Consider the following 57,671-nt stretch of genomic DNA (forward strand, 5'->3'; position numbering starts at 1 on the left):
CAGCATTCCTTCTGTTTAATTCTTGATTTTATATGAGAAAAGTACTTTTGGCCGAAGATGATTTTGATTTTGCAAGTGTACTCAAGCAATATTTAGAGCTCTATGACTACACTGTTACTTGGGCAAAAACCGGTGAAGAAGCATTGTCCATTTTTAAAAAACAAACCTTCAATATTTGTGTTTTTGATGTGATGATGCCAAAAATGGACGGATTTACATTAGCCGAAAAAATCATAACTCTTAATCCTGAGATTCCATTTGTTTTTTTAATTGCGAGAAAATTAAAGGAAGATAAAATAATAGGCTTAAAACTCGGCGCCGATGATTATATCGTGAAACCTTTTGAAGCTGATGAATTGGTTTTACGTTTGAATAACATTTTGAAAAGAAGTGAACCAAAAATTTATGCAATAAATCCGATCGCAGAAATTCCGATTGGAAATTATATTTTCAATCCTGCCCGCTTAGAATTAAAACTTGCAAACCATACCCAACGCTTGACGGAAAAAGAGGTTGCATTGATTGTATTTCTTTTTAAAAATAAAAACCAATTAATCAAACGCAATGAAATTTTACAAGCCGTTTGGAGTAATGAAGATTTCTTTTCGGGAAGAAGTATGGATGTTTTTATCAGTCGGTTGCGAAAATATTTGAAAGACGATATCCGAATCAGCATTGAAAGTATTCGAAATATTGGATTGGAATTTAGAATAATTGACTAAATAAATATTAATCAATCTCTTTATTATCTGCGGCAGCAATTACAATCAGGGCAAAAATCAGCGCCACGCTGTATTCCATGCCACCGGTTCCGTGTTCACCGACAAACCAGCCGAGTTGCGCATGAATGATTGCTATTCCGATTAAAAGCATCAGAATAAAACCCAGTGCGATCCATTTTGTAAAATAACCCAATAGCATTGTCAGGCCTCCCATTATTTCAAACAATGTGATGGCCCATACTGTTGCGGTACTCATTATAAAACCTTTCTCTGCAAGAAAACCCGCAAATTGATTTATGGTTCCGTTGCTTATATGGACAACAGCATGCGCTATGAATAATATTGCGACAACCACTCTCAACAAAACAAGAGCATTATTTAAGGTGATAAAAGGAAACTTTTTCATGAGGAATTTAAATACGGAATTGGATATGTACTTATAAAAAAAAATGCAGACCTATAAGCCGGGTTCTGTATCCTGATTGCTCAGAATCCTTATCATTTATCTAGTCACGCCATTACTGGCATGATCAATCTTTCTACCCTTCAGCAACGGGCGAGTAACCCTTAAATGCTGATATACTTGAAATTTCACCGCATAGAGTTTACCTGGTTTCACTACAGCATTACCTGTACATACTTTCTGTTGCACTTGTCCTAATCACGCCTTGCGACTTGACCGACGGGTGTTACCCGCTATGCTACTCTTTGGTGTCCGGACTTTCCTCCCTTATGATTGCTCAAAACGGCGATAAGGCGGTCTGCGGTGCAAACTTACGACTTTTAACTGTTGGAATTTTACTGTCAGGGACATACTTTAACATCCTATTACAAAAAATAAAAAATAAATTTGGTATCTTTAGGGAACTAACCAAAAAAATCTTCTATTATGAAACGCATGTATCATTATGCCACAGTTTCTGATGCCTTAACCGAATTGGGGGAAAAAGGATATACTACCGATTTTAATCTCAAAGAGGAGGACATCATTACTAATTCACTTCATTACGAAATTGAACATGTTTACCGTTACGAAGGCAATTCTGATCCCGGTGACGAAGCGGTAGTATACGGCATTAAAGCGACTTCCGGGGAGAAAGGCGTATTTGTAGCCGGATTTGCAGCTTCGGACAGTGAAGCCGCACAGGTACTGAATGAGATGAGTATTCGAGGAAGAGAGAATGCCGAATCAAATTAACGATAATGAACAGATTACAATCCAAACTTGAAAAAATAGGGCGTAATCACATCACTACAGCGAAAGCCGCCGGACTGCGCTATGTAGCAAATTCTAATAATGGATTTTCCAGGGAAAGAACAAAATGGGGTTTCAAATTTGTTGATGAAAACAAGAATGATCTTCAGGAAGAGTATTTGGAACGCATTCAGAAATTAGTAATTCCGCCCGCGTGGGAAAACGTCTGGATTTCACCTTATGACAACGGACATTTACAGGCCACCGGTATCGATACCAAAGGAAGAAAACAATACCTCTACCACCCTAGCTGGAATACCATCCGGAACCAATCCAAATTTTACCGGTTATTGGATTTCGCCAAAGTTTTACCATCAATACGCAAACAGGTTGAAAAGGATCTCCACAAAAAAGGGCTGCCTTATACTAAAGTGGTGGCTTTAGTGGTGAAACTTTTAGAAATTACCAATATCCGAGTTGGGAATGATGCTTACAAAAAATTATATGGTTCTTTTGGCTTGACCACATTACAGGACAAACATGTAAAAGCTGAGAAATCTAGTATCTACTTTGATTTTGTGGGCAAAAAAGGAATTAAACACCGAATTAGTTTAAAAAGCAAGCGACTGGTTAATCTTGTAAAAAAATGCAAAGACATCCCGGGTCAGGATTTATTCCAATATTATGATGATAATGGAGAGAGCCACGCCATTGGCTCAGCCGATATCAATAATTACCTGAAAGAAGTCACCAACCAAGATTTTACCGCCAAAGATTTTAGGGTATGGGCTGGAAGTGTCAATGCCTTTTGTGCGTTCCTGGATTCCAAATGCCCCGAAAATATTACCGAATGCAAACGCAAAATAGTGGAAGTATTAGATACCGTATCGTCGAAATTGGGTAATACCAGAACGGTTTGCAAAAAATATTATATTCACCCCACTGTAATCAACTCTTACGAAAAAGGTTCTATCTGGAACTACAAAAGTAAAAGTAAAAGTAAAAGTACTAAATTTTCACCGGAAGAATTCGCATTAATCAAACTGTTAGAAAAAGAGACGGTTTCCGGATTTTCATCGTAATCCCAACCACAAATCAAAATTGTAATCATAATTTTAGCAATAAAAAGTCCCAGATTTTACTATTTAAATTTTTAGAAGTTTAAATTTTAAAGTTATATTTGTGACCAATAAATTTCTATGGAACAGTTTGTCGTTTCGGCCCGTAAATATCGTCCTCAAACATTTAAAGATGTTGTGGGACAGTTGGCTATTACGAACACTTTACTTAATGCCATAGAAACGAATCATCTTGCTTCTGCCCTGCTTTTTACAGGTCCGCGTGGTGTAGGTAAAACGACGTGCGCGCGTATTTTAGCCCGTAAAATCAACCAGCCCGGTTATGATGATCCCAATGAGGATTTTGCTTTCAATGTATTTGAATTGGATGCGGCTTCTAACAACTCTGTGGATGACATCCGTAACCTGATTGACCAGGTTCGTATTCCGCCACAAACGGGTAAATTTAAAGTCTATATTATTGACGAGGTCCACATGTTATCTTCGGCAGCCTTTAATGCTTTTCTGAAAACATTGGAAGAGCCGCCAAAACATGCCATTTTCATTTTGGCTACGACCGAAAAACATAAAATCATTCCGACCATTTTATCCCGTTGCCAGATTTTTGATTTCAAAAGAATCACGGTAAAAGATGCAAAGGAACATTTAGCCGAAGTAGCACAAAGTCAAGGTGTTATTTGTGAAGACGATGCATTACATATTATTGCGCAAAAAGCAGATGGAGCGATGCGTGATGCGCTGTCGATTTTTGACAGGGTAGTTTCGTATTGTGGCAATAACCTGACGCGTCAGGCTGTGACTGAAAACCTTAATGTTTTAGATTATGAAACCTATATTACGGTAACCGATTTAATTTTGGAGAATAAAATTCCTGAAATTTTAATGGCCTATAATGATATTCTTTCGAAAGGTTTTGACGGACATCATTTTGTTGCCGGATTAGCTTCTCATTTTAGGGATTTATTGGTTTGTAAAACTCCTTCCACCTTATCATTATTGGAAGCCGGTGAACAGGCCCAACTATTATATGCAACCCAATCCCAAAAAACATCTCAGGAGTTTTTGCTGAAAGGAATTGAAATTGCCAATGATTGTGATTTGAAATATAAAGTAAGTCAAAACCAGCGATTACTCGTCGAACTTTGCCTAATGCAGTTAGCCTCTATCACTTTTGATGGAGAAAAAAAAAAGTTGACGCCTATATAATCCCTCCTACTTATTTTAGAAAAAACGATTATTCAATTGTGGTGGAAACCAAACCAATTGAATCAATTCCTGTTGTTGAAAATCTGTCAAATTCCGTTGTAAAAGTTTCTGAACCAGTAGCTATTGAAACTCCTACAGTTCCAAAAATCCCTGTTTCGAATTCGACTGAAGTAAAAGTTTCGGCTCTGTCATTGGCCAGTATCCGTGCCAAAAGGGAACTTCAGGAAACAAGTAAATTGCTTACAAAAGAGGAAACACATCTCCCTGCTGAAGACTTTACCGAAACCGATATGTTATTGCAATGGAATAAATATGCTCAGCGTTTAGGGGATAAAGGACATAAAATCATGGAATCTTTGCTGTTGATAAACGATCCCGTTTTGAAAGGAACAGCTATCACATTGGAATTACCAAATGAAGGTTCTAAAATTGATTTTGAAACAGAAAAGCACGGTTTGTTAGGTCATTTGCGAAGCCACCTGCACAATCATAAGATCACCATCGAAGTTATTGTCAATGAAGCTGTTGAAACCAAGCAAGCTTTTACGACACAGGAAAAATACAATCGTTTGTGTGAAAAGAATCCAAATTTAGAAATTTTGAGAAAGACGTTTGATTTGGACATTTAACAAATTATTCCTTTTCTGCACTTATTGTTCTTTCAATCCTTTTATCCGGAACAAGCCAAATCAACGCTACTAAAATATACATAGCCCCGGAAACCCATCCATTATAGAATGAAAATGCGATGCCGGTTAAATATAAAATAGGTGAAATTTTTCCTTTTATATCCTTACCTAAAGCTTTAGCCAAGATATTATTTTCCTTGCTGGCAGTAACCTGATATTGCAAAATCGTGTAGGCGATGGCGGCCATAAAAAGTACAATACCATATAAAGTCATCGTGGCTTTTGCAAAATGATTTTCTCCCATCCAGCCAGTCGTAATAGGAACTAAAGACAGCCAAAAAAGCAAATGAAGATTGGCCCAAAGGATTTTTCCATTTATTTTTGAGGCGCTCTGCAGCATATGATGATGATTATTCCAATAAATTCCGAGGTAGATGAAACTTAAAACATAACTCAAGAAAATAGGATATAATTTTAGAAGTGCATCGAAAGTATCTCCTTCAGGAACTTTAATTTCCAAAACCATAATGGTGATGATTATGGCCAAAACGCCATCACTAAATGCCTCCAAGCGCGTTTTATTCATTTATTAAAATTTAAATTTTCCCGTAATACAATGCTTTTACAATTCCGTCCGAAAGTCCAATTTTTGGAACATAAATATGTCTGGCGCCACTCCATTTCATTGCGTTTAGATAGACGCGAATGGCTGGTATGATTACGTCGGCACGGTCAACGTTTAGTCCCAATTCGGTAATTCGTTGTTCGTAAGTAAGCGAATTCAAAAATGCATATTGCGAATTCATATAAATATAGGACAACGGCTTTTCTTGTGTTTTGCCCGACATCTTAAAGATTTTATTGATGTTACCACCAGAACCAATTAAAGTAATCTGGTCATAATCGGCTGTATTGGTCCGAATCCATTTTTCAATTTCATTCCATACAATTTCATTCACCACCTCATTCAGCAGTCGAACGGTTCCGGCTTTGAAGGATTTTGACGCAATCATTTTTCCGTTTGAAAACAATGAGAATTCGGTACTCCCTCCACCAACATCCACATATAGATAGGTCTGATCCGTTTTTAATAGATAATGTAAATCGGTTGAAGCAATAATGGCGGCTTCTTTTTTACCGTCAATGATCTCAATTTTTATATCGGATTTTTTCTTGACAATTTCCACTACTTCCTTACCGTTGTAGGCTTCCCTCATGGCTGAAGTGGCGCAGGCCATATATTTTTCGACCTTATGCACTTTCATCAAAAGCTTGAAAGCTTTCATCGCATCGACCATTCGTTCAATGTTTTCTTCCGATATTTCACCAACAGTAAACGCATCCTGACCCAAACGGATTGGCACCCGAACCAGAGCGCTCTTGCTAAACTGCGTTTCTTTGCCTTCTTCCTCTATAATATTGGCAACAAGGAGCCGCATCGCATTGGAACCGATATCTATTGCCGCATATTTTTTTATTGAAATCATCCTTTGATTTATCCGTTGAACGGTTTTATATATTTAATAATTTATAGATGTTCCGTAATTACGTCCAGTTTATCCAGATAGTAATTATACATTTCGAGTTGGGCCCTGAATACTTGATCTTTGCCTTGTGCCTTATATTTATTGTCTAATTTTTCGGAATGCCATCTGGCTTTAACATTTCCTTTCCAGCCGATATCGAAAGAATCAATCAGTTCTTTTTTGATGTCCTTATCGTAAATCGGGCAGGTCACTTCTACCCTTCCGTCAATGTTTCGAGTCATAAAATCAGCTGAAGATATAAATACTTCCGGATCACCTCCATTTCCAAAAATGTAAACTCTGGAATGTTCCAAGAAATTATCGACAATACTGATGGCTTCAATATTTTCACTCATTCCTTTTAGTCCAGGTATTAACGAACATATACCACGTATTTGCAACTGAATTTTGACACCCGCTTTACTGGCATCATATAATTTATCAATGATTTGAAAATCGGATAGACTGTTCATTTTTAACTTTATAAATGCTTCCTTTCCTAAGATGGCATTCGTTATTTCGCGATCGATTAATCTATAAAATCGGGATCGTGTATAATGCGGGGAAACAATCAAATGTTTGTACCGGTGCACTCTATAATTCACATCAAAGAATTCAAAAATTTTGGAAACATCCCTCAATATCTGCTGATGGCTGGTAAAAAGAGTAACATCCGTATACACTTTTCCGGTAGCTTCATTAAAATTTCCTGTAGAGATTAATCCGTATCGTTTTAATTTCCCTTCTTCAATTCTTTCGATGAGACATATTTTACTATGTACTTTAAGGCCTTTTATCCCAAAAATAAGTTCTATCCCTTCCGTCTGCATTTGCTCCGCATAAGAAATATTGCTCGCCTCATCAAAACGGGCCTGAAGTTCGATTTGTACTGTAACTTTTTTTCCATTTTTGGCGGCGTTAATCAATGAACTGATAACCTGCGAATTTTTGGCCAAACGATATAAAGTGATTTTTATAGCGGTAACCTTAGGATCAAGTGCCGCTTCTCTCAGGAATTTAATAATATATGAAAATGACTGATATGGCGCATTCACCAGATAATCTTTGTGGGCAATTTTGTTCAGGATACTTCCTTCAAGGCTTAATCCTTCCACTGGTAGCGGAATTTTTTGCTTGTAAACCAGATCATATCTTCCTAAATTCGGGAAATCCATATAATCACGTCTGTTATGATATCTTCCGCCCGGAATAATACTATCGGAAGCATCAATTCCCATATTGGCAAGGAAAAATTTCAGGGTATCTTTTCCAATAGACTGATCGTACACAAAGCGCACCGGTTCCCCGATTCGCCTATCCTTCACGCTGGTGGCAATCTTTTGCAACATACTCTTACTCATGTCACTATCAATATCCAATTGGGCGTCACGGGTAATTTTTATCATGTGTGCCGTCACACTTTTATAATCAAAAATATTGAAAATACTGGACAGGTTATACCGGATTACATCATCCAGAAGAATGATATATTGTTTATCTTTACTGGGGGGAAGTACTACGAACCGGTTAATGGTTTTTGGAATTTCGATAACTGCATAACGTACTTCCGGCTTTTGTTTTACCAAACCTAACAACTTGGCTTTTTCATCGGCTTTCATTACCAGTTTTACAGCGAGATACCCCGAAGTGTCTTTCAACAAAGGAAATTCCGCCAGATCGTTCAATATAATGGTAACTAATGCAGGACTCACCTTTTGGATAAAAAAATCTTTGATGAAATTTTCCTGTTCTTTTGAAACTTCATTTTCATTGATTATAAAAATATTTTCCTCTTCCAGTTTGTTTTCGATAATATTTAAAATCCGCAAACTTTCCGATTGCTGCTGAATTACAATCTCAGTAATATCTTTTACCAACTGCTTGGCGCTGACTCCTCCAAGAACTTTCTCTCCCGAGACACCAGACAAACTTAATCGTCGGATCGCGGCAAAACGGACTCTGAAAAACTCATCTAAATTATTGGAAAAAATGCCCAGAAAACGGAACCGGTCTAATAAAGGCACATTTTCGTCGGCTGCTTCCTGTAAAACCCTGGCATTAAATGCTAGCCAGCTTTTTTCTCTATCTATATATCTATAATCTCTTCCTTCGTTCATGATTTTAAATCTCTTGGAAATATAAACTTTTCAATTTTTCCCTTATTTATGTTCTCCCAGGTATCTGTATCAAATATTATAGATACCAATCCTGAAGTGGGTACATTGTCAATTGACACGTCACCAAATTTATTTACAAAATGCGTTATGGCTTCATTATGACCAAAGAGGATTAAATTTTCATTTTTATTGTCACATGATTTGATAATTTTCTCTAATTGTTTAGCATCAAATGTATACAAGTCATCCCGAAAAATAATATTTTCAACTGGAATTCCGATATTTTGGGTGAAAATACTGCCAGTATCCATTGCTCTTTTTGCCGTACTGCTCCAGATTAAAATTTTTTTTGGTAAGATTTCTTTAGCCTTCGAGGAAACCAAATTCACATCTTTTATTCCGCGGCTTGCAAGTGGACGATCCTTATCCTCATGCGAAGTTAACCAGCTTGATTTGGCATGTCGAACTAATATCAATTTTCTCATAAGATTTTTTGAAAGATAATCTGTGAAATAAGTCTACAAATTACAAAAAAAAAGTTAACAGACACCCTCTTTGCGGTCTTTTCCGTACAATTTATTGCATTATTGAAAGTGAGAAATATTTTATGAAGTAATTTATCATTCTTGGCTCTCCCCTGACTTATTGTTGCTAAATCCTGCATTATGTAAAAATTAACTGTTTTTATGCAATATTCGTAAAGAAGATATAAAGTAAACTAAATCTTATTAACAATTTTTTATATTAAAAATCTTACTTTAAATGTTGAACTAATGTTGTTAGTCTATGAAAAAATACCCTTAGTCGATTATGTCCCTGGTAAAAATATCATGCAAATGCTATGCAAGTTTGCTTTCAAGTATATTTCGATATATACTATTGTAAATCAAACATTTATTAACAATATATTATCACTATTTTATGGGAATTTGTAAACCTTTTATTGGGTTTTTTAGTAAGAAATGTCACTTTAACGAGTATTTAAGTTATTTGCAGAATAAAAGAATTTTATTGAATCAATGTAATTAATTTAGTAGAAGAAATGACTTATTAACAAAAATATACTTTTTAATTAATTACAAAATATTAGTTAAAAAATTAATAATTAAATAATTTATAATATGGAAAAACAATACCTCCCGCCGTTAAAAAAACAAATCTATCTCATTAACTAAATAAGTAATGTTTATGAAAAATAATACCTATTCATTGCAGAAATTAAACATCACCCAAATTTTACTGTTCCTTACCCTGATGTTTTACACAACTGTTTCCTTTTCTCAATTCACCGCCGACCAGCCCGATTTAAGATTATGCGGTTCTGCGCCCAATTATTATGTAGACTATTACAATTGTAGTGCAAATAATTACACATTAAACCAGGTGTTTTTGAGTTTAACGAACGTAAATGGAGTTCCATTAACCAATACTACTTGCGTACCAGGAACTACACAGCCTATGTATATTATGTTGAATTATACCTCTAATTCCAATAGTAATGTTGAGAATGCGCGTGTTTTTGCAGATATTTATATCAAGCATAATAATGTACCGACTACAACCCCCATTAATGTTAATCTGGGAACTATAACCCCTGGATCAGGCCAGCGTCTTATTTATGGACCATTCAATTGGGTCTGTGGTGATGAATTGTCGCTCAATAGGATTTTAGTGGTTTACAGAACTAGTGGCACAATGCAGGAATGGACCCCCTATGATTGTAGTACTTACAGTAAATCACAATGTGATAAGCCTGTTTCAACACTTATTGCCTCGCCATTAGCAGTTCAATTCGAATATACCCAATGTACTGTAGGCAATCAAACGACAGTGACCTTTAACGAATTTTCCAATGGAGGAATTCTGCCATATATTTCTTATTTATGGAATTTTGGAGATGGAACCACATCCAATGTAGCCGATCCCGTCCATGTGTACCCTTCATCGGGTGGGCCATATACGGTTACATTGACAGTGACTGATTCAAATTTGCCGACTCATTTAGTCGGTACCCAAACGCAAACGGTTACAATAAACCCGGCCCTGGCGCTTTCAGCTTCAATAACGGCTCTGGGATGTAATGCTTCTAATAATGGCGCCATTGATCTGTTCGTTAGTGGAGGAACTTCAGGTTACACGTATTCCTGGACTAATGGAGCAACGACACAAGATATCAGTGGATTGGCTGCGGGATCATATACAGTAACTGTAACTGATTCTGTTGGATGTATAAAAACCGCTACATATGTAGTTGCGGGTGGCGATGCCTCTCCGCCAACTGCTTCAAATCCTGCACCAATTACTCTTACCGGATGTAATGGGACTTTTCCTTCACCGGATATTTTAGTAGTAACTGATGAAGCCGATAATGTGGGAACACCCGTGGTCACCTATGTAGGCGACAGTGCTCCAAGTATTGTAGGCTGTATAGAAACCATTATTAGAACTTATAAAGTTACAGATGCCTGCAACAACAGTATAAATGTAACTCAGAACTTAATCAGAACAGTTGATACAACTCCGCCTACAGCATCAAATCCTGCTGCTATTATCCTAACAGGGTGCAACGCAAGTTTTCCAGCAGCGGATATTTCAGTAGTGACAAATGAAGCTGATAATTGTGGTACACCAATAGTAGCATTTGTAAATGACAGTGCTCCGGTATTAGTTGGTTGTACTGAAACAACAATCAGAACTTTCAGCGTAACAGATGCCTGTAATAATAAGATCAATGTGACACAAAACTTAATCAGAACAGTTGATACAACTCCGCCTACTGCATCCAATCCCGCTGCCATTACCTTAACGGGTTGTAACGGAAGTTTTCCCGCTGCGGACATCTCAGTTGTGACAAATGAAGCGGATAATTGCGGCGCACCAGTAGTAGCATTTGTAAATGACAGTGCTCCTGCATTAGTCGGTTGCACTGAAACAACTATCAGATCATATAGTGTAACTGACGCCTGTAACAATAAGATCACTGTGACCCAAAACTTAATCAGAACAGTCGATACAACTCCGCCTACTGCATCGAATCCTGCTGCCATTACCTTAACAGGTTGTAACGGAAGTTTTCCCGCTGCGGATATCTCAGTTGTGACAGATGAAGCGGATAATTGCGGCACACCAGTAGTAGCATTTGTAAATGACAGCACACCTGTATTAGTTGGTTGTAATGAAACAACTATCAGATCTTTCAGTGTAACCGATGCCTGTAACAATAAAATCACTGTGACACAAAATTTAATCAGAACACTTGATACAACCCCACCTACTGCATCAAATCCTGCAACTTTTACGTTAACGGGTTGTAACGGAAGTTTCCCCGCTGCGGATATCTCAGTTGTGACAAACGAAGCTGATAATTGTGGCATACCAATAGTAGCATTTGTAAATGACAGTGCTCCTGTATTAGTTGGCTGTACTGAAACAACTATCAGAACGTATAGTGTAACGGATGCCTGCAACAATATAATCAATGTGACACAAAACTTAATCAGAACAGTAGATACAACCCCGCCTACTGCATCGAATCCTGCTTCCATGACCTTAACAGGTTGTAACGGAAGTTTTCCCGCTGCGGATATCTCAGTTGTGACAAACGAAACTGATAATTGTGGCACGCCAATAGTAGCTTTTGTAAGTGACAGTGCGGCAGTATTAGTTGGTTGTACAGAAACAACTATCAGAACGTATAGTGTTACTGATGCTTGTAATAATAAAATCAATGTAACACAAAACTTGATTAGAACTGTAGATACAACATCACCTACTGCATCGAATCCAGCTGCCATTACCTTAACGGGTTGCAATGGTAATTTTCCTGCACCGAATGTGTCAGTGGTTACAAATGAAGCGGATAACTGTGGCACACCTCTTGTTGCTTTTGTAAGCGAAAGTGGCCCGAATCTAGTGGGCTGCACCGAAACTATTATTAGAACTTATAGCGTAACTGACGCTTGCGGTAATTCAATCCCCGTAACACAAAACTTAATCAGAACTGTGGATACTGCATCACCTACGGCGTCGAATCCCGCTGCTATTACCTTAACGGGATGTAATGGGACTTTCCCAGCTCCTAATGTTTCAGTGGTAACAGACGAAGCAGATAACTGTAGTGCACCTATTGTAACTTTTGTAAATGACAGTGCTCCAAATTTAGTTGGATGTACGGAAACAACAGTTAGAACGTATAGAGTTACCGACGCCTGTAACAATAAGGTCGATGTGACACAAAACTTGGTCAGAACTGTTGACACAACATATCCTACCGCTACTAATCCCGCTGCAATTACCTTAACAGGTTGCAACGGAAGTTTTCCTGCTCCGAATGTTGCTGTAGTGACTAATGAAGCAGATAATTGCAGCACTCCAGTAGTTGTCTTTGTTAGCGACAGCGCTCCGGTTTTAATTGGATGTACCGAAACTACAATCAGAACTTACAGTGTAACTGATGCTTGTAATAATAAAATCAATGTAACACAAAACTTAATCAGAACTGTAGATACGACGGCACCAGTCATTGTAACAGCTGCAAACAATATTACTGTTCAATGTGATGGACAAGGTAATCAGGGAGCTATAGCAAATTGGTTAGCCAGTAATGGAGGAAGTGTTGCCACAGATTTATGCGGTGCTGTAACATGGACAAATAATTATTCAAGTATATCAAATGATTGTTCAGCCGCCATAACTGTTATATTCAAAGCTACTGATGCCTGTGGGAATTTTTCAACAACATCAGCAACCTTTAGTGTTAATGATTTAATGGCACCAACTATTGTCACTCCAGCCAATAACCTTACTGTACAATGTGATGGACAAGGCAATGCACAAGCTTTTCAGGCTTGGTTAGCTTCACAAGGTGGAGCTACTGCTTCCGATGATTGTAGTGTAATATCATGGACTAATAATTATAGTACTCTAACAAATACTTGTGGACTTTCAGGCTCAGCTTCTGTAATCTTTACAGCAACTGATGCCTGCGGAAATAATTCCTCATCAACTGGGGTATTTACAATTCAGGATACAACTCCTCCTGTCTTCACTATACCGGCAAACATAACGCTTTATTCAGATGCAGCATGTAGTTATGATGCATCAGTTGCAGTAACAGGAGATGTTATAAATGAAAGTGACACTTGTTCTAACGGACTTCAGGCTACTTATGTAGATACTGTTGTACCAGGGCAATGTCTAGGTTCTTATACCATAACACGCACTTGGTCATTAGTTGACAGCTGTGGAAATGCAGCCGCCAATCAGACCCAGACTATTACCGTTTTGGATAATATATTGCCTACGTTTACTGCTCCCGCTAATATTACAGTCTCGACAGATGCGAATTGTAATTACGATGCATCAGTAGCAATGGTTGGAGATGTTACCAACGAAGGTGATAATTGTTCTACAGGACTTCAGGCTACTTATGTAGATGCAATTGTCCCAGGCCAATGTTCCGGATCGTTTATCATAACCAGAACCTGGTCATTAGTGGACAGCTGTGGAAATGCAGCTCCAAACCAAGTACAGACTATAACTATCATAGATAATATGGTTCCGACGTTTTCTGCGCCAGCTGATTTAACCATTAACACGGATGCAAATTGTGCATACGATATAGCCGTAGCCAATACTGGCGATGTAATTAATGAAGTTGATAACTGCTCAACTGGTCTTCAGGCAACTTATGTAGATGCAATTGCTCCGGGATCTTGTCAGGGATCACAAGTGATTACCCGAACATGGTCGCTTATTGATAACTGTGGTAATCCTGCTCTGAATCAAGTACAGACCATTACAATTCTTGACAACCTGGCTCCAACATTCAAGGCGCCAGCAGAAATTACAATAATTACTGCAGAAAATTGCAATTATGATGCTTCTGTTGCTGCTACAGGCGACGTAATCGATGAGGCAGACAATTGCTCTAGTGGAATTCAGGCTACTTATGTAGATGTCATCACTCAAAGTGGATGCCAAGGATTTGATATAACAAGAACATGGTCATTAATTGACAATTGTGGTAACGCTGCACCGGATCAGGTTCAAACTATCCATGTTATGGATAATTCATTACCGACATTTGCCATACCACAGAATATGACTGTATATACTGATGCTACTTGTAATTACGATGCTTCAATTGCAATAACTGGTGATGTGACAGATGAATTAGATAATTGTTCTCCTGGAATTCAGGCTACCTACAACGATACAATTGTTGCCGGGGAATGTATGGGCTCGTATACAATTACCAGAACCTGGTCACTTGTTGATAATTGTGGTAATGCTGCTCCTGATCAAATCCAGACCATTACAGTTATGGATAATATAGCTCCTACATTTACAGTACCAGCCGATATGACGGTTTACACTGACGCTACTTGTAATTACAATATTGGCGTTGATGTAACGGGTGATGTACTTAATGAAGTTGACAATTGTTCTGTAGATATTCAGGCTTCCTATGTAGATTCCATTACTCCAGGACAATGTGAAGGTTCCTTTACAGTAACCAGAGTTTGGACACTCGCTGATAGTTGTGGCAATAGTGCTGCCAATCAGACACAAACCATTACCGTAATGGATAATCTTGCACCAGTTTATGGAACTCCGCTCGAATCTGAAATAACTGTGCAGTGTAACAACATTCCTCCTATTCCAGATTTAGTTTTCACTGATAATTGCTCAAGTATTGTAATAGTGGATGGTCCAATTTCACCTGAAACTCCTATTGATGTTACTGCCGAAGGTTATGTGATTATCAGAACCTGGACTGCCACTGACAATTGCGGAAATATAACTACCGTAACGCAAAAAATCAACGTGGAAATTCAGGATAGCTTAATTGAAATACCACAACAAGCTTGTAATGGTGATTCTGCTACTATCGATTTAGACAATTTTATACCTGCAGAATATGCCGGATTAGGGATTTGGGTTGACAATAATAGCTCTGGAGGTCTACATGGTGATAATGACGGAATCTTCTCTCCATTTGGAATTCCGATTGGAAGTTATATCTTAGAGTACCAAATTGACATGGAAGATTCAGCTTGTCCTAGAAAAATACAGGTAAATATGAGTATCAATGAGGATTGTATTGTTTTGGATTGTGGAAATATAAAAGTACACAACGCTTTCTCACCTAATAATGATGGATTAAACGAGTGGTTTCAAATTGATAATATTGAGGACGTAATATGTTGGCCTACTAATAGAGTAGAAATATATAATCGATGGGGAGTTTTAGTATATGAAGTAGATGGATACGATAATAATACCAAAGCGTTCCGAGGAATCTCTGAAGGAAGATCAACCGTTAGTCAAGCTGAAGAACTGCCAACGGGAACCTACTTTTATGTATTACTATACACAACTACAGAAGGTACCACTATAAAAGAATCCAAATATTTATATCTTTCAAGATAAACAAACTCAAATCTAACTCCTGAGGGCCTAGCAACCCTCAGGTTTAAAAACCTAAACTAAATGAGAACAAGAATACTATTTTTCGTTTTGATGTTTACTGGAACTGTAAGTTTTGCTCAACAGGATGCTCAATTTACACAATACATGTATAACACAATAAATATCAATCCGGCTTATGCGGGATCGAGAGGAGCTTTGAGTATATTTGGACTTCACCGTACTCAATGGGTGGGATTAGATGGGGCGCCGGTTACTAATGCCGTATCTGTCCATACACCTTTAAATAATTCTAATCTGGGGCTAGGAGTTTCATTTCTGAATGATAGAATTGGACCTACAAACGAGAATGCTATTTCTGTAGATTTGTCCTATACCATCAGAACATCCGAGGTTTGGAAAATGTCTTTTGGTATAAAAGGGACCGCAAATCTATTCAATCTTGACACTTCTGAACTGACTCCCGCACAACAAGGAGATCCACAATTTCAAGATTTGAATAATGAGTTTTCACCAAACATTGGTGCAGGTCTTTATCTACATTCCGATAAAACTTATATTGGGCTTTCCGTGCCTAATTTCATAGAATCCAATCGTTATGATGACAATGAGGCTGCTATTTTTAAAGAAAAAATAAACTACTATTTCATTGCTGGTCATGTGTTTGATTTGTCTCCTAGCCTTAAATTCAAACCATCCTTACTTACTAAATTAGTCGAGGGCGCTCCCCTACAGGTGGACGTATCAGGAAATTTTTTAATCAATGAGAGATTTGTAATCGGTGGAGCCTACAGATGGAGTGCTGCGGTGAGTGCCATGGTGGGTTTCCAAGTGACCGACGGCCTATTTATAGGATATGGTTATGATTTAGAGACTACCAAATTAGAAAACTATAATTCAGGATCACATGAAATATTTTTACGCTATGAGCTGTTCAATAATTACGACAAAATTGTATCACCTAGATTCTTCTAAAACACTAAATATTATGAAAAGTAAATTAATAATTTATGTAATGCTTTTGGGTGTTTTAGCTAATGGTTATGCACAAAAAGCCGCAGTAGAAAGAGCAGACAAAAAATATGAGCGTTATGCTTATGTTGATGCCATCAAAACGTATGAGCGTATAGCTGCAAAAGGATATAAATCCGTGGAGATGTTCCAAAAATTGGGAAATGCTTATTATTTCAATGCCGAATTGGATAAAGCAGCCAAGTGGTATGGTGAATTATTTGCGATGACCCAAGATGTAGAACCGGAATACTATTACAGATATTCCCAATCCCTAAAATCAATTGGGGAATATGCTAAGGCCGATGAAATGTTGGTATTGTTCAACCAAAAATCGGGGAATGATTTGCGGGGAAAGCTTTTCAGCCAGAACAGAAATTACTTAGCGGAAATAAAAGCTAATTCTGGTCGATATAATATCGAAGATGCTGGCGTAAATTCAAAATATTCCGATTATGGAAGTTCTTTTTCTGGAAACCAACTTGTTTTTACATCCGCTCGCGACACTGGAAGTTTATTTAAGATAAAAGACAAGTGGACTAATCAGTATTTCACGAATATGTATTCTTCGGAGATAAGTGCTGACACTGTACTTGGGCCAGTTAAAAAATTCGCAAGAAAAATAAACACCAAGTTTCACGAAGCTACCCCTGTTTTTACAAAAGATGGACAAACGGTTTATTTTACCCGAAATAATTTCAACAATGGAAAAAAAGGAAAAGATGCCAACAGAGTAGTGATGTTAAAAATATACAAAGCCACCTTGGTTAATAAAGAATGGGACAACGAAGTGGAGTTGCCTTTCAACAGTAACAATTACAGTGTGGCTCATCCTGCGTTAAGCCCTGATGAAAAGACGCTTTATTTTGCTTCCGATATGCCTGGAACATTGGGGCAATCTGATATCTTTAAGGTGAAAATAAACGAAGATGGTAGCTACGGAGTTCCTGAAAATTTAGGTTTTCCGATTAATACGGAAGGAAAAGAAACCTTTCCTTATGTCAGTAACGAAAATGAACTCTACTTTGCCTCCGACGGACATCCCGGACTTGGTGGTTTGGATATTTTCGCATCACAAATTGCAAAAGACGGTTCGTACAGAAAAGTAAAAAATATCGGCGAGCCTGCCAATTCCCCTAAGGATGATTTTGGGTATCTGATTGATGTCAAAACACGGAAAGGCTTTTTGTCTTCCAACCGTGTGGGCGGACAAGGATACGATGATATTTACAAATTTCTTGAAACCCGAAAATTGAATTGCGAACAGGCTTTATCCGGAATTGTTACGGATCTGGAAACTTCAGAAATATTACCTGACTCAAAGGTTACTTTATTTGATGATAAATTTACTTTAATTAAAGAAGTAAAAGCAGACGATAAAGGACATTACGAGTTTGAAGTGGAGTGTGAAATGACCTATTATGTTCGTGGAGAAAAAGAAGCATATGAAACCAAGGAGCAAAAAATCACAATTTCAAATGTAACCGGAAAAACAGATTTACCAATCCAGTTGGAGAAAAAAGTGAAACCGGTAACTGTGGGTGATGACCTTGCTAAAGCTTTCGGTATCAAAATGATTTACTTTGATTTCGACAAATGGGATATCCGTACGGATGCGGCCTACGAACTCGAAAAAATATTGGATGTAATGAAAGAATATCCAAATATGAAAATTGATGTCCGTTCTCATACTGATAGCCGCGGTTCTTTCGAATACAATGATAAACTATCCGGAAACAGAGCCAACTCCACAATGGAATGGTTAATCAAAAATGGCGTGAAAAAAGATCGTCTGACCGGTAAAGGTTATGGCGAAAGAGAACTGTTCAATAAATGTGCTGATAATGTTGAATGTTCTGAAGAAGACCATCAATTAAACAGACGTAGCCAATTTATTATCACAGCCTTATAAGAAATTATTAAGTCAACAGTTAAATAAAGTATGTACAAAAACCTGTCCATAATCGGACAGGTTTTTTTATATACTGACGGTGTCAATCTCCAAAAAACGATTATCTGTGATTGGTTATTGCGTTGACTTCTAATCTATCTAAACATTAAGTATAAAAAAAACTACCCCGAAGAGTAGTTCTTTTAACAAACAAAACAATATAAACTTCATCTTTATTTCTTCATAAATATATTGGTGTAGTACTTCTTCCCGGTTGTTGGGCTGGTTGTAACTGAAATCCCGAAATGAGTAGAATTCCCCTCTATATTTGCTTTATGTCCAGGGCTGTTTAACCAGGCGCTTAAAGCGGATTGTGGTGTCATAAAATTATAAGCCACATTTTCATTTACAGTAACTGCTCCAAGTACATGGATAATATTGTCGGAACGCTCCTGAAAATAGGCATGGTCAACCACATTGTTTTCAATCATGTATTCATTGTGCTCTTCTGACTTATAAGAGATATGATTTACCATTATAAGTTCATTTAGTCCAATGCTAACTCTATATTCGTTAATTATTCTGGCTAATTCCGTTTCATCAGCATTGTAATTATAATTCATTACTTGTGTTTCTGTTACGGCAGCATCATCAGAAGATGGAGAACAGGAAAAAAGTGTAAATACAAGTACAAGTGGTGCTAAGGCTTTTAAGAATTTTACTCTCATAGTACGATTTTTTTTAACTATTACTTTAAACATACTTGCTTGATTATAAATAAGTTCTGTTTAAATTTGTTACGTCAATATTACCACCTTATCGACGAACAACCAAAAAAAATCGATTAACTACATCTTTTTTTTCTTTTAATCGATAAATTTCTTACAATTAATTAATTTATCATAGTTAAAAACTTAAGTGTTAGATAGTTAAAAAAGTTTGGACCAAAAAAAAACGACCCCTAGCGAAGTGGTCGTGTAATTGTAAATTATTGGTTTTTAAATGGTTACGTTTTTATCGTACTATGGTGAGAGACGGTCTATTTTCCATGAAAAATCATCTTGTAACTGGAATCGAATCCTATCATGCAACCTGTTAGGACGTCCTTGCCAAAACTCTACTTCAACAGGTTTTACCAAAAAACCTCCCCAATATTTTGGTCTCGGAATTTCTTTTCCTACAAAATCTATTTCCAACTTTTTTAGGTTTTCTTCCAATATGGCCCGCGAAGGAATCACCTCACTTTGATGAGAAACTATGGCGCCCAATTTACTGCCCTCAGGACGGGATTCAAAATAGCCATCCGAAATGTTTTCCGCAGTTTTTTCAGCAATTCCTTTAATAATTACCTGACGTTCGGCTGCATGCCAAAAAAACGACAGGCAAATATTAGGATTATTACTGATAGCCCTACCCTTTTCTGATTCATAATTGGTATAAAATATAAATCCCTCATAGGTGAATTGTTTTAATAACACCACTCTCGATTTTGGAAAGCCATCTAGACCAATCGTTGCCACAGTCATCGCATTAACTTCACCTTCGCTTTCCATGCTTTCGACTTCGCGAAACCATCTGTTGAAAAGGTTTATGGGATCTTCCGGAATATTGGTTTCGAGAAGTTCGTTTTTTTCATACGATTTCCTGTAGTGGCTCAGATCTTCCATTTCTTCGTTTATTTAAAATTCAAATGTTTTACCGTCATCTGCTAATAACACCTCCGTGAAAATAGTCTCTGCTTCTTCTTTGAAAAGATTAATGCTTTCATATCGGGTAGAGTAATGCCCCAGGATCAATTGTTTGACATTGGCTTTTAAAGCGATTGTCGCGGCTTCCTTCGCAGTAGAATGCATCGTTTTACCTGATAAATGAACTTCAGATTGCAAAAAAGTAGCCTCATGATACAAAACATCAACATCTTTAATTATCGGAACAATACTTTCATCATATAATGTATCGGAGCAAAAGGCATAGCTTTTCGGCGCAATGGGATCGAATGTCAGCTTTTTATTTTCAATGACCCTGCCGTCCTCTAACGTAATATTTTTTCCGTTTTTTATATTTTGAAAATAACACTTGTCAATTTCATAATTCTGAACCGCTTCAAAATTCAGTTTTCTGTCACCAATTTTTTCTTGGAACAAAAAACCATTAGTATAAATCCGGTGTTTCAACGGAATGGTTTTTACCAATACTTTGTCATCCTCATAAATCACCTCGCTTACTGCCGATTCTAATTCATGAAAAAACAGGCCATATTCTGCCCAGGAATTCGCTAACCGTAATTGCAGTGTAATCACCTCTTTGATGCCTTTTGGGCCATAAATATGTAAGTCCTGAGTACGGTTCAGCAACATGAAGGTGGAAACCAAACCCACTAAACCATAAAAATGATCACCGTGTAAATGCGAAATAAAAATATGGTTGATTTTTGAAAAACGTATTTTATTTTTACGCAGCTGCACTTGTGTCCCTTCTCCGCAATCAATCAGAAATAATCTGTTCCTGATATCCAAGACCTGCGAAGTCGGATTGGTAAAGGTTCGGGGCGTTGCTGCATAGCAACCTAATATGGTTAGATTCAACGTATTTACAGTTTTTGTTATTCGTATCTATATTAAAGATTATTTTCTTCTTAAAGAAAATATCATGGCTATGATCAGGCAGGTATTTGAAAAAATTCCTAAATAATTTATTTTGCCAAAATAAAGGGAACTATAAATATTTAAGCATAAAAGAAAAGTGGCACCTACTAATATCACCCATTTTAAAATGTACAGATTTTTTTTGTTTTTATAGAAATCCATTGATACTTAAATTAAAACCCTAAATCACGTTCTATTTCTTCCATCTCAATCATATCGTGTGCTTCCAAAAGTGTTGGAACCACCGACATGGCCGTAGGAACGTCATTAAAATCGATTTTTTCAGCGACCATTATGAAAGATTTTTTTCCTTTTTTATGTTTTTTAGATAAATCCAAAAAAGCCTTGATACTTTTAATATCGACCGTTTTATCATGGGTAATATCCAAAATCAGGTTTACGTCCTTAAAACTGGCATATTGACCAATTATTTTATCCAAAAATAAAACAATGTTCCCCTCGGTATCTTTAATAACTGTTGTATGTCCTTTACTATCTACTTTCATTTATGCTGAATTTATTTCAGTACTATTTATTGAATTTTGGAGGCCAGTAAATAAATCACAGCCATTCTGACTGCTACCCCATTTTCCACCTGATTTAAAATCACGGATTGTTGTGAATCGGCAACATCGGATGTAATTTCGACCCCTCTGTTGATTGGTCCCGGATGCATGATAACGATTTCTTTATCCAAGGAATCCAGTAATGCTTTGTCCACTCCGTACTGTTGCGCATATTCCCGTGTTGATGGAAAAAAATTCACATCCATACGTTCATTCTGCACCCGAAGCATATTCGCTACATCACACCATTCTAAGGCTTTGCGCAAATTGGGCTCAACCGTTACTCCAAGCGATTCAATATATCTTGGAATAAGGGTTTTGGGTCCGCACACCTTGACTTCCGCACCTTGCATCTGTAAGGCATAGATATTTGAAAGTGCTACTCTGGAGTGCAATACATCTCCAACAATCACTACTTTTTTACCGACTACATCTCCTAATTTTTCCCTGATAGAATAACTGTCCAGCAATGCCTGGGTCGGATGCTCATGTGCTCCATCTCCTGCATTTACAATACTGGCTTTCACATTTTTTGATAGGAAATGAGCCGCACCCGGATTGCTGTGGCGCATGACCACCATATCTACTTTCATGGAAAGTATGTTGTTTACGGTATCAATTAACGTTTCCCCCTTCTTAACGGAAGACTGAGCTGCAGAAAAACTGATGACATCTGCCGAAAGTCTTTTTTGTGCTAATTCAAAAGAAAGCTTTGTTCGGGTACTGTTTTCAAAAAATATATTGGCAATGGTAATGTCCCGAAGTGTCGGGACTTTTTTGATCGGGCGGTTGATAACTTCTTTAAAATGATCGGCCGTTTCAAAAATAAGGTCAATATCTTTTTTGGTGATATATTTTATGCCTAATAAATGATTTACGCTTAATTCGCTCATTTCTACTGATTGTTATTGATTAAAAAAACGCCATCTTCCCCATTCTTCTCTGCCCAGCTTACTTTTACTTTCTCATTATTTATGGCATCTACCTGACGGCCTCGATAATCGGGCTGTATCGGTAAATCCCGACTGAAACGTCGGTCTATCAATGTCAGAAGTTCAATTCCCGAAGGTCTTCCAAAGGACTGAATCGCGGTTAATGCGGCCCTGATGCTTCTACCCGTATATAAAACATCATCAATGAAGATGACTTTTTTATTTTCTACCAAAAAATTGATTTGGGTTTTATTTGCCTCCAACGGTTTATCCGTTCGGCGAAAATCGTCTCTAAAGAAAGTGATATCCAGATAACCCAATGCAATATTTGGAACTTGATAATCGTTTTCTAAGATGTTTTTTAAACGTTCTGCGAGAAAAGTTCCCCGAGGCTGAATTCCTATTAAGATCGTGTTTGAAAAATCAAGATGTTTTTCAATTAACTGACAGGCCAAACGATGCAGAATGATATTGACTTCCTTTGATGTAAGCAATATTTTTTGACTCATAATGAGGTTTTGTGTTTGGAATACAAATATAGGAATTATAGTTAGGAATTATAAATTATCAGATGAGAATTTAAGTGATTAAAATTACTAGAAATTTTATAATGAAATTCAAAATTATACAACAGTTTCAAAAAATTCTACAACAACAATTGGTTTTTTTAAGCTAACTTTAATATATAATTAATCACCGAAAAAACTATTCTTATGGAAACTCCAACAAAAAAAACAGTCACACCAGCTACAAAGGCTAAAAGTACAAATACTAAATCTACTAAGGCAACAAAAGCTAAAACTACCAAAGCTAGATCTCCTAAAGTTGTAAAGTCGAAAGCAGATTCTTCAAAAAAACCAGTAAAAACCCTCTCTAATTTATTTGAGGATAGTCTAAAAGATATTTTCTGGGCAGAAAAAGCCTTGACTAAAGCCTTACCTAAAATGGTTAAAAATGCCACCTCTCCTGATTTGAAAAAAGCAATTGAAAACCATTTGGAAGAGACAAATACGCAAATTACCCGCTTAGAAGAAATTTTTAAGTTATTGGGAAAAAAAGCTGTTGGAAAAAAATGTGACGCAATGGAAGGGTTGATAGAAGAAGGTCAAGATATTATGGATGAAACAGCGATTGGATCCGTTAGAGATGCTGGAATCATTGCAGCTTCCCAGAAAATAGAGCATTATGAAATAGCCACTTACGGAACTCTGTATGCCTTTGCAACAGCATTGGATGAGGATGATGTCTCGAGATTATTGCTATTGACTTTAGAAGAAGAGAAAAATGCTGATGGTAAACTTACTGAAATTGCCTTGGCACATATTAATATCGATGCTGCTGATAAAAATAAATAAGGGTGATCAAGCCATTATTTCTATTATACAAAAAACTCCCATAGTCCCGGGAGTTTTTTAATATTCCTATTTTGAAAACATTTTATTGCCAATCGGACTATTGCCGTTCTCATTTCTTAATCTAAATTAAGTACTTATGTAGTCATCATGATTTAACTTTGTATAATACTTTAAAAGTAAAGATCATGGCAACAAAAAATATTGAATTAATAGCAGCGCCTCAAACGCCGCATTTCGTGGGGGATGGTTTTAGAGTACATAATTTTATTCCCAGCGGATATCATTTGGATATGGAACGGATGAGCCCTTTTATTATGCTGGATTACAATTCCAAATATCATTTTCCGCCTCTAAAATCCCAAAAGGCGTCGGGGTTCATCCGCACAGAGGATTTGAAACTGTAACTATTGCCTACAAAGGAAAAGTTGCCCATCATGACAGTGCCGGAGGTGGCGGAATTATTGGTGAAGGCGATGTGCAATGGATGACAGCAGCCTCGGGAGTGTTACACAAAGAATACCACGAAGAAGAATTCAGTAAAACTGGTGGTGAATTTCAAATGGTACAACTGTGGGTGAATTTGCCTGCAAAGGATAAAATGTCGACACCCAAATACCAGGGAATTACGAATGAGCAAATCAGCAAATATGAGCTTCCTGATAATGCGGGAATTATAGAGGTCATTGCCGGAAATTATAAAGGGACCAAAGGAGCCGCTTCTACATTTACTCCGGTAAATCTTCAGAATGCAAAATTGAACAAAGGAGGTAAAGCTTTCTTTACCTTTCCCTCAAATTACAACACCGCACTATTGATTATTGAAGGAAGCATTAAAGTAAATAATAATGAAGTGATTCCGACCGATCATTTTGGTTTATTCGAAAACAAGGGAGAAGATTTCGCTATCGAAGCATTAGAAAACAGCATTGTTTTAATTTTGAGCGGAGAACCGATTAACGAACCTATTTTCGCACACGGCCCATTTGTAATGAATACCCGTGAGGAAATTATTGATGCCATGAATGATGTCAGTGCGGGGAAATTTGGTCATCTCGAAGATTAATCATACAACCCTACAATGAGTAAACGGCGTTCAGGAATTGGTAACATACCTTTTTAAAAAATAAAAAACTCCTGCTGGTGGCAGGAGTTTTACCTTATATTTACTTCCAGTCAATCTATTTCACAACCAATTTGGCAGTAAATAATTTGCGGGAATGGATTTTCAGGACATATGTTCCCGAAGGCAAACCCTGGGTAATCAATGAATACCTGTTATTATTCACATTTTTGGTCGCATACATTAATTTTCCTTCCGTATTAAAAATCTCAATTTCATCTATCGGATAATCGGATTGCACGATGGTTTGATTACTATTATTTGTTGGATTTGGATAGACTTTTAAGCCGTTATCAATTTTAAAATCGTCTTTCTTTAAAGCATTGTCAATCACTTCAAAAGAAACCCTGTTGGATACTTCATTATAAGAATCGTTTGTAAACATCACCAAAAAGTAATTCCCAGTTTGCGCCGTAAGCTCTGCTCCTGTTATGTTCTTGGATCCTGCTGCCAATCCATTAAAATAAGTGTAACTAATCAAAGGGTCGCTATTTGGGTTATCTCCCTGATGATAAATCCCTAACCAGTCCTTTACAATCCCGGGCGCATCTGTCCATGAGGCAGAAATCTGTTCACCAAGATCATAGGTTGGTTTGTTTATCCATAAATCTGTAACAATATCCCCTATTTTAAAAAACACTTTATTGCCAATCGCATTGTAACCATTCTGTAAATAATACTCCACGTAATAATACCCCTTTGGCAAACCATTGAAGGTTTTTGAACCTGAAGCTGTGGTCACATACTGCCAGCTCGCCGCTGTGGTACCGGCTCCGGGATTAATTCCCATTTTATAAATCCCAATCCAGTCGCTGCTAAGTTGTGGACCATTACTAAAAGTAACTAACACCGGAGAACCAACGGCATATTCCGATTGATTGGTGGCTAATACAGGAATTGGACCAATATAGAAATATTTTCTCGGTGCAATTTCCGTGTACCCTCCACTTGAAAATATCGCAGCAAAAGAGCGTCCTTTATTAGGCAATCCATTTGCAAAATTTACAAAGCCACTTGGACTGCCATTAGTATATTGCCATGTTTGGGAAGGTGTTAATCCTCCTGGAGTTTGCCCATCTTTATACAAGCCAATCCAAGTAGAAGTACTGGCTGGTGCATCAGTAAAATTCACTTTTATTGGTGCATTTTGCGCATACGTTGCTGCGTCTGTGATTATTTTGGTAGTGACGCTGTTACTTCCTGCGACTGTAAATGTCTTCACATCACTCCATGGTGACCACTCCAGATTTCTATCTCTATATCGTAGTTTCACATAATACTGACCATTTGGAAGTGAATTCGAAGCCAGAGTCATTTTAGTTATATCCACACCCAAATTAATATTGACCGTAGAATCTTTTTGCGTTCCATATTTCCCGTAAAGATTTTCAAAATCACGATATACCTCTTTTTTTATGATATCGAAGGCTGGCGTTTGCGAAATTAAAAACTGGGTCGTATTCAATAATTCATTTGTCACTGTACTATAGGCAGACCCTGAAAATGTTACCGGTAAAGTTACATTTGAAGAAAACGTATTTGTAATGGATGGTTTTGCAGGTGCAGGTTTGTTCTTATATCTGTGGAACACATCCATTAACTGGTTGTTTTTTCTTTTGTTTATGCTTCCTATGGAATAACTTTCCACATCCATTTTTCCATTTGTCACATCGATGTCAACAATCTGATATATCCAATTGCATATCGTTTTTTGGACGTCATCAAAATCCTGCTCGGTTGATGATCCCCAATACTGATCCCAGGCCGTACCACCGGAGATAATGTTATAATTCGGAGTATTTTTCAATTGTCCTCTATGATACAGATGATGATGAGCACCAATATGCATAGCGTATTTGGACGAAGTCGTTAACATTGGTACCGCAGTGTTTCTAACCCAAGTAGAAATATCTCCTACATACTGTTCGGCCTGATAGGGCCTGTGGCTTAATGAAAAAATCCATTCTACCGTAGCATCAGCATTAGCGGCAGTTATAACCTGCTGTAACCATGTTTGTTGCGGCGTACCGGTATGTTCTGAACTTAAACTGATAAATAAAACATTTCCGGCTTGTTGTGCATAATAATTCTCTGTTCCGGACGAGATTCCTTTATACGATAATTCACTTATAAAAAAATGATCGTAATAAGAGTTCATTCCCAAAGTACCATATGTTTCGTGATTACCGACCGTAGTTTGGATGGGGATATTTCCCGAAAGCGCTTTGTTTTTTTTGAAGTGGACATTTTCATAATGATCCAAGGTACCAACATCCACCTGATCTCCTACCATAAAGGTCATAGAAATATTATCATCCGGAGATAACGTTGACCCCCATTTTTCTTTAATTTTTCTTTTTGCAGAGGCTACTAACGAATCATATCGAGGTTCCGCTTTTAATTGGTTGTCCCCCATAATTAAAAAACGGATATGCCCGTCAGCTGTTGCAGCCTGACCTGGGTTCGGAAGTGTCTTAAAGGATTTGACAATAGAAGTGCTCGTTCCGGTTTTTATCCTATAAAAGTATTTTGTGTTGGGAGTAAGATTAATCAGTTTTACACTGTGATAAAAATAATTTCCCGGATATCCCGAATCCGTAAAGATATTGTTGTTTCCTGTAACCGTTACATTAAGAGTACTCGCAACAGTTCCATATTCGACAATAGATTCCGTGTTACTGCTTGTTTTCCAGCATACATAAATGGACGTTGGAGTTACATTTTGCAAATAAGGATCGAGATTTTGTGCTTGGCTTATCATACTTACGAATGATAGCAGCAATAATAAATAATTTTTTTTCATGTTTTATGTTGTTTGTTTAGACAGTTCAAAAGTAGTCCCCTGATAATCAAACAGGTTTAAATAAAAGTTACCGTTTTTATTCAATGTTTATATTTCTGTAAATTATTTGTAAGTTTATTACTCTATTTTAAAGAGGTTATTAAGCATAATTCTAGACCAATTTCATAACATCAACAGAAATTATTCAAAAATCTTACAGCTTACAACATAAAGAGTTATTCATCGTTTAAACCTTTCTATTCGACGAATAATGATTATTTGATGTTAATTAAACTAAAATGTTTATTTATTTTTAACATAGTTATTAACAAATTAAAAATGTTTAGACATGAAGAATTTTATCAAGACTCATTCCTTTTTCATTATTTTTAGTTTTTTATTTTTACTTATTCTGTTACTACTTTCTTGTCAAAGAGAAGACATTCAGTACGCTACCGGCGCCCGTAATAATCCTAATTATTTGCGGACTGAGTATCAGAACTGCGAAGCGCACTGCATCATTGAAAACGGTTTGTATTTTGAGAAAAGTGCCCAAAAGATCATTACCTGGGGTGGAGCTCACAATAATAAATTCACCAAAACTATAGATATTCGATATTTCAATACTGAAAGGGATTTTGTAATAAGGGTCCGCAGCAGCAATGGATGGAATGACCTGATGATTGACGGTGTTTCCTCATGGACACACGGACCAGTAGCAGCCGGTGTATGGCAAACATACTCCTACCCTCTACATGAAAACTGGCAACAATGCAATCTGGAAAGTTTTCGATTAAAAGTAGGCGGAAATGGACCTGCTGCAGATTTCTTTATCAGTTATAATTTGGTAGGAGTTTGCGATCCCTGCGAAACATTATTCATCGGAGAAGCCTTATCATGCGGTTCCACACGAGAAGCTGTTTACACTTTAACTTCCGCAGAAGATTTATCCTATGTGAATATAGAGGGTAGCTTAATTGATTTTACAGGACCGAATGCCTTAATAACAATTTTAGGAGGTAATCTTGCCTCTACCCAATCAATTTCAGGACCTATTTCCAACCGCATTATTAAAATCAAAGGAAGCCTTCGCGCTTGCGAGACGGCTATTATCCATGTTAGCTGGAATGCAACAAATTATGGTGGACCCATTACTGGTAATTGGTCTGTAAGAGGTACCAATCAAGGTGATATTGCTCCCGTAATTACCGGATTACGATGTCATTAACGCCTTAAATTCAAAATTAATATAAATATTTTTGTAGCTTTTACCTGCTATAAAAAAATTTAAAGGCAATAATTTCTTATCTTTATATTTCAAAAACCACTGGAAACTACAACTTTCAATGGTTATCAACCCTTAAAACCAAAAAGTCATGACACACAAACTATCAAGAATAGCTATACTGGTAATTGTATTGCTATCGTTCACAAGTTGTTCAGTAATTGAAGGTATATTTAAAGCTGGAATGGGTGTTGGAATATTTATCGTAGTGGCAATTGTGGCACTCATCATATTCTTCATTACCCGGATAGGTGGTAAAAAAGAGTAAGAAGATATAAAAAAATCCCGCGGTAAAAGCGGGATTTTTTAGTTATGAGTACATTTTCTTTCTCAATTCCTGAACTTTCTCATCATCCAGATAATCATCGAAGGTCATATAGCGGTCGATTGCTCCTTTTGGTGTCAGTTCGATTACACGGTTACCCACAGTTTGGGCAAACTCATGGTCATGTGTTGTGAAAATAATAGACCCTTTAAAGTTTTTCAATGAATTATTAAATGCCGTAATCGATTCCAAATCCAAGTGATTTGTTGGCTCATCAATCATCAGGACATTAGCGCGCTGCATCATCATTCTTGACAACATACAACGTACTTTTTCTCCTCCAGATAAAACTCTACTCGTTTTTAAAGCCTCTTCACCTGAGAAAATCATTTTCCCCAAGAAACCACGAACATAAACTTCATCACGCTCTTCTTCGGTTTTTACCCATTGACGTAACCAGTCCACAAGCGAATAATCATTTTCAAAAAAAGAATGGTTATCCACTGGTAAATACGCCTGATTAGTAGTAATTCCCCAATCAAAAGTCCCAGACTCCGGTTTTTGAAGTCCATTTAATATATCGTAGAAGGCAGTCGTTGCACGAGAATCTTTGGAAAATAAAACAATTTTATCTCCTTTTGCCATATTCAAATCGACATTAGTAAATAACACATCACCTTCAACTGAAGCACTTAAATTCTGAACATTCAGGATTTGATCTCCCGCTTCACGCTCCTGATCAAAAATAATCGCAGGATAGCGACGGCTTGATGGTTTTATTTCTGAGATATTCAGTTTACTGATCATCTTTTTACGGGAAGTAGCTTGCTTCGATTTGGCCACATTCGCAGAAAAACGTCGAATAAATTCTTCTAATTCCTGCTTCTTTTCTTCGGCTTTCTTATTTTGCTGTGCACGTTGCTTAGCCGCTAATTGGCTGGATTCGTACCAGAAAGTATAGTTTCCTGAGTAATGATTTATTTTGCTGAAATCAATATCGGAGATGTGCGTACAGACAGCGTCTAAAAAGTGTCTGTCGTGAGAAACCACAATTACCGTGTTTTCATAATTGGCAAGGAAATTTTCTAACCAGGCAATGGTTTCAAAATCCAGGTCGTTCGTAGGCTCATCCATAATCAGCAAATCCGGATTTCCAAATAACGCCTGCGCCAAAAGCACACGAACTTTTAATTTACCTTCCAAATCACCCATTAAAGTATAATGATTGTCTTCGGCAATTCCCAAACTTGATAATAATGAAGCCGCTTCCGAATCAGCATTCCAGCCATTCATTTCTTCAAATCGAACTTGTAATTCTCCTATTCTGTCAGCATTTTCATCGGTATAATCCAAATACAAGGCATCCATTTCTTTTTTTACAGCATACAAAACCTTGTTACCCATCAAAACCGTTTCCAAAACCGTATGCTCATCGAACATATTATGATTTTGGTTTAATACTGACATACGTTTTCCTGGTTCCAGGTGAATATGTCCGGCTGTTGGATCCATATCGCCTGCAATTATTTTTAGGAAAGTAGATTTTCCAGCACCGTTGGCTCCGATTACCCCGTAAATGTTGCCGTGCGTAAAGGTGGTATTCACTTCATCGAACAAGATTCTTTTGCCAAACTGAACTGATAAATTATTAACTGTTAACATGAATAGTATTTATAAAATTTGTGCAAAAGTATAAAAAAATACTGCACATTCGCTTACTATTAACATTGCAATTAGCCGGTATTTTTATTTAACTATGCATTAACAGTATAATTCGAATGGTCTGGATATTTTTGTAGATATGTTTAATAAAATGAATGTCCCCAAAGCATTAACATTTTTATTGTTTTCATCGACCGTAATTTCAATGTTAAGTTCTTGTAACCAAGTATTTAAAGATGATAATTATTCCGCATATTTCGGAGGTGAAGTAACAAATCCTACTAATCCTTATGTATTTTTCTGCAAGGACGGCGAGGTCATAGATACTATCGCCCTAAAAAAAGACAACACTTTCTTTATCAAATTTGACTCTCTTTCCCCTGGTTTATATACTTTCCGACATGAACCGGAATACCAATATGTTTATTTTGACAAAAACGACAGTATTATGGTTCATATCAATTCGAAAGATTTTGATGAATCAATTGTTTTCTGTGGAAAAGGCGACGAGAAAAACAATTTCCTGATGGAAATGTATTTGAAAAATGAAGCGGACAGGGAAAAGATGTTTGACGTTTTTGACTATGATGTTCCTAAATTCAAAGCAAATGTAGATTCCACCTACAAAGCAGATAAAAAATTCTATACCTTCCACAAGGAAGAGATTAAATGGAGTAAAGATTTTGATTTGTATGCCAAAGCCGTCTTAGACTTTAATTACTATTCCAAAAAGGAATTATATCCGATGTATCATAAGTTCCGCACTGGAGAAGATATAACGGCCAAACTTCCGAAGAACTACTATAGCTTCCGAAAAGATATTGATTTTAACAGCGAAAAACTATCAGGATTTTCTCCATTCGTCATGTATCTTTCCCATATGTTAAATAATGTGGGAGACATCAAATACCACAACCATTATACTGATGTGGATCTGTCATTAAAAATGAACATTAATAAGCTTAATATTACTGATACACTGATTAAAAACGAGAAATTGAAAAATGTAATTCTTAACAAAATTGCTTTTACCTATTTACTCGAGGATCAGAACATGATCAATAATAAAAAGTTTCTGGACACGTATCACAAATATTCGACTGATAAGAGCAGTAAAAACGAAATTTTAAAGATTGGGAATGCCATTCAGTTATTGAAAACAGGCAATGCAATACCTGAAGTAAACCTGATGGATCCGGCCGGTAAGATGGTCAGTTCTGCTTCTTTATTAAAAGATAAAACCGTATTGTTTTTTTGGACTGAAAATGCCTCTTCTCATTTTGCAGCTGCTCATAAGAAAGTTTTGGAATTCAAATCAAAACATCCGGACTACCAATTCATAGCCGTAAATCTTGATGAAAATCAGGAAAAATGGACAAATATTCTTTCTAAATTTAACTTCAACGGAATAAGGGAGTACCGATGTGCCAACTTCGAAGATTTAAGAAGTAAATGGGCCATTACGAAAGTGCACCGCACCATTGTACTGAACAAAAACGGACAAATTAAAAATGCCTTTACCAATTTATTTGATGTTAGCTTTGAAGACAATTTAAAATAAGAGTTCAGATAAAGACATAAAAAAAAGCGGTTCCAAATTGGAACCGCTTTTTTTATGTGGTATTATAATTACTTATTTCCTTTTTCAAAATCAGCTATAAATTGTGCCAAACCAATGTCTGTTAAAGGATGTTTCAACAATCCTAGGATGGCAGAAAGAGGTCCTGTGATTACATCAGCCCCAATTTTTGCGCAATTTACGATATGCATCGTATGACGTACCGAAGCCGCAAGGATTTCTGTTTCATAACCGTAGTTATCATATATTTCACGGATTTCTTCAACAAGAGCCAAACCATCAGTCGAAATATCGTCCAATCGTCCGATAAATGGAGAAACATAAGTTGCTCCTGCTTTGGCAGCCAATAAAGCCTGTCCTGCAGAAAATACTAGCGTCAGGTTGGTTTTTACTTCTTTATCAGAAAAATATTTACACGCCATAATACCTTCTTTGGTCATTGGCAATTTCACTACAATTTGTGGGTGCAGATCAACTAATTCTTCGCCTTCACGAATCATGCCGTCATAATCAACTGCGTTTACTTCCGCACTTACATCACCGTGTACAATATTGCAAATATCAACGTAATGTTTAAGGATGTTGTTCTTTCCTGTAATCCCTTCTTTGGCCATCAATGATGGATTTGTCGTTACTCCGTCAAGAACACCAAGAGCCTGAGCTGCTTTGATTTCGTTTAAATTTGCTGTATCAATAAAAAATTTCATAGTATATATATTATTTGGATGTTATCAAAATTTAAATCTGGCACTAAGTGAAAAATCAAAACGATATAGAGACTCTTTCTCATCTTCATCAAATTTCATTGTCGCAGAATAATTATCGCCTTCAACTTTTACCTGGTTTAAAACACCTCCTGTAAAAGAAACGGATGGACCTATAGCTATATTTTCAGTAATACCAAAATGATATCCAACAGAAGTTGAAATTCCGAGATTACCTCCTTTAATTGTATAATTGTCCAGTATTACAGCCTTGTCGACGTAACCAATATACCCTAATGCGATTTCAAAACTTACATTATCCAAAGCAAAAAATCCTTTTCCATATAGAATTCCTGAAGCTCCAATAAAAGTGATAGTAATATCATCAGAGGCCGTCCCATTGCCAGTCTCCCCATTCGGGGCAGTTAGGTCTTGGTTAGAAAGACTACCAGAAGATTTATAAACATTATATTTCAAGCCGAACCCCGACTGTTCGTCTTTTAAATAATAGGTGCTGATGTCGTAGCTAAATCCCGATTTTAAATCCTTTATATAATTTGATTGCTCAGAGGTTAGTCCTTTCGGAGTTTCGCCCATCCTTATTGATGGCCCCGAAGTTATATTTACCATAAACTTTGGTCGTTTATTTAATCTTGATCGTTTATATAAAGTATCAGATGCTGCATCTGGATAGCCGGCAATACTATTTTCCTCAGTATTAAAATATTGAATCTCCTGTGCATAAAGTAAATATCCCATAAAAAAAGCAACAATTGAGGCCGATAATTTCATATATTATTATTTTTTGCAAAACTACAACTTATAATGGTTCATCAACATTTTTTCATAGACTTTGTCAGGCAGGATTCGCTTCAGTACAATTGAAAATTTCTGCATAAACGCGCCTATTTTATAATGTCCGTTTGGGTTTTTAGTCTGGATAATTTTATAAATCGCCTTTGCCATTTCATTAGGATTACTGCCACTGTCCACATGTTCGTCCATCATTTGGAGTGTCTGTCCGTATGGAAGTTCATAAGCGGAACCTTGGATTAACGGTACGTGAAAACGTCCTGAGGCAATATTGGTAGCAAAATCTCCCGGGGCAACATTGGTAATATGTATTCCAAAAGATTTTACTTCCATTCGCAACGCTTCGGTAATCAGTTCCAAAGCACCTTTTGAAGCCGAATAAATACTTCGGTACGGCAATCCCATATAACCGGCAATAGAAGTGATATTAATAATCAAACCTGATTCTTGGGAACGCATTTGAGGCAGAACCGTTTTCATTACTTCGATTGGACCAAAGAAATTGGTTTCAAAATTGTTTTTGATTTCCTGAGTCGGAATTTCTTCCAACGGGCCTGTAATTCCAACGCCAGCATTATTTATCACAACATCCAGTCTTCCTGAAATGGAAATCACTTTTGCCACGGCCAACTGAATTGAGTCTACATTTCGGACATCCAGAGCAATCAATGGAAAAACAGAATTCAGAATATCTTCTGGATTACGGCTGGTCCCATACACTACAAAACCTTTATGGTGCAGAAATTCGCCAATGGACTTTCCTATTCCTGATGATCCTCCAGTGATCAGTACAACTTTACTCATTTTTAGCTAAATTGGATTGTTCCTGCGAAAGTAAGCAACAAATTACGTTTAAAAAAATCCTGGTATTGTTCTTTAGCCCCGATGGAAGGGAAAATCCTCCCGGTCCCGACCGAAGGAGGTATCCGGGAGATTGGAATGATAGCGGGAATTGCATTTCTTAAAAGCACCGGCATTTCTGCTCCTAATAAATAGATTATAAAATTTGAATATCCAATCCGGGCTTTTCAGACAAGAGGATTTTTCCATTAAAAACTGAGCTCCCGGAAGCGATATCGTTCGAAATTAAATTAGCGCCATCTAGGTCGACAAAGTCTACTAATGGCGTCAGCATGCATCCGGCAGAAATCCCTACGGTAGATTCAGTCATGCAGCCGATCATGGTTTTTAATCCCAATGACTTCGCATTTTTAATCAGTTGAAGAGCAGGTGTCAGTCCGCCGCATTTGACCAATTTGATATTGATGCTTTGATAGTGAGGTTGCAGTAGTTGTAAATCAATATTTTCCTGGAAATCTTCGTCAGCCATCCAATTGGGATAGGCATCGTAATGCAAGGAAATATAGTTTTCGGCTCCCGGTTTCATCGGTTGCTCGATGTAAGTAAACATTTTAGAATCCTCAAAATTTTCCAGCCATTGGCATTGTTCCGGAGTATAACTTCCGTTGGCATCCAGGGCAATATCCTTTCCTGTTTTCAATAAAGTCTGAATATGTTTATCATCAAAATGATTGCATTTTACTTTGAATTTACTCCAGGATAATTTTTCAATTTTTTCCAGTTGGGTTTCAATTGGTGCCACACTAATCGTTATCGAAGATTCGGGTAATTCATTTACCTCGATTGAATTTAAGCTTAAAAAGCTCTGGTTTTCCAGCTTTCCGAACAAATCCCAGAAAGCACAGTCCAACGCCGACCGCAGAAAGCTAGGAAGTTTTAATTTTAAAAGAAAATTATAAAAATCGTTTGGATGGATTATTTGGTGCTTTTCGACAACAGCTTGAATGGATTGGAGTTTCTTTGTGTAATCGGCTAGATTAATTTGGTAGTAATCAATGGCAGTGCATTCTCCATAACCGGAGTTCCCATTTTTAGTCAGTGATACTAATAAAGCTTCCCTGTGGGTGTAATTTCCATAAGCTATCGCAAAAGTTTCCTTTAGGGCAAAACGAACTATTTGCCAAGATAGAACCATAAATATATTGAAATTGAGAAGTGAGAAATAATCTGAAATAAAGGTAAAAAAAAATCTGAAACAAGTTCAGATTAAAAAAAATGGCAAGCGACCTACATCGCACCGCTCAACCGCATACCCTTGCTATGTTCCCATCCTGGGGGAGTCTGCAGGAGCTAGTCGTGTAGGACTTGCCGTTGCAAATATACAAACTTTTTGTATTTTCGCAACAGTAAAAAAACATAATCATTTGTATTGTATATTGCATCATCTTTAAAATTATATATGAAAAATTATAACATACTATCAATCATTTTATTAGGCTCAATCCTTATCAGTTGTAACGGATCAAAAAATACTGCAGAAAAATATTTTAGCTTCGATGATTCCCAATTTAAAGCCACATACCACAATGAAGATGTGCTTTCATTGGGTCTTTTAAATGCTCAGAATAAAAAAATTGACAGCATTATCTATTATGTAAATGACAAGAATATTGGTTCCAAAAAAAGCAGCGATAAAATAAACTTTGATTTAAAAGATCAGAAACTAGGGTACCAAAACCTGAAAGCATTGGTTTATTTTGAAGGTGAAAATCAGGAAATTACATCGAGAGTGGAATTGGTTTCCAGTATTCAGCCAAAACCACTTACGTACACAATCATAAACACCTACCCGCATGATATTAAGGCATATACACAAGGTTTGGAATTTTATCGCGATACTTTAATTGAAGGAACGGGTAATGGCTCTGGAAAAGGAACTGGAATTAAAGGAATTTCCAGTCTTCGGAAAACCGACTATAAAACAGGTAAAGTTTATAAAATTGTAGAATTGCCCGGAGAGATTTTTGGAGAAGGTGTTACAGTTTTGAATAATAAAATATTTCAATTGACATGGCAAAATAACGAAGCGTATATTTATAATGCCAATACTTTCAAGAAGGAAAAAACGGTACCCTATTTTAAAACAATTGAAGGCTGGGGATTAACCAATGATGGTACGAACCTACTAATGTCTGACGGTACCGAGAAAATCTGGTCTGTCAATCCGGATTCTTTCAAAGAAGTGGATTACATTAATGTCTACACTGCCAGCACTAAAATCAAGGCTGTAAACGAATTGGAATGGATCAATGGAAAAATCTACGCCAATGTCTATCAAAGAGACGCTATTGCGATTATTAACCCTAAAAATGGTGCTGTGGAAGCAGTAATCGATTTATTTAAATTAAAATCTAAAGTTACAAACCATCCGGATCTTGATGTTTTAAACGGAATTGCCTACAATCCAAAAACCCAAACGATTTTTGTTACCGGCAAAAACTGGGACAAGATGTTTGAGATTAAGGTGAATCAGTAATCTAAATATTGTAAAATAAAAAACCGGGCCTTACAGCCCGGTTTTTTTTATTTCTTTTTCTTTGGCATTGGATCTGCCACATATTTTTTGGTAGTGGCATTGTAAGTCATTTTACTTTCCTGCGTTTTATTTTTCAGAATAACATCACCTTCTTTGGTTAACGTGAATTCAAACCCTTCCCTGCGCATTCTTTCCTGTGTTTCGGAAGCATCGGTTTTACCTAAATACACTTTCTCAATAATTTTGGTTGTCGTCTGTTTGTTTGCTAATATTTGACTTTTCGCCTCCGGAGTGATTTCCCAGATTTCAGAAATAATACTAACTGCATCTTCAGTCTTCAAAGCCGTTTTTGTTGTGTTTTTTTCGGTCCACGTAATAAGATATAACGGCGTTCCTTTTGTCGTAAAAGGTGTGATTTTACATTCAGCCGGAGTAAATTTGGGATCCACTCCTTTTACAAAAATAGTGTCTTTTTTACCCTTATTAGTGGCAAACAGATAGAAGCTGGTTTTTGATAATTCGGCAGAAAGAGTATTCGCCTTGGCGATAACTGTGGTTGGGATTTTAGCAGCAGGTTTCTTTTTTTGGCTGTAGCCATTGGTGCAAAGTACCAGCAGGGCAAATAAGAAGATGACATTTTTCATAACAATTAGTTTTTTGGGTTAGCCAATATACAAAAAAATAGTAATAAAAAAACCGGGCTATTGCTAGCCCGGTTTTACAATATTTAAAAGAGAATTACTTCACTTCTTCGTAATCTACATCTTGAACGTTCTCTCCTTGAGCTTCACCTTGTGGCTTTGCATCTTGAGTTTGTCCTTGTTCTCCTTGTGCATACATTGCTTCTGTAGCAGTTTTCCATGCAGCATTGATATTATCCAAAGCTGTTTGGATTGCAGGAATATCTTGAGATTGGTGCGCCATTCTCAATTCAGTTAAAGCATATTCGATAGCTGTTTTATTGTCATCAGATAGTTTGCTACCTAATTCTTTCAATTGGCTTTCAGTCTGGAAGATCATTCCGTCTGCTTCGTTCAATTTTTCAACTCTTTCTCTGGCGATTTTATCTGCCCCAGCGTTAGCTTCAGCATCTTTTTTCATTCTTTCGATTTCTTCAGCTGTTAATCCAGAAGAAGCTTCGATACGAATATCGTGAGATTTACCTGTTCCTTTGTCAGTTGCAGAAACTTTGATGATACCATTGGCATCAATATCAAAAGTTACTTCAATTTGTGGAACTCCTCTTGGTGCTGGTGGAATACCATCTAAGTGGAAACGACCGATAGTTTTGTTATCAGTAGCCATGGCTCTGTCTCCTTGCAATACGTGGATTTCAACTGTTGGTTGAGAATCTGCTGCAGTAGAGAATACTTGAGATTTTTTTGTTGGGATAGTTGTGTTAGACTCAATTAATTTTGTCAAAACACCACCCATAGTTTCGATACCTAAAGATAAAGGTGTAACGTCAAGTAACAATACATCTTTTACATCTCCGGATAAAACTCCACCTTGAATTGCAGCTCCAATTGCTACAACTTCATCAGGGTTAACTCCTTTAGAAGCTTTTTTACCAAAGAATTTTTCTACTTCTTCAGCAATTCTTGGCATACGCGTAGAACCACCAACCAAAATCACTTCGTCAATATCAGAAACAGATAAACCTGCATCTTTCAAAGCTTTAGCAACCGGCTCCATAGAACGTTTGATTAAAGAATCAGCCAATTGCTCAAATTTAGCTCTTGTCAATTTTTTAACTAAGTGTTTTGGTCCTGAAGCCGTAGCCGTAACATATGGTAAATTGATTTCAGTTTCAGCCGAAGAAGACAATTCAATTTTTGCTTTCTCTGCCGCTTCTTTGATACGTTGCAATGACATTGGGTCCAAACGCAAATCAATTCCTTCCTCAGTTTTGAATTCATCTGCCAACCAGTCAATGATAGTTTGGTCAAAATCATCTCCACCTAAGTGAGTATCTCCGTTTGTAGACAATACTTCAAAAACTCCGTCTCCTAATTCAAGAACCGAGATATCGAAAGTACCACCACCTAAATCGTAAACCGCAATTTTTTGATCTACTCCTTTTTTATCCAAACCGTAAGCCAAAGCTGCAGCTGTAGGTTCGTTGATGATACGCATTACTTTAAGACCTGCAATTTCACCAGCTTCTTTTGTAGCCTGACGTTGTGCGTCATTAAAATAAGCAGGAACAGTAATAACTGCTTCTGTAACAGTCTGACCTAAATAGTCTTCTGCTGTTTTTTTCATTTTTTGAAGTGTCATTGCTGACAATTCCTGAGCTGTATATAAACGACCGTCAATATCAACACGAGGAGTATTGTTGTCTCCTTTTACTACTGTATAAGGTACTCTTTTTGCTTCTTCTGTAATTTCAGCAAAAGTGTGTCCCATAAAACGTTTAATAGAAGCTACAGTTTTTGTTGGATTGGTTACTGCTTGTCTTTTAGCAGGATCTCCAACTTTGATTTCACCGCCTTCTACAAAAGCAATTACAGATGGTGTTGTTCTTTTTCCTTCTGCATTAGGGATTACCACTGCTTCGTTCCCCTCCATTACAGAGACACAAGAGTTGGTTGTACCTAAATCAATTCCAATTATTTTACCCATTTTTATTATATTTAAATTTAATTTTCAATTTAACTCAAAGTCCATAAGTCAATCTTTGTGCCATTAGAAAAATCTTAGGAAATTGTCAGTTATGAAGCATTTTGACATAAAAAAATATGACAACATGACATTTTGGAGTTTGTCATTGCGAGGAATGAGACAATTTGAAGCTAATCCCGCTATTCTCTACAATCTTTTTGAGATTGCTTCATCCCTCGCAATGACACAAAAAGGATTTCCGCTGCAAACGAAGTTCACTGAACTCCTTTGAAAATAAAAACCAAGTGAAGTAATCGGGGCTACAAAAGGATTTATGATTACTCCAAATCAAATCGGAGTAGCCTCGGGTTTTAAGGAAATCAAACTCATTCGACGCTTTTTAACAATAAAAGATGCATTCGTTAAACTTCACAATTTTAAATTAACGACATTCATTTTATACATTCATTCCGCTATATTTGTACATTCGAAAATCTACTGGCTTTATGGAAGAATGTATTTCTGTTTTTGATATGCTTAAAATTGGTGTCGGCCCATCAAGCTCCCATACTCTCGGACCTTGGCGAGCTGCTGAACGTTTTTTGGCTGAATTACGGAGTGAAAACCTGCTTCCTAAAATCAACCGCGTAAAAGTAGATCTGTACGGCTCGCTTTCCCTCACGGGTAAAGGCCACGCCACTGATTTGGCGTTAATGCTGGGCTTAAGCGGACAGGATCCAGAATATATCCCGGTAGCAGATATCGCCGGAATCATTAAATTCATTGAAGATAAAAACGAAATCAATTTAGGGAACGAAATCCTAGTTCCGTTTTATTTTTTACAGGACATTGTCTTTAATAAAAATTTTCTTCCTTTCCATGCCAATGGATTGACTTTTACCGCATATACAACTGATGACTTAGAGTATTCGTCAACCTTCTACTCTATCGGTGGCGGATTTGTAATCAAGGAAGAACGCGATACCGCAAAAGTGAAAACGGATATCAAATGTGCTTTTCCTTTTCCAATAAACAAAGCAGCTGAGCTACTGGAATATTGCATTACGGAGAACAAAATGGTTTCTGAAATCGTATACGAAAATGAGAAATCCATGCGCTCTATTGAAGTGATTGATAACGAATTGATGCGCATCTGGAATACTATGTTGGAATGCATGTACATTGGTTGCCATTCGGAAGGGATTCTTCCCGGAGGACTGAACGTACGCCGCAGGGCATTTGACATGCATCAAAATCTAATTGGTTTGTCCAATTATGACAGTCCGCAAAGCTGGTTGCAGCAAATCCGACTGACAGAAGTAAAATTTCGCCAAATCCTCCAATGGGTAAGCTGTTTTGCTTTGGCAGTAAATGAAGTAAATGCTTCTCTAGGTCGTGTCGTTACTGCACCTACGAACGGAAGTGCCGGAGTGATTCCATCCGTTTTAATGTATTATTTGGTGATTGAAAACCATAAGGCAGGCGATAAAGAAATCAAACAATTCCTGATGGTTGCGGGCGAAATTGGCAGCATTTTCAAAAAAGGTTCCACTATTTCCGCAGCAATGGGCGGATGTCAGGCGGAAATTGGGGTATCCTCCTCTATGGCAGCGGCAGCTTTATGTGAATTAATGGGCGGAACTCCGGAACAGGTTTTAATGGCAGCCGAGATTGCAATGGAGCACCACTTGGGAATGACCTGCGACCCAATAGGCGGACTGGTACAGATTCCATGTATTGAACGAAATACGATGGGAGCCATCAAAGCCATAAATGCAGCCGAACTGGCCTTAGCAACGGATCCTAAAAATGCAAAAGTTCCTTTAGACAAAGTTGTGGACACGATGTGGCAGACTGCCAAAGACATGAACAACAAGTACAAAGAGACTTCTGAAGGTGGATTGGCAATTGCAGTAAACCTGGCTGATTGCTAAATTTTATTTTCTTCTGGTGTCTATAATAGATACAATCTTCCAGCTATCTTTTTCTTTAAAAAGCGTAAAAGCATTGACGCCTTTATGGCTTAATTTACCATTGACATAAAATTCATACTGTGTCCAGGCATGTGCCATGCTCCCATCAATCTGAATGTTATAACTTAATAATTTTTCCTGAAAAATAACATTGACAGGAATAGTGGCAATCGAATTGTAGAATTCTCCTGTGGTTTCATCCGTCAGTTTATTTCCTTTAGGACCTTCCGATATCGATTGTAAAATCATTTTATCCATACAGACAGCATGCAATTTTACTGTGTCTTTCGCATGAAAGGCTTCGAAAAAAGTGTCGACCGTTTTTTGGACTTCCTGTTTTTGGGCTTGAGTAGTAGCTGCTGTCAACAGTAAAATAGTTAATAAAAAATTTTTCATAATTTCAGTTTTAAATAATTGGTCTGTTTGGTATTATATGTGTTACATTTTTAATCAGAAATATACAATTAAAACGTGATTATTTAACATTCAAACCATTGGTTAATAATTTTCTAAAAAACAAACAATCCATTAACTTACGGTAGAATTTTACTACTTTTACATCTTCAAATACACAACATTATGTCAGTCGCTAAAAAAGATTACAAAAGAATAACTACCAAGTCACTAATTGATATGAAGTCCAATGGCGAAAAAATATCGATGTTAACGTCATACGATTACACCATGGCAAAGATTGTAGATGCTGCCGGTATTGATGTGATTCTGGTTGGAGATTCTGCTTCCAATGTAATGGCGGGACATGAAACCACGCTGCCAATTACGTTAGACCAAATGATTTATCATGCTTCAGGTGTTGTACGAGCCATTACAAGAGCATTGGTCGTAGTGGATTTGCCTTTTGGAAGTTATCAGTCTGATCCAAAAGAAGCGTTGCGTTCGTCCATCAGAATTATGAAAGAAAGCGGCGGTCACGCGGTAAAACTCGAAGGCGGAAAAGAAATTAAAGATTCCATTAAAAAAATATTAAACGCGGGAATACCTGTTATGGGACATTTGGGCTTAACCCCACAATCCATTTATAAATTCGGAACTTATACCGTTCGTGCCAAGGAAGAGGAAGAAGCTGAAAAACTTTTGGAAGATGCCAAAATGCTGGAAAAAATTGGCTGTTTTGCACTAGTACTTGAAAAAATTCCGGCTCATCTGGCAACCAAAGTGGCGCAAAGCATTTCCATTCCTGTAATTGGTATCGGTGCCGGCAGTGGTGTTGACGGACAGGTTTTGGTTCTTCACGACATGCTTGGAATGACCCATGAATTCAGTCCCCGTTTTTTAAGAAGATACATGAATCTTTATGAAGACATGACAAAGGCTATTGGGCAATATGTGTCGGATGTAAAAGCCTTAGATTTTCCGAACGAAAACGAACAATATTAATTATTTGATTGTTAGATTTTTTGATTGTTAGAAGAAAATATATGCATCGATTTAAGGATTTAGAAATTTGGAAAAAAAGCAGGATTTTCTGTTCTGATATATATTTGATAACATCCTATTTTCCAAATGACGAAAAGTTTGGGTTAACAAATCAATTAAGAAGGGCATCAATATCAATTCCATCAAATATTGCAGAAGGTTCATCACGAAATCCAAATAAAGAGTTTTCCAGATTTTTAGAAATTGCTATAGGTTCAGCTTACGAAATTGAAACACAACTTTTAGTAGCCTCAGATTTGCAATTTATCACTCAAATAAATTTAGAAATAATGTCAATTAAACTGGAAGAAATTATTAAAATGACTTCTAAATTTCGCTCCGTTACAATAAATTATTTGATTTCTTAAAATCTAATAATCAAAAATCCAATAATCTGTTTTGAAAATACTTTCCACTAAAGATAATCTGCAAATCCTTCACGAGGACAATCATATTCTGGTAGTCAATAAACGTGTAGGCGATATTGTACAGGGTGATAAAACGGGCGATAAACCACTAAGTGAGGTTGTCAAAGAATACATTAAAGACAAATACAATAAGCCCGGAGAAGTTTTTTTGGGAGTGGTACATCGGCTGGACAGGCCTACCACTGGTATTGTCGTTTTTGCCAAAACTTCTAAAGCATTAACCCGTCTCAACGATTTATTCAAAAACAGGGAAACACAAAAAACCTATTGGGCAATCGTTAAAAATAAACCTTCGCAAGCGGAAGCTGAATTGGTTCATTACCTCAAAAGAAACGAGAAAAATAATACTTCCAAAGCCCATATAAAGGAAGTTCCCGACAGTAAAATAGCGAGTTTGGATTATAAAATAATAGCTACGCTTCAAAATTATTATGCTCTCGAAATCAATCTGCATACCGGAAGGCACCATCAGATCAGGGCGCAGTTATCAGCTATCGGCTGCCCCATTAAAGGCGATTTAAAATATGGTTTTGACAGAAGCAATCCTGATGGGGGCATTCACTTGCATGCGCGAAAATTGGTTTTTATCCATCCCGTTTCCAAAGAAAATATAGAAATTATTGCACCAACACCAAATGACACAATTTGGAATGCCATATAAAGTTTAAATTAGTTAACTTTACGATTGGCATATTTTATACGTTCAAATTATAACAACAAATTAAAATCTATCTATGAGAAACTTACTGATTCTATCGTGTTCCTTGTTATTTTTAAATGTTTCCGCACAAGATCACTTTTCAGGTATTAATATGTCCAGAAGAGTTGGAATCCTGAATGCGGGTATCAATCCGGCAGAACTTGCGAATATAGATTCAAAATATGAAATCAATGTTTTTGCAGTAAGCATGAATGCGGCTAATAATAAAGTAGGCTTTAGTGATATAATACACTCTGATAATATAGAGGATCTGATTTTTTCAGGAGATGAACCCGTTAATATGCGTGTGGATGCAGAACTTTATGGTCCCGGATTCGCGATGAAATGGAAGGAATGGGCATTTGGTTTAACTACAAAGGCTTATGCCAAGTTAAACCTGGTGGATATTGATTCAAAACTGGGGGAAGCCATCAATACGGGTGCATTAGGATCGGTACTGGGCGGTTCTACCACGATAAGCAACAATGAGAATCAGCGTATGAATGGTACCACTTGGGGGGAGGTTGGACTGACAGCATCCAGAAACCTGTTTGAAAACGAAAAGCACAAGTTCAATGCGGGTGTCACTTTTAAATTATTATTTCCGGGTTCGTATGCCAATTTCGGTGCCGACAAGTTTCAAGGCACAATATCTTCTTTCGCAGGCCAGGCATATTTGAATGATACCAATGCTAACCTGAACATCGCCTATTCCGGTAATTTGGCTGACAGTTTCACAAACTTTGATGATTATTCGCAGTCGTTTTTTGGAAAATTAAATGGCGTGGCGGGAGATATCGGCTTTAATTACAGATGGAAAGACATTGATAATTACAAAGTAAATGCGGGAATGTCCATTAGAAATATTGGAAGTATGACTTTTAAAGACAGTAATAATTCGTCTTCCAATTATCTATTAGAAATCCCTGCCGGCGATCAGGGAATCAATTTGAACCAATTTCAGGATGTGGATAATTTACAACAGGTAGAACAGGTTCTTCAGGACAGTGGTTATCTCACATCAACTAAATCAAATAAAGATTTCAAGGTAAAATTGCCTACTGTATTTTCGTTATATGCCGATGTAAAAGTGGTTTCCAGATTTTTCGTGTCCGTTTACACGCAGCAAAAATTAGGCGATGACAATAAAGACGATCAGGTTACCACACAAAACACATTCTCTGTTACACCCCGTTTTTCCTTAAAAAACTATGACATTTATTCATCTTGGGCAAGCAATGAAATTTCTGGTGTTACCGGTGGGTTTGGATTCAGAGCTTATGGTTTCTATTTGGGATCCAGTTCTATCCTGACGGCCTTGACCAGCGATACCAAACAGGCGGATGCTTACATTGGATACCGGGTTGGATTAAAATAAATTTTGACTTAACTCCAAAAGTGAAGATTAGTATGAATTACAAATCGGACATAACATTTAGAAAAGAATCCTTAAAAAAATTGCTGTTTCATATTCTCAAAAATGAAGAAGCAATTATAAAGGCTCTCTATGATGATTTCAAAAAACCGGCATTTGAAACCGTTTTGACAGAAACTCATTTTGTTATTTCTGATTTAAAAAATACCATAAAAAAAATCAAGTCCTGGTCGAAGCCAAAAAAAGTATTCCCATCTATTGTTAATTTTCCGTCAAAGGATTATATCTACAGTGAGCCTTACGGAAAAGTCTTAATCATAGCTCCATGGAATTATCCTTTTCAACTGGCGCTTTGTCCTTTGATTGCAGCTGTTGCAGCTGGTAATCAGGTTGTTTTGAAACCTTCCGAACTGACTCCAAATACATCAAAAATTATCGCAAAAATTATTTGGGACACTTTTGATGCCAATCACGTTCTGGTTAGTGAAGGCGGTCCCGATGTGGCTCAGCAATTATTAACCCAGCGTTGGGATTATATTTTCTTTACCGGAAGTGTGAACGTGGGTAAAATGGTAGCGAAAGCTGCCGCGGAACATCTGACTCCATTAACATTGGAACTTGGTGGGAAAAATCCATGCATTGTAGATGAAACTGCCAATTTGAAATTAGCCGCCAAGAGAATTGTCTGGGGGAAATTTCTCAATGCAGGACAAACCTGCATTGCACCCGATTATATTTTGGTGCAAAATAGGATGAAGACCCCCTTTATCAATTTTCTGAAACAGGAAATAACCGCAGCTTATGGGGAGAACCCGGAGACCTCGCCTGATTACCCAAGGATAATTAATCATAAGAACTGGCAGCGGCTCGTCGATATGCTCAAAGGACAATCCATAGCTATTGGAGGACAATATAGCAAAGAGACTTTATACCTCGCCCCTACGCTGGTTGAAAATCCGGATATTGAAAGTTTAGTGATGGTGGATGAGATTTTCGGTCCTATTTTACCAATACTCACTTATGAAACGGATATTGATTTACAGCATGTCATATCCAAATACGAAAAACCCCTGGCATTTTACGTTTTTACAGAAAATAAGAGTTTAGCAGAAAAGATCATAGCCGATTATTCATTTGGCGGTGGTTGTGTGAACGACACGATGATTCAGTTTTCGAATAAGAGACTGCCATTTGGAGGCGTTGGAAATTCAGGAATGGGTGCCTATCATGGAAAATTAAGTTTTGATATTTTCTCCCATAAAAAAGCAATAATCAAAAAATCCAACTTCCTTGACATTCCAATTCGGTATGCTCCCTATGGCACCAAATTAAAGACCTTACGCCAAATCCTTAAATGGCTGTAGCGATTGAATAAATATTCTAAATATTACTGACAAACCACCAATGCTATTTGTTAATTTATTAAATTTATAGTAATATTCGCTTAAACTGTTTAATTATCAAATCACATTGTTTTATTTGAATCGAGCCCAATAACCAAATAATTTGTTATTCAATGTTGTTACGAAACAAATTGGTGTTTTTGTTATTCTTTTTTTCATTCATAGCAACAGGTCAGGTCTATGATTTCCAATCCATTAACCAGGAAAACGGATTGCCTTCGTCTGTCATAAATTGTATTGCACAAGACAGTCGGAACTTAATTTGGATTGGGACGGATGGGGCTGGGTTAGTACGCTATGATGGGAGTAATTTTGAAACCTACGACGACAGCAGGGGTTTCAAAGGCATTTTTGTGACTGATATTATTGAAAATGCAGATAAAAAACTGCTGATTACCACCAAATATAATGGATTGTATTTATTTGATGGGGCTTCTTTCCGTCAGGATATAAATTCCAGCAATCGGTACTTCACATCCAATACCCACTACAAACTTTTAAAATCTGCAAGAGGAGTTTACTGCATCAGCAAAAACGAAATTGTTTTCATCAATGATAATGGTACTTCGGAAAAAATTGCCGATAATAACCGGGCATACGATGTTGTAACAAGTGTGGCTTTGGACAGTAATTCAAATTTGATTATTGCTGCCAATAATGGATTGTTTCATGTTGAAGACAAAATGGTCAAGCGTATTCATGCCGATAGATTTCCGGCTTATGTGTGCCTGACTACCAATTCCAAAGGAGAAATCCTGCTGGGAAATAGTGCGGGCATGGTCTACAAATTAAAACAAGGGCGGCCATTTTTTCTTAAGGAAATTAAACTTCCCGATGGCCAAAAGTTTTCTATAAAACAAATATTTGTTGGTAAAAGCGGCAGTATCTGGCTGGGAAGCGATAATGATGGTATTTGTCAATACAGTGGTGACTACACTTCATTTTTAAACGCTGAAAATGGTTTCATTGGCGAAAACATTTCCTGTTTCTTTCAGGATAAAGCGAAGGACCTTTATATTGGAACTTCCGGAAAGGGATTGTATAAAACGGGTCGGCAGCAATTTTTTAATTATGGCAATACGCCAGGACTGAAATCCCCTTATATATTTTCTATTTACTCTGACAAAGACCGTCTGTACATCGGAATGCTTCGTCAGGGTCTGTACCAATTTGAGGAAAATGAGGATGGCGGATACATTCTAAAGAAAACCTATCTCAATAATCGGGGCGCCCGGGTTATAATTAAAAATAATGAAGGAGATATTGTCTTTGACAGTCCAACCGGTCTTACAGTTCTTAAAAATAGTCAAGCTGTGAATTATGATTTACGACCCTTGTATTCCAGTAAAGGAGCAATTGTTGCGTTGATCCAGGATAAGAAAAACAGATATTTTATAGGAACTCAAAACAATGGTCTGTTAGTTTATGATAAAAATTTTAAATTCCAGAAAAATATACTGAAAATCAGTAATGAAATTGGCGCTGCAACTGTAAACTCTATTGATGAAATCAATGATCATCAATGGTATATTGGGACTATAAATGGGTTATTTATCCTTACTGAAACTGCTCCTAATGAATTTTCTTTTTCAAAAAAAATCATCGCTGATGCCATTTCAATTTCTGCAAAAGATAGTTTCGGAAACTGGTGGTTTGCTGGATATGAAAATATTTATGTGCTTACCAAAAATAATAAAATCCTCAAATATGGCAAGAAGAATGGCTTGACCTCCATGTTAGTCTATACACTCATTAGCGATAAAAATGGCAACCTGTTGATAGGAACCAATTTAGGGATTGATAAAGTTAAGATTAACAAAAATGGTGAGATTACCGCGATTAAAAATTTCAACTCAAAAAACGGCTTTAAGGGGTTAGAAACGAATATGCGAGCACAATTTATTGATGATGACGGCGATATTTTTTTTGGTACGGCTAGGGGATTATTCCAATATCTTCCAAGCTACGGACAAAAAGTCGAACAGCATCCGAAGATTGCTATTAATAATATCAAAATTTTCAACCAGGACAAAAAATGGAAAACCGCCAAATCTGAAAATAAATGGTTCAACATTCCCAATGATAATCATGTTTTCAGCAATGACGAAAATCAACTGACATTTGAATATACGATGATTAACAGTCCGCTCAGCGGCAATGCGCTCTACTCTTACAAATTGGATGGAGTTGATGAAAAATGGTCCAGTCCTACAACTCAGAAAGACATTACTTATTCAAACCTGAATCATGGCAAGTACAAATTTAAAGTAAAACTGGTCGATAATCTGGGACATGATATTAATGACGAGAGTGAGTATTGTTTTATAATAGCCACCCCCATTTATTTCAGATGGTGGTTTATCGTTACGGTTTTAGCATTTCTTACCGTATTCTTTTTAATAATATTCAATAGAGCATCACATTATAATAAGGAATTTGTAAAAAATTATTCGGATATCCAAAGTATCACGGAGCAATATCGCCTGTACCTACTGTTTTTAGGAATTATCATCCCAATTCTGGAAATCATAGTGGAATTGTTTAAAATTCGCAGTAAGAGTGAGTTATACATCAATTTAAGTTTCGGGCTCGCCCTGATTCTTCTTTATTTCTTAAGTGAAAAAATCCGATTTTTCAAAAAACACCTGCCCGCCATATTTATATCTGTCTTTTTGATATATACGATTTACATCATGCACAAACTGCTGACTCAGCCGTTTGAAATTATCATGCTGTTGGAATTTTTGATTATGTTCTTTTTCTCCTATAATGTATTCCGTGTAGTTCGATATTACTGGGCCTTTGCAGGATTCATAATCTCCTTTTTGATATATATGTTCGTGTACAATATCATTCCGGTTCATTATACCATCCTTTTATTTAATGCCTGTATCATCACCGCGATTATAAATCATGCCAGACATATTGCAATACTCAATACAAAGGACAAATATTTATTTGCCAATAATATAGTAAACAAGGGAAGTTCATTAATTATTGCTACAAACAGCAAAGGTGAACTGACTTTCTGCAGTGAAACCGTTACCAATATTTTAGGCTATAAACCCGAAGAAGTGATGGGTTTACGTTTCTGGAAATTAACCGAAGACGAAGAACTGATTGATAAAGAATACCATCATAATTTTATGGATAATAAAGTATATATCCGAAAATTAAAATGTAAAAACGGCAATTACAAATACATTCAGTGGATTGACCAAAAGTATACTGACAATTTATTTGTGCGTAATGGACAAGATGTAACAGAACAAATCCATATTCAGAAATTATACGAAAATCTGGTAGAATCTGCCACGGATATCATCTATGAAATTGATAAATATGGTAATTATATTTTCATTAATCAGAATACTGAAAAAATTACAGGCTATACCCTCGATGAAATTTATAAAAGCCGTTTCATTCAATTTATCAGGGAAGATTATTTGGAAAAGGTCACCGAGTTCTATGCCAAACCAACCTATGAAATGGATGATTTTCCCATAATGGAATTTCCAATCATCAAAAAAAACGGGGAAGAAATCTGGATTTCGCAAAAAGTCTCCATCAATCGAAATGAAAATCGAAGGATAACCGGATATTCAGTGATTGCCAGAGATATTACATTCATGAAAAATATTGAGCACAAGGAATATAACAGACAGCAAAAAATTGCCAAATACAATTCCGTCATCAATAAACTCAACACCATCAATTATTTAAATAGTGAAAATCTGCATCAAAGTATCCAGGTCATTACCAAAAGTGCCGCAAAGGGAGCCGGCATAGACAGAGTGAGCTTTTGGAAATATTATCCTGAACGGATTGTTTGTTATAATTTATATGAATTGGCAATCGATCAGCATTCAAACAACATTATTTTAGATCGAAAAGATTTTCCCATCTATTTTGAAGCAATTGAAAAAGAAAGTCAAATCATAGTTCCTGATGTTTATACCTGCCACGAAACCATTGAGTTTTGTGAATCGTATATGCCGCAACACGATATTAAATCCCTACTGGACTCCCCTATTTTTGTCAACGGGAGATTAAAAGGGGTCATTTGTTTTGAGCAAACTAAAGAAATATATAATTGGGATGAAACCGATATCAATTTCGCCAAATCAATTACTGAGATTATTGCTCTTGCTATAGAGGCACGAAAAAGAAAAGAAGCCGAAGAGCGTCTTGCCTATAAAAATGAAATCCTTTCTGTTATTAATGAAAACACCGAAAGAATCCTTATTAGTAAAAACACGGCCGAAATTTTTGAAAAAACGCTCCATTCCATCGGTAAAGTAATTCAGGTGGACAAAATATCATTCTTTGAAAATGATGCCAAAGCGGAAACTGTAAACCAGAAATACAGATGGCTGAAAGAATCGTTATCGCTTGTACAACCTAATAGCAACCTGCAAAATATCCCGCACAGTTACATCCAGGATGTGCTGTTAAAATTATTGAAGAAGAAACCCTTTAAAAAAATCATCGAGAAAATCGAGAGCGAAATTATTCGAAACATTCTGACTGGACTCGGTGTTAAATCCATATTAGCATTACCAATTTTTGTTAAAAACAATTTTTATGGCTTTATCGTTTTTGACGATTCTACTCGCGACCGAATCTGGTCTGAAGATGAAATAACTATTTTGCAATCGTTGATTAACAATATAGCTTTAGCCATAGAAAGAAATATAAATGAGTCGATTATCAATGAAAGTGAGGAGAAATTTAAATTATTGGTAAATAACATTCCTGGTGCGGTGTATCTTTCAGAGTATGATGAATCATGGACCAAAATATATATCAACGATGAGATAGAATCCTTAACAGGTTATTCAAAAGAGGATTTCTTAGATAAAAAAATCAATTACTCGGACTTAATCCATCCTGATGATCTTGCCACAGTAATTTCTGAATCAAAACAGAGCTTGTTGGAAGGCGAGCCTTTTCATATATCATACCGTATTATAAAAAAATCTGGCGAAATGGTATGGATTGAAGAATTTGGAGGTGCCATATTAAAAGATAATGAAATAGCATATATCGAAGGAATACTGGTTGACATCACAGAGAAAAAAGAAGCAGAATCTGCCATAAAAGCGCGTGAGTATGCTGAAGCGGCCAATAGGGCAAAATCTGAATTTCTTGCCAATATGAGCCACGAAATCAGAACTCCCTTAAACGGAATCATCGGATTTACCGATTTACTGATGAAAACGACACTGGATAGTAACCAGATTCAGTATATGACCACCGTCAATCAGTCTGCGAACACGTTAATGGAAATCATTAATGACATCCTGGATTTTTCTAAAATTGAATCCGGAAAATTAGAATTGGAAGTTAAAAGAAATAATATTGCCCAAATTTGCAATCAGGTCATTGATATAATCAAATATGAGGCTCATCAGAAAAATATCCAGATGAAACTTACAATCGATCCTGATATCGATACGTACATCTGGACCGATTCCTTCCGCTTAAAACAGATTCTGATAAATCTTCTGGCAAATGCAATTAAATTCACAACTGTTGGGGAAATAGAATTAAAAATCGAACTCATTTCGAAATTAAAAAACAATCAAAGTAAACTCCGTTTTTCAGTACGCGATACCGGTATTGGAATTAAACCCGAAAGCCAATCCAAGATTTTTGATGCATTTTCACAGGAAGACAATTCCACTACCAGGATATTTGGAGGAACAGGTCTTGGCTTGACCATTTCTAATAAAATATTAGCGTTGATGCATAGCAAGCTCCAACTTGAGAGCCAATTAAAAGTGGGCAGTACTTTTTATTTTGAGGTGCAGTTTAAAACTGAAAATGGCGAAATCGCTATCGAAAACAAAGAAGTTATTTTATTTCCGGATAGCATTAACTTTAGCACAAACGAGCCTGTTATTTTAATCGTTGAAGACAACAAAATCAATTTGCTTCTGGCAAAAACAATCATCAAAAAAAATATACCAAATGCAATTATTCATGAATCCTACAATGGCACAGAAGCGGTAGAGTTCTGCGAGAACATTAATCCCACCCTGATTTTGATGGATGTTCAAATGCCTATGATGAACGGATATGAAGCAACACAGGAAATACGTAAAATTGATGCGTGCAAAGAAACTCCTATTATCGCACTAACTGCGGGCACAATAGTAGGAGAAAAAGAAAAATGCCTCGAAGCTGGTATGAATGATTACATCACAAAACCTATAGTTCAGGAAACGTTAATAACAACGATTCACAAATGGCTTAATCATTAAAATACGTTAACCAATAATCATTAACCTTTAAAAATCAAAATTATGAGATGGCTAGGACGAAGAGAAAGTAGTAATATGGAGGACCGCAGAACTTCTTCTGGCGGTAAAATAGCGCTTGGCGGTGGTGCCATCGGAATAATTGTTTTGTTACTCAATATATTTATGGGCGGCGATTCATCGCAAATCCTGGACCAGCTTCAGCAAGGTGGCCAAACCGAATCTACAGGAGCTCCACTAAGTGCACAAGATGAAGAAATGGGAAAATTTGTAAGTGTCATTCAGGCTGATACTGAAGAAGTATGGTCTAAAATTTTTCAGGAAAATGGCATGACCTATCAGGAACCAAAGTTAGTTTTATTCCGTAGTTCCATTGAAACGGGTTGCGGGGGAGCTTCATCTGCTTCCGGACCTTTTTATTGTCCCGAAGACCAAAAAGTGTATATGGATTTGGCATTTTTCGATGAATTGAAAAGCCGTTTCGGAGCAGAAGGAGGCGATTTTGCCATTGCTTATGTCATTGCACACGAAATCGGACACCATGTCCAAACCTTATTAGGCACTTCCGCGAAAGTTCGGGAAATGCAGCAAAATGTAGGCGGAACACAAGCCAATAAATTATCGGTAGCTTTGGAATTGCAAGCTGATTTTTACGCCGGACTTTGGACACATTACAACGAAAAGAAAAATGCAATGCTCGAGGAAGGTGATATTGAGGAAGCGCTCAGTGCTGCAAATGCGGTCGGAGATGATGCAATTCAATCCAGAACACAGGGCCAGGTGGTTCCCGATTCTTTCACTCACGGAACTTCTGAACAGAGAAAATACTGGTTTTCCCGTGGCTTCAAATCCGGTGATATCAAATTAGGTGATACTTTTAACGAACTTTAGAACCAACGACGTCTTTTGAAATAATAAATCATCGCAATCACGATAAATAACATGATGCTTAAAACCACATAATAGCCGTTTTCACTACGCAATTCGGGCATATTGTCAAAGTTCATCCCATAGACTCCAACGATAAATGTCAACGGAATGAATATCGCCGACACTATGGTGAGCGTTTTCATGATTTCGTTCATCTTGTGATTTTGGGAAGAAAAAAAGAAACTGGAAGCGCTTTCGAGAGTTTCCATATCATCTTCAATTTGATCCAATAATTCCAGACTTTTCTGATACAATCGGACAAAAAAACTAAAATTCTCAGATTCAATCGACATAAAGACATTATCGTCCTTGATGCTTTTTATGGAATACAAAGAATCACGTAAAGGCACAATAGACCGTTTCAGAAAATTAAAAGTATCGCGATGTTTTTCGATTTGTTCCAAAACTGACGGATTAGTGCTCTTTTTTGAAAGACTGATAAGCTCCTCAACTTTGTCTTCCTCAGCTTCAATGGTGATGTAAAAATTTTCCATTACCGCATCAAGCAATAAAAATAATAAATAATCAGCCTTTTTTGTTCGGACAATACCGGAATGTGTGCGGATTCTTTCGCGTATATGGGCAAAAAACTCACTTCTTTTTTCCTGGAAGGATACTAAAATTCCGTCTTTGATTAAAAAGCTTATTTGCTCTACCGAAATATTATCTGAATTTTCGGCTGGAAGTATTGATTTTATATTAAAAAATAAAATATCATGAAGTTCTTCTATTTTTGTTCGTCTGGTGGTATTTAAAATATCCGCTAATATGAAATTATCCGACCCTAAAAAAGAACCGATCGACTTTATGACCGCTATATCATTTAAACCATGGACATTTAGCCAATTTACTTTATTTAGATCAATAGATCCGCGTAGATTATCTACCCCGAAATGTTCAAACTCAGTTAAATCCTCATCGTCATAGACAAACAACTGCAATTCGGTACTTTTATTCTTATGAATACCAGTATATTCAAGTGCTGCTGGTTGAACTTTTCGTCCTTTTTTATATTTTATTTTTCTCACAAAAATCTAATTTTGTCTAAATTTAAGAATTATTCTTTTTTTCAAACTATTTTTACACAAAATCATTACATGAAATGAGCATAAAAGATTTTTAAAGTAAAACTAATGGTGGTATGCGAATTCCATATTCCTTTAAAAAACAAATATTATCTACGTATGAAAATTTTAATCTCCAATATTAAAGAATTGCTTCAAATTCGGGATACTTCCGTTTCCAAAGTGTCAGGAAAAGAAATGGCCGAATTGCCTTCGATAAAAAATGCTTATTTACTGATTGAAGATAATTCAATTGCTGATTTTGGAACTATGCAAAATTGTCCTGAAATCAGTCCGGATAAAATCATTGATGCTACAGGGAAAATAGTGCTTCCCACATGGTGCGACAGTCATACGCACATCGTTTATGCGGGGAATCGCGAACAAGAATTTGTAGATCGTATCAATGGCCTTTCGTATGAAGAAATTGCTAATCGTGGGGGTGGAATTTTGAATTCTGCTAAAAAATTGAATGAAAGTTCGGAAGAAGCAATTTACAATCAATCCAAAACACGATTGGAGGAAGTAATGAAACTGGGAACTGGTGCAATTGAAATTAAATCCGGTTATGGACTTTCTGTTGAAGGAGAACTGAAAATGCTTCGGGTAATTAAAAAACTGAAAGCCAACTATCCTGTTGCTATCAAGGCTACTTTTCTCGGCGCTCATGCATTCCCAACCGAATATAAAGACAATCATAAGGCCTATATTGATTTAATAGTCAATGAAATGCTTCCTCAAATAGCGGAAGAACATTTGGCAGAATATATCGATGCTTTTTGTGAAAAAGGTTATTTTTCTGTTGAAGAAACGGAGCGCATCATGCAGGCAGGTACTTCTTTTGGATTAATACCTAAAATCCATGTCAACCAATTCAATGCGATTGGTGGAATTGCCGCAGCAGTAAAATACCAAGCGCTTTCGGTAGATCATCTGGAGGTAATGAATTCCGAAGACTTTGAAGTGCTGAAAAACACCAATACAATGCCGGTAGCGTTACCATCGTGTTCTTATTTTTTGAGTATTCCCTATACTCCTGCCCGAGAGATGATTTCCGCGGGACTGCCTCTTGCATTAGCAACTGATTATAACCCCGGCTCCACTCCATCAGGAAATATGAATTTTGTGGTTGCAACTGCTTGTATCAAAATGAAAATGACCCCGGAAGAAGCCATTAACGCCGCTACAATCAATGGTGCCTATGCGATGGGACTTTCAGAATCACATGGAAGTATTACTCGAGGTAAAAGAGCCAATTTAATTATAACAAAACCAGTTAGCTCTTTTTATCAATTGCCCTATGCGTTTGGAAGCAACTTAATTCATTCGGTAATTATTGAAGGAGAAGTAATTCTGTAAAGCTTAATGATATTAAATAAAAAAGGATTCGCATTACACGAATCCTTTTTTATATAGTAGAATTTAAAGACTATTTTAATGTGAAGCTCGTTTTTGAAATCAACTCGCTTTTATCAAATATATTCACAAAATAAGTTCCTTTGGCAAAATCTTTACCTGGCAAGTCCTGAGTTACCTGAACCGATTTGTTTTCATATTTCACAGTTGTAATAAAGCTATAAGTCAAACTCTTATCTCCGAAAGATTCGGTTTTCTTATCACCCAAAACGTTATTTTTACTATC

At 36.8% G+C, this 57,671-nt stretch carries 46 protein-coding genes, 2 other RNA genes and 1 pseudogene (2 of these 49 running past the window's edge); 25 read left to right on the top strand and 24 right to left on the bottom strand.

Features of this window, described 5'->3' with window-relative positions:
• A protein-coding gene (locus FNW07_RS07485) for a sensor histidine kinase KdpD (RefSeq protein ID WP_126742872.1) crosses the window boundary here: on the top strand, positions 1 to 19 show its 3' end. 1,343 nt of this gene lie to the left of the window's left edge; 19 of the gene's 1,362 nt are visible here — the last part of the coding sequence; its start codon lies off the left edge, out of view; it ends in the stop codon at positions 17 to 19.
• A gap of 13 nt (positions 20 to 32) precedes the next feature.
• The gene (locus tag FNW07_RS07490) at positions 33 to 722 is read left to right on the top strand and encodes a response regulator transcription factor (RefSeq protein ID WP_126742873.1); all 690 of its coding nucleotides are present in this window, start codon (positions 33 to 35) and stop codon (positions 720 to 722) included.
• A 7-nt stretch (positions 723 to 729) separates the two neighbouring features.
• Here FNW07_RS07490 and FNW07_RS07495 read toward each other — a convergent pair whose 3' ends face one another.
• Entirely contained in the window at positions 730 to 1,128 is a 399-nt protein-coding gene (locus tag FNW07_RS07495) for a DoxX family protein (RefSeq protein ID WP_126742874.1), read from the bottom strand.
• Between the two features lie 38 nt (positions 1,129 to 1,166).
• Positions 1,167 to 1,490, bottom strand: an RNA gene (gene rnpB / locus FNW07_RS07500) — RNase P RNA component class A.
• 121 nt (positions 1,491 to 1,611) lie between these two features.
• Between rnpB and FNW07_RS07505 the strand changes: the two genes are divergently transcribed.
• From FNW07_RS07505 to FNW07_RS07520, 4 genes are all read left to right on the top strand, one after another.
• Positions 1,612 to 1,920 (top strand): hypothetical protein, encoded by a 309-nt coding sequence (locus FNW07_RS07505; protein WP_126742875.1) that lies wholly within the window; start codon positions 1,612 to 1,614, stop codon positions 1,918 to 1,920.
• Positions 1,921 to 1,925: 5 nt separating this feature from the next.
• Positions 1,926 to 2,999, top strand: coding sequence for a DNA topoisomerase IB (locus tag FNW07_RS07510; protein ID WP_126742876.1), 1,074 nt, complete (start codon positions 1,926 to 1,928; stop codon positions 2,997 to 2,999).
• Positions 3,000 to 3,116: 117 nt separating this feature from the next.
• Complete coding sequence (gene dnaX / locus FNW07_RS07515; protein ID WP_126742877.1) at positions 3,117 to 4,202, top strand: DNA polymerase III subunit gamma/tau; 1,086 nt, start codon at positions 3,117 to 3,119, stop codon at positions 4,200 to 4,202.
• Between the two features lie 38 nt (positions 4,203 to 4,240).
• Positions 4,241 to 4,831: a DNA polymerase III subunit gamma/tau gene (locus FNW07_RS07520; protein ID WP_255512736.1), complete on the top strand. Its 591-nt coding sequence runs from the start codon at positions 4,241 to 4,243 to the stop codon at positions 4,829 to 4,831.
• Positions 4,832 to 4,835: 4 nt separating this feature from the next.
• On the opposite strand, the gene FNW07_RS07525 is transcribed toward FNW07_RS07520, so the two are convergent.
• Genes FNW07_RS07525 through FNW07_RS07540 form a run of 4 tightly spaced genes read right to left on the bottom strand, consistent with a single transcriptional unit; the run spans position 4,836 to position 8,959 of the window.
• Positions 4,836 to 5,417 carry a TMEM175 family protein gene (locus tag FNW07_RS07525; protein WP_126742878.1) on the bottom strand — a complete coding sequence of 194 codons (582 nt, stop codon included), beginning with the start codon at positions 5,415 to 5,417 and terminating at the stop codon, positions 4,836 to 4,838.
• A 10-nt stretch (positions 5,418 to 5,427) separates the two neighbouring features.
• Entirely contained in the window at positions 5,428 to 6,318 is an 891-nt protein-coding gene (locus tag FNW07_RS07530) for a Ppx/GppA phosphatase family protein (RefSeq protein ID WP_126742879.1), read from the bottom strand.
• 41 nt (positions 6,319 to 6,359) lie between these two features.
• Positions 6,360 to 8,474 (bottom strand): polyphosphate kinase 1, encoded by a 2,115-nt coding sequence (ppk1, locus tag FNW07_RS07535; protein WP_126742880.1) that lies wholly within the window; start codon positions 8,472 to 8,474, stop codon positions 6,360 to 6,362.
• Positions 8,471 to 8,959, bottom strand: a complete 489-nt coding sequence (locus tag FNW07_RS07540) for a histidine phosphatase family protein (protein WP_126742881.1) — start codon at positions 8,957 to 8,959, stop codon at positions 8,471 to 8,473. The genes ppk1 and FNW07_RS07540 overlap by 4 nt, the downstream gene beginning before the upstream one ends.
• A 703-nt stretch (positions 8,960 to 9,662) precedes the next feature.
• Here FNW07_RS07540 and FNW07_RS07545 point away from each other — a divergent pair.
• From FNW07_RS07545 to FNW07_RS07555, 3 genes are read left to right on the top strand one after another with little or no spacing between them, the layout of a single operon-like run.
• Positions 9,663 to 15,908, top strand: a complete 6,246-nt coding sequence (locus FNW07_RS07545) for a gliding motility-associated C-terminal domain-containing protein (RefSeq protein ID WP_158626830.1) — start codon at positions 9,663 to 9,665, stop codon at positions 15,906 to 15,908.
• Positions 15,909 to 15,968: 60 nt separating this feature from the next.
• Positions 15,969 to 16,880, top strand: a complete 912-nt coding sequence (locus FNW07_RS07550; RefSeq protein WP_126742883.1) for a type IX secretion system membrane protein PorP/SprF — start codon at positions 15,969 to 15,971, stop codon at positions 16,878 to 16,880.
• A 13-nt stretch (positions 16,881 to 16,893) separates the two neighbouring features.
• Entirely contained in the window at positions 16,894 to 18,828 is a 1,935-nt protein-coding gene (locus tag FNW07_RS07555; protein ID WP_126742884.1) for an OmpA family protein, read from the top strand.
• A gap of 212 nt (positions 18,829 to 19,040) precedes the next feature.
• Here FNW07_RS07555 and FNW07_RS07560 read toward each other — a convergent pair whose 3' ends face one another.
• The 6 genes from FNW07_RS07560 to pyrR all read right to left on the bottom strand — a co-directional run bounded on the left by FNW07_RS07560 (position 19,041) and on the right by pyrR (position 23,459).
• Entirely contained in the window at positions 19,041 to 19,535 is a 495-nt protein-coding gene (locus FNW07_RS07560) for a CAP domain-containing protein (RefSeq protein WP_126742885.1), read from the bottom strand.
• A gap of 294 nt (positions 19,536 to 19,829) precedes the next feature.
• Positions 19,830 to 20,474: a pyridoxamine 5'-phosphate oxidase gene (pdxH, locus tag FNW07_RS07565; RefSeq protein WP_126742886.1), complete on the bottom strand. Its 645-nt coding sequence runs from the start codon at positions 20,472 to 20,474 to the stop codon at positions 19,830 to 19,832.
• Positions 20,475 to 20,486: 12 nt separating this feature from the next.
• The gene (locus FNW07_RS07570; RefSeq protein WP_126742887.1) at positions 20,487 to 21,392 is read right to left on the bottom strand and encodes a ribonuclease Z; all 906 of its coding nucleotides are present in this window, start codon (positions 21,390 to 21,392) and stop codon (positions 20,487 to 20,489) included.
• A gap of 233 nt (positions 21,393 to 21,625) precedes the next feature.
• Positions 21,626 to 21,958, bottom strand: a complete 333-nt coding sequence (locus FNW07_RS07575; RefSeq protein WP_126742888.1) for a ribonuclease Z — start codon at positions 21,956 to 21,958, stop codon at positions 21,626 to 21,628.
• A 26-nt stretch (positions 21,959 to 21,984) separates the two neighbouring features.
• Positions 21,985 to 22,911, bottom strand: coding sequence for an aspartate carbamoyltransferase catalytic subunit (locus tag FNW07_RS07580; protein WP_126742889.1), 927 nt, complete (start codon positions 22,909 to 22,911; stop codon positions 21,985 to 21,987).
• Between the two features lie 2 nt (positions 22,912 to 22,913).
• Positions 22,914 to 23,459 (bottom strand): bifunctional pyr operon transcriptional regulator/uracil phosphoribosyltransferase PyrR, encoded by a 546-nt coding sequence (pyrR, locus tag FNW07_RS07585; RefSeq protein WP_126742890.1) that lies wholly within the window; start codon positions 23,457 to 23,459, stop codon positions 22,914 to 22,916.
• A 204-nt stretch (positions 23,460 to 23,663) separates the two neighbouring features.
• Between pyrR and FNW07_RS07590 the strand changes: the two genes are divergently transcribed.
• Both FNW07_RS07590 and FNW07_RS07595 read left to right on the top strand, forming a co-directional pair.
• Entirely contained in the window at positions 23,664 to 24,305 is a 642-nt protein-coding gene (locus FNW07_RS07590) for a ferritin-like domain-containing protein (RefSeq protein ID WP_126742891.1), read from the top strand.
• A gap of 185 nt (positions 24,306 to 24,490) precedes the next feature.
• Positions 24,491 to 25,368 (top strand): annotated as a pseudogene (locus FNW07_RS07595) (pirin family protein).
• A gap of 115 nt (positions 25,369 to 25,483) precedes the next feature.
• Here FNW07_RS07595 and FNW07_RS07600 read toward each other — a convergent pair.
• The gene (locus FNW07_RS07600) at positions 25,484 to 28,228 is read right to left on the bottom strand and encodes a fibronectin type III domain-containing protein (RefSeq protein ID WP_126742892.1); all 2,745 of its coding nucleotides are present in this window, start codon (positions 28,226 to 28,228) and stop codon (positions 25,484 to 25,486) included.
• A 328-nt stretch (positions 28,229 to 28,556) separates the two neighbouring features.
• Here FNW07_RS07600 and FNW07_RS07605 point away from each other — a divergent pair, with 328 nt between their 5' ends.
• Together FNW07_RS07605 and FNW07_RS13790 are read left to right on the top strand one after the other, a co-directional pair.
• Positions 28,557 to 29,435 (top strand): hypothetical protein, encoded by an 879-nt coding sequence (locus FNW07_RS07605; RefSeq protein ID WP_126742893.1) that lies wholly within the window; start codon positions 28,557 to 28,559, stop codon positions 29,433 to 29,435.
• A 148-nt stretch (positions 29,436 to 29,583) separates the two neighbouring features.
• Positions 29,584 to 29,760 (top strand): hypothetical protein, encoded by a 177-nt coding sequence (locus FNW07_RS13790; protein WP_185964631.1) that lies wholly within the window; start codon positions 29,584 to 29,586, stop codon positions 29,758 to 29,760.
• Between the two features lie 42 nt (positions 29,761 to 29,802).
• Here FNW07_RS13790 and FNW07_RS07610 read toward each other — a convergent pair whose 3' ends face one another.
• Positions 29,803 to 31,419, bottom strand: coding sequence for an ABC-F family ATP-binding cassette domain-containing protein (locus FNW07_RS07610; protein WP_126742894.1), 1,617 nt, complete (start codon positions 31,417 to 31,419; stop codon positions 29,803 to 29,805).
• A 151-nt stretch (positions 31,420 to 31,570) separates the two neighbouring features.
• Here FNW07_RS07610 and FNW07_RS07615 point away from each other — a divergent pair, with 151 nt between their 5' ends.
• Complete coding sequence (locus FNW07_RS07615) at positions 31,571 to 32,980, top strand: thioredoxin-like domain-containing protein (protein WP_126742895.1); 1,410 nt, start codon at positions 31,571 to 31,573, stop codon at positions 32,978 to 32,980.
• A gap of 68 nt (positions 32,981 to 33,048) precedes the next feature.
• Here FNW07_RS07615 and fsa read toward each other — a convergent pair whose 3' ends face one another.
• The 5 genes from fsa to ffs all read right to left on the bottom strand — a co-directional run bounded on the left by fsa (position 33,049) and on the right by ffs (position 36,687).
• A complete protein-coding gene (gene fsa / locus FNW07_RS07620) occupies positions 33,049 to 33,705 on the bottom strand; it encodes a fructose-6-phosphate aldolase (RefSeq protein ID WP_126742896.1) in 657 nt (218 codons plus the stop codon).
• A 24-nt stretch (positions 33,706 to 33,729) separates the two neighbouring features.
• Positions 33,730 to 34,494, bottom strand: coding sequence for a hypothetical protein (locus FNW07_RS07625; protein ID WP_126742897.1), 765 nt, complete (start codon positions 34,492 to 34,494; stop codon positions 33,730 to 33,732).
• A 21-nt stretch (positions 34,495 to 34,515) separates the two neighbouring features.
• Positions 34,516 to 35,319, bottom strand: a complete 804-nt coding sequence (locus FNW07_RS07630) for an SDR family oxidoreductase (RefSeq protein WP_126742898.1) — start codon at positions 35,317 to 35,319, stop codon at positions 34,516 to 34,518.
• Positions 35,320 to 35,512: 193 nt separating this feature from the next.
• Complete coding sequence (locus tag FNW07_RS07635; RefSeq protein WP_126742899.1) at positions 35,513 to 36,511, bottom strand: enolase C-terminal domain-like protein; 999 nt, start codon at positions 36,509 to 36,511, stop codon at positions 35,513 to 35,515.
• A gap of 78 nt (positions 36,512 to 36,589) precedes the next feature.
• Positions 36,590 to 36,687: signal recognition particle sRNA small type (ffs, locus tag FNW07_RS07640), an RNA gene on the bottom strand.
• Positions 36,688 to 36,775: 88 nt separating this feature from the next.
• Between ffs and FNW07_RS07645 the strand changes: the two genes are divergently transcribed.
• Positions 36,776 to 37,852 carry a glutaminyl-peptide cyclotransferase gene (locus FNW07_RS07645; protein ID WP_126742900.1) on the top strand — a complete coding sequence of 359 codons (1,077 nt, stop codon included), beginning with the start codon at positions 36,776 to 36,778 and terminating at the stop codon, positions 37,850 to 37,852.
• A gap of 47 nt (positions 37,853 to 37,899) precedes the next feature.
• Here the strand turns inward: FNW07_RS07645 and FNW07_RS07650 are convergent, their stop codons facing one another.
• Both FNW07_RS07650 and dnaK read right to left on the bottom strand, forming a co-directional pair.
• A complete protein-coding gene (locus FNW07_RS07650; RefSeq protein ID WP_126742901.1) occupies positions 37,900 to 38,496 on the bottom strand; it encodes a hypothetical protein in 597 nt (198 codons plus the stop codon).
• Between the two features lie 94 nt (positions 38,497 to 38,590).
• The gene (gene dnaK / locus FNW07_RS07655; RefSeq protein WP_126742902.1) at positions 38,591 to 40,477 is read right to left on the bottom strand and encodes a molecular chaperone DnaK; all 1,887 of its coding nucleotides are present in this window, start codon (positions 40,475 to 40,477) and stop codon (positions 38,591 to 38,593) included.
• A 91-nt stretch (positions 40,478 to 40,568) separates the two neighbouring features.
• Here dnaK and FNW07_RS07660 point away from each other — a divergent pair, with 91 nt between their 5' ends.
• Both FNW07_RS07660 and FNW07_RS07665 read left to right on the top strand, forming a co-directional pair.
• Positions 40,569 to 40,748 (top strand): hypothetical protein, encoded by a 180-nt coding sequence (locus FNW07_RS07660; RefSeq protein ID WP_126742903.1) that lies wholly within the window; start codon positions 40,569 to 40,571, stop codon positions 40,746 to 40,748.
• A 214-nt stretch (positions 40,749 to 40,962) separates the two neighbouring features.
• A complete protein-coding gene (locus FNW07_RS07665; RefSeq protein ID WP_126742904.1) occupies positions 40,963 to 42,390 on the top strand; it encodes an L-serine ammonia-lyase in 1,428 nt (475 codons plus the stop codon).
• A gap of 3 nt (positions 42,391 to 42,393) precedes the next feature.
• Here FNW07_RS07665 and FNW07_RS07670 read toward each other — a convergent pair whose 3' ends face one another.
• Positions 42,394 to 42,825: a nuclear transport factor 2 family protein gene (locus FNW07_RS07670; RefSeq protein WP_126742905.1), complete on the bottom strand. Its 432-nt coding sequence runs from the start codon at positions 42,823 to 42,825 to the stop codon at positions 42,394 to 42,396.
• A gap of 183 nt (positions 42,826 to 43,008) precedes the next feature.
• Here FNW07_RS07670 and panB point away from each other — a divergent pair, with 183 nt between their 5' ends.
• From panB to FNW07_RS07705, 7 genes are all read left to right on the top strand, one after another.
• On the top strand, positions 43,009 to 43,827 hold the full coding sequence (gene panB / locus FNW07_RS07675) for a 3-methyl-2-oxobutanoate hydroxymethyltransferase (RefSeq protein WP_126742906.1): 819 nt from the start codon (positions 43,009 to 43,011) through the stop codon (positions 43,825 to 43,827).
• A 41-nt stretch (positions 43,828 to 43,868) separates the two neighbouring features.
• Positions 43,869 to 44,234, top strand: a complete 366-nt coding sequence (locus FNW07_RS07680; protein ID WP_126742907.1) for a four helix bundle protein — start codon at positions 43,869 to 43,871, stop codon at positions 44,232 to 44,234.
• A 31-nt stretch (positions 44,235 to 44,265) separates the two neighbouring features.
• Complete coding sequence (locus FNW07_RS07685) at positions 44,266 to 44,955, top strand: RluA family pseudouridine synthase (RefSeq protein WP_126742908.1); 690 nt, start codon at positions 44,266 to 44,268, stop codon at positions 44,953 to 44,955.
• A gap of 73 nt (positions 44,956 to 45,028) precedes the next feature.
• On the top strand, positions 45,029 to 46,372 hold the full coding sequence (locus tag FNW07_RS07690) for a hypothetical protein (protein ID WP_126742909.1): 1,344 nt from the start codon (positions 45,029 to 45,031) through the stop codon (positions 46,370 to 46,372).
• Positions 46,373 to 46,404: 32 nt separating this feature from the next.
• Positions 46,405 to 47,733 carry an aldehyde dehydrogenase gene (locus FNW07_RS07695; RefSeq protein WP_126742910.1) on the top strand — a complete coding sequence of 443 codons (1,329 nt, stop codon included), beginning with the start codon at positions 46,405 to 46,407 and terminating at the stop codon, positions 47,731 to 47,733.
• Positions 47,734 to 47,885: 152 nt separating this feature from the next.
• Complete coding sequence (locus FNW07_RS07700) at positions 47,886 to 54,038, top strand: PAS domain S-box protein (RefSeq protein ID WP_126742911.1); 6,153 nt, start codon at positions 47,886 to 47,888, stop codon at positions 54,036 to 54,038.
• 42 nt (positions 54,039 to 54,080) lie between these two features.
• The gene (locus FNW07_RS07705; protein ID WP_126742912.1) at positions 54,081 to 54,926 is read left to right on the top strand and encodes a neutral zinc metallopeptidase; all 846 of its coding nucleotides are present in this window, start codon (positions 54,081 to 54,083) and stop codon (positions 54,924 to 54,926) included.
• On the opposite strand, the gene corA is transcribed toward FNW07_RS07705, so the two are convergent.
• Complete coding sequence (corA, locus tag FNW07_RS07710; RefSeq protein WP_126742913.1) at positions 54,923 to 55,993, bottom strand: magnesium/cobalt transporter CorA; 1,071 nt, start codon at positions 55,991 to 55,993, stop codon at positions 54,923 to 54,925. The two genes, FNW07_RS07705 and corA, sit on opposite strands and share 4 nt — an antisense overlap.
• Positions 55,994 to 56,149: 156 nt before the next feature.
• Between corA and hutI the strand changes: the two genes are divergently transcribed.
• The gene (gene hutI / locus FNW07_RS07715; protein ID WP_126742914.1) at positions 56,150 to 57,388 is read left to right on the top strand and encodes an imidazolonepropionase; all 1,239 of its coding nucleotides are present in this window, start codon (positions 56,150 to 56,152) and stop codon (positions 57,386 to 57,388) included.
• Positions 57,389 to 57,458: 70 nt separating this feature from the next.
• On the opposite strand, the gene FNW07_RS07720 is transcribed toward hutI, so the two are convergent.
• Positions 57,459 to 57,671, bottom strand: partial view of a hypothetical protein gene (locus FNW07_RS07720; protein WP_126742915.1) — the end only. Its footprint extends 672 nt past the window's final position; only the last 213 of its 885 coding nucleotides appear in the window; the start codon falls outside the window, past its right edge — the gene reads right to left on this strand; its stop codon occupies positions 57,459 to 57,461.

The sequence above is a fragment of the Flavobacterium sp. GT3R68 genome, from assembly GCF_007109225.1.
Taxonomy (GTDB): domain Bacteria; phylum Bacteroidota; class Bacteroidia; order Flavobacteriales; family Flavobacteriaceae; genus Flavobacterium.

Coding starts and splice junctions, on each gene's coding strand:
- FNW07_RS07540 (WP_126742881.1), bottom strand. CDS start 8,959: ATGAGAAAATTGATATTAGTTCGACATGCCAAATCAAGCTGGTTAACT.
- pyrR (WP_126742890.1), bottom strand. CDS start 23,459: ATGAGTCAAAAAATATTGCTTACATCAAAGGAAGTCAATATCATTCTG.
- FNW07_RS07605 (WP_126742893.1), top strand. CDS start 28,557: ATGAAGAATTTTATCAAGACTCATTCCTTTTTCATTATTTTTAGTTTT.
- FNW07_RS07665 (WP_126742904.1), top strand. CDS start 40,963: ATGGAAGAATGTATTTCTGTTTTTGATATGCTTAAAATTGGTGTCGGC.
- FNW07_RS07635 (WP_126742899.1), bottom strand. CDS start 36,511: ATGGTTCTATCTTGGCAAATAGTTCGTTTTGCCCTAAAGGAAACTTTT.
- ppk1 (WP_126742880.1), bottom strand. CDS start 8,474: ATGAACGAAGGAAGAGATTATAGATATATAGATAGAGAAAAAAGCTGG.
- fsa (WP_126742896.1), bottom strand. CDS start 33,705: ATGAAATTTTTTATTGATACAGCAAATTTAAACGAAATCAAAGCAGCT.
- dnaK (WP_126742902.1), bottom strand. CDS start 40,477: ATGGGTAAAATAATTGGAATTGATTTAGGTACAACCAACTCTTGTGTC.
- FNW07_RS07625 (WP_126742897.1), bottom strand. CDS start 34,494: ATGAAATTATCGGCCTCAATTGTTGCTTTTTTTATGGGATATTTACTT.
- FNW07_RS07615 (WP_126742895.1), top strand. CDS start 31,571: ATGAATGTCCCCAAAGCATTAACATTTTTATTGTTTTCATCGACCGTA.
- FNW07_RS07630 (WP_126742898.1), bottom strand. CDS start 35,319: ATGAGTAAAGTTGTACTGATCACTGGAGGATCATCAGGAATAGGAAAG.
- FNW07_RS07545 (WP_158626830.1), top strand. CDS start 9,663: ATGAAAAATAATACCTATTCATTGCAGAAATTAAACATCACCCAAATT.
- pdxH (WP_126742886.1), bottom strand. CDS start 20,474: ATGGAAGATCTGAGCCACTACAGGAAATCGTATGAAAAAAACGAACTT.
- FNW07_RS07550 (WP_126742883.1), top strand. CDS start 15,969: ATGAGAACAAGAATACTATTTTTCGTTTTGATGTTTACTGGAACTGTA.
- FNW07_RS07680 (WP_126742907.1), top strand. CDS start 43,869: ATGCATCGATTTAAGGATTTAGAAATTTGGAAAAAAAGCAGGATTTTC.
- FNW07_RS13790 (WP_185964631.1), top strand. CDS start 29,584: ATGACACACAAACTATCAAGAATAGCTATACTGGTAATTGTATTGCTA.
- FNW07_RS07530 (WP_126742879.1), bottom strand. CDS start 6,318: ATGATTTCAATAAAAAAATATGCGGCAATAGATATCGGTTCCAATGCG.
- FNW07_RS07575 (WP_126742888.1), bottom strand. CDS start 21,958: ATGAAAGTAGATAGTAAAGGACATACAACAGTTATTAAAGATACCGAG.
- FNW07_RS07690 (WP_126742909.1), top strand. CDS start 45,029: ATGAGAAACTTACTGATTCTATCGTGTTCCTTGTTATTTTTAAATGTT.
- hutI (WP_126742914.1), top strand. CDS start 56,150: ATGAAAATTTTAATCTCCAATATTAAAGAATTGCTTCAAATTCGGGAT.
- panB (WP_126742906.1), top strand. CDS start 43,009: ATGTCAGTCGCTAAAAAAGATTACAAAAGAATAACTACCAAGTCACTA.
- FNW07_RS07495 (WP_126742874.1), bottom strand. CDS start 1,128: ATGAAAAAGTTTCCTTTTATCACCTTAAATAATGCTCTTGTTTTGTTG.
- FNW07_RS07650 (WP_126742901.1), bottom strand. CDS start 38,496: ATGAAAAATGTCATCTTCTTATTTGCCCTGCTGGTACTTTGCACCAAT.
- FNW07_RS07705 (WP_126742912.1), top strand. CDS start 54,081: ATGAGATGGCTAGGACGAAGAGAAAGTAGTAATATGGAGGACCGCAGA.
- FNW07_RS07645 (WP_126742900.1), top strand. CDS start 36,776: ATGAAAAATTATAACATACTATCAATCATTTTATTAGGCTCAATCCTT.
- FNW07_RS07660 (WP_126742903.1), top strand. CDS start 40,569: ATGAAGCATTTTGACATAAAAAAATATGACAACATGACATTTTGGAGT.
- FNW07_RS07700 (WP_126742911.1), top strand. CDS start 47,886: ATGTTGTTACGAAACAAATTGGTGTTTTTGTTATTCTTTTTTTCATTC.
- FNW07_RS07610 (WP_126742894.1), bottom strand. CDS start 31,419: ATGTTAACAGTTAATAATTTATCAGTTCAGTTTGGCAAAAGAATCTTG.
- FNW07_RS07505 (WP_126742875.1), top strand. CDS start 1,612: ATGAAACGCATGTATCATTATGCCACAGTTTCTGATGCCTTAACCGAA.
- FNW07_RS07580 (WP_126742889.1), bottom strand. CDS start 22,911: ATGAGCGAATTAAGCGTAAATCATTTATTAGGCATAAAATATATCACC.
- FNW07_RS07490 (WP_126742873.1), top strand. CDS start 33: ATGAGAAAAGTACTTTTGGCCGAAGATGATTTTGATTTTGCAAGTGTA.
- FNW07_RS07600 (WP_126742892.1), bottom strand. CDS start 28,228: ATGAAAAAAAATTATTTATTATTGCTGCTATCATTCGTAAGTATGATA.
- FNW07_RS07525 (WP_126742878.1), bottom strand. CDS start 5,417: ATGAATAAAACGCGCTTGGAGGCATTTAGTGATGGCGTTTTGGCCATA.
- dnaX (WP_126742877.1), top strand. CDS start 3,117: ATGGAACAGTTTGTCGTTTCGGCCCGTAAATATCGTCCTCAAACATTT.
- FNW07_RS07590 (WP_126742891.1), top strand. CDS start 23,664: ATGGAAACTCCAACAAAAAAAACAGTCACACCAGCTACAAAGGCTAAA.
- FNW07_RS07510 (WP_126742876.1), top strand. CDS start 1,926: ATGAACAGATTACAATCCAAACTTGAAAAAATAGGGCGTAATCACATC.
- FNW07_RS07670 (WP_126742905.1), bottom strand. CDS start 42,825: ATGAAAAATTTTTTATTAACTATTTTACTGTTGACAGCAGCTACTACT.
- FNW07_RS07695 (WP_126742910.1), top strand. CDS start 46,405: ATGAATTACAAATCGGACATAACATTTAGAAAAGAATCCTTAAAAAAA.
- FNW07_RS07555 (WP_126742884.1), top strand. CDS start 16,894: ATGAAAAGTAAATTAATAATTTATGTAATGCTTTTGGGTGTTTTAGCT.
- FNW07_RS07560 (WP_126742885.1), bottom strand. CDS start 19,535: ATGAGAGTAAAATTCTTAAAAGCCTTAGCACCACTTGTACTTGTATTT.